The following is a 56,426-nucleotide window of genomic DNA, read 5'->3' as shown; positions in this document are numbered from 1 at the left end:
CCCGCCGCCGCGGCGATCTCGGGTGTGCCGATGGGTTCGCGGGCGTGCTCGTGCACGAAGTCGAGCGCCCGGCGGACGCGGCCGTGCTCCGGACCGCCGCCGGCCACGGTCGAGCGCCAGCGATCGCGCTGCGGGAACGCGCGGATCGCAGCGGTCGCGAAGGCCTCGGCGATGTCGCGCTGCGCGATCGGGTCGAGGTCGTGGTCGACGTTGAGCCACGTCGACGAGTGCGTCCGGACCACGTCCTGCCACGCGGCCGTGCCCGCAGCCGTCGGGCGCTGCATCGGCTCGAAGGCGAAGTCGTCCTCGCCGACGATCGCCCGGACGAAGTCGCGGTCCAGGTGCACGAGGTTCAGCGCGATGTCGCGGTGGTGCAGGGAGTACGGCTCGGCGAACGGCAGCACGACGGGCACGCCGGCTTCGAGCGCCCAGGTGTCGCCGCCGCAGGTGATCCGGCTGGAACCGCTCCGCATCCAGGCCACCAGGAACTCGTCGTCGACCTGGCTCTCGCTGCGCAGGTCGACCATGAACCGCGACGACCGCAGCGACATCCGGTCGTCGCCGACGCCGGCGAAGTCCCAGTGCGCGGTGGGGCGGGTGCGCCGGACCGCGGGTGCCCGGAAGTCGTAGTCGCGCCCGAAGAACGCGAGCGCCTGGTCGACGTCAGTGCCGACCACGCGACGGGAGTACCGGCCGCCCGGTCGGTCCATCGAGATCACCATGGCCGAGAACGTACCCGGCACCCCCGACAGAACCGGGTCACATCCTGACTCAGGGCTGCAGGATCGCCTGCCCGACGCTCTCGTCCAGGATCAGGTCCGTGACGAGCCCGGACGCCAGCGCACCCCGCAACGACGCGGCCTTCGACCGGCCCGCGACGACGCAGACCCGACGCGGAGCGCGCTTGATGGTGTCGAGGTCCGGGCCGCCCGCGCGCGCGTTCACGCCGATGTCCCGCCACGACCCGTCGGCCCGGTAGAACACGGTCGAGACGTCGCCGACGACCTGGGCCTTCGTCAGCTCGTCGCGGTCCGCGGGGTCGAGGTAGCCGCCGGAGTACACGTGCGACGGCACCGGGGCCTGCGGGGCGCCGACACCGAACACGACCAGGTCCATCCGCTCGTGCAGGTCGAGCACACGGCGGATCGAGCGCTCGCGGAACAGCGCCTCCTTCGTGGCGGGGTCGTCGAAGAACGCGGGCACCGGGAACTGCTGCACGAACGCGCCGTACGCCTCGCCGAACCGCCGCAGGATCTCCGAGGCGTAGACGATGCCCGTGGTCCGGGTGTTCGCGGCGCCGTTGATCTGCACGATCGTCGACCCGTGCGTGGTCTTCGGCACGAGGTACCGGCTGACCGCGCTCACCGTCGAGCCCCACGAGATCCCGATCACCATGTTCGACTCGACGTACTGCGTCAGGATCCGGGCGGCGGACAGGGCGACCCGTTCCAGGCGGTCGACGTCGCTCGTGTGGTCCGGCACCGGGACGACGTGCGCGTGCACCCCGAACCGCGAGCGGATGCTGCGGCTCAGCGCGGCGGCCTGGTCGAGGGGTGAGCGGATCTGGATGTCGACGAGACCGGTGTCCCTGGCGTACTTCAGCAGGCGCGACACCGAGGACCGCGAGGTCGCGAGTTCGTCCGCGATGGCGTCCATCGTCAGGTCCTGCAGGTAGTACAGGTGGGCGGCGCGCAGCGCCTGCTGCGTGCGCATGGGCTGAGCCGCATCGCTCATGGTGCTCCGATCTGTCGAACGCAACCATGCACGGACGTGCACGGCCTCTGCAACCCCTGTCGTGCCTCCCGGCCCCCGGATCGGAGCGCACGACACGTGTGCTGCACGTTCGTGCACGCAAGTTGCCCGACCTCCCAAACCGGCGCACGATCGATCCTGACCACGAGAACAGACGAAGGAAGCGACGAACCATGTCGAAGAAGACACAGCCCCGGAACACGGTGACCGCCCTCACCGAGCGCCCGAACGCGCAGGTCCTCGTCGTCGGCGGCGGCATCAACGGCATCGCCACGTTCCGCGACCTCGCGCTGCAGGGCGTCGACGTCGCCCTGGTCGAGCGCGGCGACTACGCCTCCGGTGCGTCCGCCGCGTCGAGCCACATGATCCACGGCGGCATCCGCTACCTCGAGAACGGCGAGTTCCGCCTGGTGCGCGAGAGCGTCCAGGAGCGCAACGGCCTCATCCGCATCGCCCCGCACTACGTCAAGCCGCTGCAGACGACGATGCCGATCTTCTCGACGTTCTCCGGCATCATGAACGCCCCGCTGCGCATGCTGACGCACAAGCAGCGCTCCACCAAGGAGCGCGGCGCGATGCTCATCAAGATCGGCATGACGATCTACGACTCCTTCTCGCGCGACGGCGGCTCCGTCCCGAAGCACGTCTTCCGCACCAAGAAGGCCGCGCTCGAGGACATGCCCGCCCTCAACAAGGACCTGAAGTACACGGGCACCTACTACGACGCGAGCGTGCACGAGCCCGAGCGCCTGGCCCTCGACGTCCTCAAGGACGGCATCGCCGCGGGCACCGGAACCGGCTCCGCCGCGACCGCCCGCGCGACGAACTACGTCGAGGCAGCTGGCACCCGCGACGGCGGCGTGCTGCTGCGCGACCGCGAGACCGGCGAGGAGTTCGTGTTCACCGCCGAGGTCGTCGTCAACGCGTCCGGCCCCTGGACCGACCTGACGAACGAGGCGTTCGGCGGCGAGACGAAGTTCATGGGCGGCACGAAGGGCTCCCACATCGTCGTCCAGAACGACGAGCTGCTCGAGGCCACCAAGGGCCGCGAGCTGTTCTTCGAGAACGACGACGGACGCATTGTCCTCATCTACCCGCTCAAGGGCCGGGTCCTCATCGGCACGACCGACATCGACGCCGACCCCTCGAAGCCGGTCACGACGACCGACGAGGAGATCGACTACTTCTTCGGGCTCGTGAAGCACGTGTTCCCGCAGATCGACGTCACCCGCGACCACATCGTCTACAGCTACTCCGGCATCCGCCCGCTCCCCCGCCACGAGGACACCGCCCCCGGCTTCGTGTCGCGTGACTACCGGATCGTGGACACCCAGATCGCCGGGCTGCCGAAGTCGACCGTGCTGTCGCTCGTCGGCGGCAAGTGGACGACGTTCCGCGCCCTCGCCGCGCACCTGTCGACCGAGGCCACCACGAAGCTCGGGATGACCCGCAAGGTCGACACCACCGGCATGGCGATCGGCGGTGGCAAGGAGTTCCCGACCACCGACGCGCAGCGCGCCCTGTGGATCACCTCGCACCGTGACGGTCTGGACGAGTCCCTGGTCGAAGGCCTGCTGGAGCGCTACGGCACCCGTGCCGCCGAGGTCGTGGACGTCCTGACCGACGGCCCCGTCGAGGCGCTCGAGTCCGACCCGTCGCTCACCCGCGCCGAGGTCGCGTACTTCGCCGAGCACGAGCAGGCCGTCCACCTGGTCGACGTGGTGCTGCGCCGCACGAACCTCGCGTTCGTCGGAGGTGTCACGATCGACCTGCTCGACGAGCTGGCCGACGTGCTCGCCGGGGCGCTCGACTGGACGCCCGAGGAGCGCGCGGACGAGGTCCAGCGCACGCTCGACGTGCTGCGAGAGGCGCACCGCGTGATCGTGCCGCTGACGTCCGCAACGGCACAGGCGTCCGCAACGGCACAGGCGTCGGCGTCGCAGCTCGCGTAGTCGACGCGACCACGAACGGACGGGAGGCCCGGTACCAGCTGGTACCGGGCCTCCCGTCGTTCGTCTGGTCTCGTTCCGTTCGCCCGGTCGCGATCGCGCTTCAGAACCGCTCGCCGGTCGGGTCCAGCGCGGTGCGGTCGATGAGCTGGTCACCACCGATCGGCTCGCCCTCCCAGTCGACCAGGTGCCAGCCGTCGGCGAAGGACCCCTCGAGCTCGACGATGCCGGTGTTCTCCAGGTGGCGCTTGGTGCCGAAGTGGTCAGGGGTGTTGTCGGCGGCCGCGCTCGCCCAGGTACGGATCGCCGCGCCGTGACTCACCGCCGCCGCCACGCCGACGCCGGTGGCCTCGATCTGCCGCACGGCGTCGTCGTACCGCTCGAAGAACTCGAGCCCGCTCTCCGCCCCGGGCATCCGGGTCGTGCGGTCCCCGCCGGACCAGCCGTGCACCGTCGAGATGTACAGCTGCACGGACACCGTGTCGCTCTTGCCCTGGGTGTGCCCGGCCTCGATCTCACGCAGACCGGGCAGCACGACGGGCTCGAGTCCGAGCGACGCCGCCAGGGGTGCCGCGGTGATCTGCGTCCGGACCATGGTGGAGGCGAAGAGCCGCTCGATCCCCCGGTCGGCCAGGGCTGCCGGCAGGGCGTCCGCCTGCTGCTGGCCGAGCTCGGTCAGTCCGGGTCCGGGCACCACGGCGTCGAGGACACCGTTCACGTTCGCGGGGGTCTGGCCGTGGCGGATGAGCAGCAGTCGCATGGATCCACCCTACGGACCACCGCCGACGTCAGCCCTGGCGGGTGTTCCAGCGGGGGTTCTGCTTGTTGATGACGTAGACCCGGCCGCGGCGACGGACGACCTGCGAGCCGGGGATCTTCTTCAGTGCCTTGAGCGAGTTGCGGACCTTCATGGTTCTCCTCCGTCGGCGCTCTCTTGTTGAGAACGATTTTCAGGTAGGGTACCCGACATGCGTGCTGCTGCCATCACCCTCGTCACCGCCCTCCACGAGGCCGACGCCGACCGCGTCGCCGCCCGGATCACCACCGGGCACCGGATGCACGTGGACGGGAGTGCGTTCGCCGCGGCCCGCGCGGTCGCCGAGCGGGCCGACCACCTCGACCGCGCCTGCGGCCCCGACGCCGACCACGGCCTCGTCGTCACGCTGCAGCCCGGCTCCGACGCGCGCGCCGTGGGCATGATGCTCGCGAACGCCGCCCGGAGCGAGACCGGTGACGACCGGGTGCTCCGACACGTGGTCGGGGTACTGCGCGCCGACGACGTCGCACACCTGCTGTGGTCCGACGTCGACGACGCGTTCGTGGCCGCCGACCGGGTGGCGTCCCTCGTCGAGTACGCGACCGTCATCGCGCTCGACCGTCTCGCGCCACTGTCCCTGCGCCGCCGTCGCGCACTGGTCGCACTGCTCCACCGGCTCGCGCCGCAGGCCGTGATCGTGGCGCTGCCCGCACTCCGGACCGCGCGCGACCTGCCCGCGTCGAACGGCGGAGCCGCTCGGGTCCTGGCCTCGGGCGCCGGGTGGATGCGCGCCCTGTCGAGCGGAGCCGACACCGGCCGGGACGCCCGCGACGACCTGGTCGCGATGCGCTACCGGGAGCCGCTGCCGTTCCACCCCGGGCGGCTGGCCACCGTGATCGAGCGGGACCTGGCCGCCGGGACCTCGGGCCGGGTGCTCCGCTCGAAGGGGTTCTTCCGGCTGGCGTCACGCCCGGACCACGTCGGCTCGTGGTCGAGCTTCGGGGCGATGCTCGCGCTCGACCCCACCGCGAACCCGTCGTGGGACGCCGACGCCCCGATCGGGCAGGCGCTGTGGTTCGTCGGCGAGCGGCTCGACGTGCGGGCGATCGAACGGGCCCTCGACGGGGCGCTGCTCACGCCGCCGGAGCTGCTGGCCGGGCCGGATCTGTGGCGCGGGTGGGCGGACCCGTTCCCCGTGTGGCCGGCGGTGGACCCAGCGTCGGAGCACCGGCACGAGTGAGGCGAGTGCGCGCGGGTGCGTGCGTGCGCATCTTCCGACAGGACACGAGTCGATCGACGCGTGGATCGTCGCAGCATGTGCACGCATCCGGTGCGTGCGCATCTTCCGACAGAACACGAGTCGATCGACGCGTGGAACGTCGCAGCATGCGCACGCACAGACGGGAGGCGCGGTGCAGGTCGGACCTGCACCGCGCCTCCCGCCCGTGGTCGCGTCGCGAGCGCCCCCAGCGTCAGCGCGCCGGCACGGCCTCGGCCTCGGCGGCGTCGCCCGCGGCCCGGGCGGCAGCGTCCTGCGCGGCGAACGGCAGGTCCCCCAGATCCAGGTTCGGGTTCGTGTCCTGCGTGAGCACGAGCTCCTTCGCCTCAGCCTCGGTCTCCACCGCCGGCATCGAACCCGGCAGCGGACGGCGCGAGGACTCCTTCATGCAGAAGACACCGATCGCACCGACGACGCTCATCGCCATCAGGAAGTAGGCCGGAGCGAGCTCGTCCCCGGTCACGGTCAGCAGCGCCTGCACGATCAGGGGCGTGGTCCCACCGAAGACCGCGATGGCGATGTTGTAGGCGAAGCCCATGCCGCCGTACCGCGTCGAGGTCGGGAACAGCGCCGGCAGCGACGCCGCCTGGTTCGACACCCACAGCGCGGTCATCAGTGCGAGCAGCCCGAGCCCGGCCAGCGTGGACCACTGCGCACCGTGCCCGATCAGCATGAACGCCGGCACGACGAGCACCACGGTCGTCGCGGCACCGATCCACATCACGACGCGTCGACCGAGCTTGTCGGACAGCTTGCCGGTGAGCGGGAGCATGACCGCCAGCAGCAGGAGCACCGGGATCGTCAGCAGTGTGCCGTCGAGCGGCGAGTACCCGAGCGAGTCGGTCAGGTAGGTCGGCATGTACGAGGTCAGGGCGTACCCGACGGTGTTCGACGCCGCTACGAGCATGATCGCGATGACGATCGGCCGCCAGTGGTCTCGGACCATCACGAGCACGTTCGCGGGACGCTCTCCGTCGAAGGACGCGCGGGTCTCGGACGCGGCCTCCTGCGCGGCCTGGGTCGCCTGGAACACCGGCGACTCCTCGATGCGCAGACGGAACCAGATCGCGACGACGCCGATCACACCGGCCGCCAGGAACGGGAAGCGCCAGCCGTAGGCGACCATCGCGTCCTCGCCGAGGGTGATCTGCAGCACCGAGACCACGGTCGCGCCGAGCGCGAAGCCCAGGTAGCTGCCGAAGTCCAGGATGCTCGCGAAGAACCCGCGGCGACGGTCCGGGGCGTACTCGGTCACGAAGGTCGTCGCACCGGCGTACTCACCGCCGGTGGAGAACCCCTGCGCCAGCTTCAGCACGACCAGCACGATCGGTGCGAACACCCCGATCGTCGCGTAGGCGGGCAGCGCTCCGATGAGGAACGTCGACGCCGCCATCATGATGAGCGTCGTCGCGAGCACCTTCTGGCGCCCGATGCGGTCGCCGAGACGGCCGAAGACGATGCCGCCGAGCGGACGGGCGATGTACGTCGCAGCGAAGACACCGAGGCTGAACAGGATCTGCACGGCGGGCTCGGCGGTCGGCAGGAAGACCTTCCCCATCGTGACCGCCAGGTAGCCGTAGACGCCGACGTCGTACCACTCCATCGTGTTGCCGACGACCATGCCGCTCACCGCGCGGCGCATCATGCTCTTGTCGACCACGGTGACGTCGCTCTCGCGCAGACGTCGGTGCGGCCGGGTCGGGGTATGGCAGGGATCGGAGCCCATGTCTCTCCTCGAGGATCGTGACGAGCCGGCAGGGACCGGCTCGGGCCGGTGGAGACCGGCTCAGGAACAGCGAGCGACGTTACCGAGCGACCGAAATGTCATTGGCCGGTGATTCCCAGGCAGCGGCGTGTCACCCGAACGGGGGGAGGGCCCGATCCGCATGCGCCTGCGGATCCGGAAGGCTGAGTAACGAGGACATAACATCGGCGCATGGCGATCGAACCCGAGACGAAGAGCTGGACCTGGGTCATCGAGGGCACCTGCCCCGAGTGCGGCTACGACGGCACCACGGTGTCGATCCGCGACGTGCCGGGGATCATCGACGCGAACACGACCGCGTGGCCGACCGAACTCGGCCGGGATGACGTGCGCGAGCGTCCCGACGACCACACCTGGTCGGCACTCGAGTACGGCGCCCACGTGCGCGACGTGCACCGGAAGATGACCGAGCGGCTCGCCCTGATGCTCGCCGAGGACGCCCCGACGTTCCCGAACTGGGACCAGGACGCCACCGCGGTCCAGGACCAGTACGGCGAGCAGGACCCGGCCGTCGTCGTCCGGGAGCTCGGCGAGGCCGCACACCGGGCAGCGCGGGCGTTCGACGAGGTCCGTGACGACCAGCTCGAGCGCACGGGGCTGCGGTCGGACGGCAGCGCCTTCACCGTCGCGAGCCTCGCGACGTACTACGCGCACGACCCCGTCCACCACCTGTGGGACGTGCGGCGCACGCACTAGGTTCGGGCGTACCTGCCCGAATCGGGCGTACCTGCCACGAAGAAACGACCAGGTATGCCCGAAAGCGCCTTCCATCGCGCCCGTTCTGGGAAGGAACGCGCACCTGCCAGGCGCCGAGCAGACCGCTCAGGCGAGCGCGTCGAGCAGGGCGCGGGCCGTCGCGGCGTCCGACACCAGCTCGTTGACGAGCCCCCCGCGCACCGCGCCGACGATGCTGCCGACCTTGGCACTGCCGACGGCGACGCCGACGGCGTGCGGCACACCGGACAGGACCTCGCGCGAGGTCCGGACCATCCGGTCGCTGCCGGGGAACTCGATGGGCGAACCGTCCGCGGCGTAGAAGTTGAGGCAGACGTCACCAGCAGCGTGGTCGAACGCGGCGTCCTCGACGGGGACGCCCCGCGCCAGGGCGTCGCGCGTCGGGGTCGGCGCCCCGATGCCGAGGATCGCGCCCTTCGCCCGGCCCCAGAGCCCGACGACGTGCTGGAAGGCCGGGTCCTCGTCGAGCGAGGACCGCATCGCGGGCGACGGCAGCGCCTGCGCGAACAGGAAGGCGGGGATCGCTCCGGAGTGCTCCGCAGCGGTCCGGGTGATCTCGTTCGTCTGGAACCACGGCATCGGGTCGGCCTGGCCGCCCACCGTCGGGACGAGCTGCACGCCGGGCAGGCTCGGCATGCCGGCGTGTGCAACGTCGTACACCGTGCGGCCCGACGACATCAGGACGGCGTCACCCGGGACGAGTCCCATGCCCTCGACCGCAGCGGCCAGGGGCGCGGCGAGGTCGGCGCCGAGCGTGGCGGTGTGCGTGACGGCGGCCAGGTGCACCGCTCGGATGCCGAGCACGACCTGCAGCCGTTCGGCGAGCGCGACGGTTTCGTCCTGGAACGGGTCGACGACCTCGATGCGGACGAGTCCGGCCTTGCGCGCCTCGGCCACGAGCCGCGACACCGTCGGACGCGAGACACCGAGGCGCGAGGCGATCTCGACCTGGGTGGCGTCCTCGAGGTAGTACATCCGCGCCGCCTGGTACACGGTGTCGAGCGGGAACCGGGTCCGGGCACCCTCGGCGGCAGGGTTCTCGGCGGACATGCGCCGATCGTATCCCCGGCACACCTCAGCGGATCGTGAACCCGCCGTCCACCCGGAGGTCGGCGCCGTTCACCATCGCGCTCGACTCCCCCGCCAGGAACAGCACCGCGGCGGCGATCTCGTCGGGGGTGGCGAAGCGGCCGGTGGGGATCTCGTCCTGGTGCCGGATGCCGTTCTCGTTCGCCCACGCGGCACGGCCGAGGTCGGTGAGGACGACGGTCGGCGACACGGTGTTGACGGTGACGCCGCGACCGCCCCACTCGAGCGCGAGCACACGGGTGAGTCCGATGACGCCCGCCTTCGAGGCGCAGTAGGCGGCGTGCCCATCGATGCCGACGTGCGCGGCCTGCGAGGCGATGTTCACCACGCGCCCGTACCCGGCAGCGAGCATGTGCCGACCGACGGCCTGGGCGACGCGGAAGGTGCCGGTCAGGTTGACGTCGATCGTCCTCGACCAGGTCTCGGCGGACAGTTCGTCCGCCGGAGCGAGTGCGGCGATCCCGGCGCAGTTGACGAGCACGTCGACGCGACCGAAGTGCGCGACGACGTCGGCGACGGTGCGCGCCACGGACGTCTCGTCCGTCACGTCGCAGCCGAACCCAGCATGGAGGCCCGCGGCCGCGGCCGGCGCATCGGTCGCAGCCGGCAGGTCGGCCGCGGCCGGTGCATCGGCGGCGGCCGGCAGGTCGGCCGCCGCCGTCGTTGCGCCGTCCGCACGGACGTCGACGATCGCGACCCGCGCACCCCGCGCGGCGAGTGCCCGGGCGATGGCGTGCCCGATGCCCGAGGCGCCTCCGGTCACCACTGCGGTGCGGCCGGTGAAGTCGTTCGTCAGGTCGACGGTGTCCGGGCCCGGGCGCAGGGCTGCGGCGAAGTCGGTGGTGGTGCTGGTCGTCATGTTCGCTCCTTTGCGTCGGATCGAACCTAGCAGAAATTGTGTTCTGGACAAACGTTCTGCGAGGTGTACAGTCGTCGCCGAAGCCATCCAACGAAGGAGCAGCGCATGTCGACGACGACCGAGAACGCGGCCACGACCGCCACCACGACCATCCCCACGACGATGCGAGCCGTCGTCGTCCACGGCCCGGGCGACTACCGGCTCGAGGAACGCCCCGTGCCGACGCCTGGCCCCGGCGAGCTCCTGCTCCGCACCGACGCCGTCGGCATCTGCGCGAGCGACCTGAAGTGCTACCACGGCGCCGCGAAGTTCTGGGGTGACGAGAACCGCGCCGCCTGGGCCGAGACGGACCGCATCCCCGGGCACGAGTTCGTCGGCACGATCGTCTCCGGCGACGACGACACCCTGGCGAAGCGGAAGGTCTCGCTCGGGGACCGCATCGCGTGCGAGCAGATCGTGCCGTGCTGGGAGTGCCGCTACTGCCTCGAAGGCGCGTACTGGATGTGCAACGTCCACGACATGTTCGGCTTCAAGGGCTACGACGGCGCGATGGCCGAGTACGTCCTCGTCCCCGCCAAGGCCCTGACCCACCCGGTGTCGAGCGCCCTGCCCGGTCAGGTCGCCGCCTTCGCCGAGCCGCTGTCCTGCGCGTTCCACGCCGTCGAGCGGGGCGACATCAAGTTCGGCGACACCGTCGTGATCGCCGGCGCCGGACCGATCGGCCTCTCCGCGATCGCTGGTGCTCGACAGAAGAACCCGCTCCGGATCATCGCCCTCGACGTGGTCGAGGCGAAGCTCGAGCTAGCCCGCAAGGTCGGCGCGGACCTGACGATCAACATCGCCGAGGACGACGCCGTCGCCCGGGTCAAGGAACTGACCGACGGCTACGGCGCCGACGTCTACATCGAGGCGACCGGCCACCCGTCGGCGGTGCCCCAGGGCCTCAACCTGCTGCGCAAGCTCGGCACCTTCGTCGAGTACTCGGTGTTCAAGGACGCCGTCTCCGTCGACTGGTCGATCATCTCGGACGACAAGGAGCTCGACGTCCGGGGTGCCCACCTCGGCCCGCACACCTGGCCGGCGGCGATCAAGCTGCTCGAGGCCGAGACCCTGCCGATGTCGGAGATCTGCACGCACCAGTTCCCGCTCGAGCGGTTCCAAGAGGCCCTCGACCTGGTCGGCGACTCCGCCGGCGCGAGCGTCAAGGTCTCGATCCTCCCGTCCCTGCGGGCCTGAGCCCGCCGACCCCTGGAGTCAGCAAGCATGTCAACGACGACACAGCGCGCCACCGGTGCGCCCACGACCCCTCGCGCCGAGGGCCGCCTCGACCGGATGGGGATCCCCCGCCCGCTCGCCCTCGGGTTCGTCGCCGTCCTGGTCTTCATGACCGGGAACGGCGTCGAGTCGAACTTCATCACCCCGCACATGGTCGCGGTCCTCGGCAGTCCCGAGGCCACCGTCGCGACGATCGTGACCTTCTACAGCCTCGCCGCCCTGATCGGCAGCTACGTCTCCGGCGCCCTTTCCGACCTGATCGGGCCGCGCCGGGTGATGATCCTCGGGTTCGCCGTCTGGGTCGTCTTCGAGGTGCTCTTCCTGCTCGCGCTGAACATCGGCAGCGTGCCGTTCGCGGCCGTCGCCTACGCCGTCCGGGGCTTCGGCTACCCGCTCTTCGCCTTCGCGTTCCTGGTCTGGGTGAACATCACCACCCCGGTGGAGCGGAACGGTTCGGCGGTCGGCTGGTTCTACGTCGCCTTCACGGGTGGCCTGCCGACGCTCGGTTCCCTCTTCGCGATCGGCGCCATCCCGGTGTTCGGCGGCGGCACGATCGGTGAGACCGGCGCGATGGTCGCCTCGATCGGCCTGGTCGTGATCGGCTTCCTCATCATGCTGTTCGGCGTGCGGCTGCCGAACGGGTTCTCCCGCATCGCCCCGGCCGGAGAGAGCGCCTGGCAGGTGCTGACGAGCGGCATCCGCCTGACCGTCACCCGGCCGAAGATCCTGATGGGCTTCCTGGTCCGCCTGATCAACACCGCGCCCGAGTTCGGCATGTTCGTCGTCCTGCCCGCCGTGATCGCGAACGAGCGCGGGTGGGGCCAGAGCCGTTGGCTGCTCATGACCGTGTGCGTCTACGCGACGAACATCCTGGTGAACGCGCTGTTCGGCTGGGTCGGCGACAAGATCGGCTGGCAGCGCACCGTCAAGTGGTTCGGCATCGTCGGGTCCGCCCTCGGCCTCATCGCCTGGTGGTACGTCCCGCAGCTCGTCCCCGCCGGCTCGGACTGGGGCTACGTGCTCTCCGTCGTCGCCGGTTGCGTGTTCGGGTGCCTGCTCGCCGGCTTCGTGCCGATGGGCGCGATCATGCCGGCGCTCGCCCCCGAGCACAAGGGCGCCGCGATGGCGATGTACACGACAGCGGCCGGTGGCGCGGCGTTCCTCGGCACCGGTGTGGTCGCCGCGGTCTTCGCGCTCGGCGGTGGCGGTCAGGCCGCGACCTGGACGTTCGTCGGCCTGTACGCCTGCGCGTTCGTGATGATCCACTTCCTCAAGGTGCCGCAGGGCACCCGCACCTCCCACTGAAGGACTCCAGCATGACCACGATCCACGACGCTCCCGACGAGTTCGCCGAGGACCAGCTCGCCGGCTGGCTCGCGCTCTACGCCGACCGCGTCCGCGGCGTCCACGGCGGCGTCGTCACCCTGCCCACCGACGGCGCCGACCCCCAGGTCGCGGTGGTCGTCGGCGGCGGCTCCGGCCACTACCCCGCGTTCTGCGGGATCGTCGGCCCGGGGTTCGCCACCGGCGCCGTCGTCGGCAACGTCTTCACCTCGCCGTCCACCGCGCAGGTGTACTCGGTCGCCAAGGCGGCCGACCAGGGGAAGGGCGTCGTGCTGTCGTTCGGCAACTACGCCGGTGACACGATGAACTTCGGGCTCGCCGCCGAGCGGCTGCGTGCCGAGGGCATCGACACCCGGATCGTCGTGGTCACGGACGACATCGCGAGCGCCGACGAGGAGTCGAAGCGCCGTGGCATCGCCGGGGACTTCTCGGTCTTCAAGGCGATGGGTGCCGCGGCCGCCGCGGGCGCGGACCTCGACGAGGTCGAGCGCCTCGGCAACGCATCGAACGCCGCCACCCGCACGATCGGTGTCGCGTTCTCCGGGTGCACCATGCCCGGCGCCACCGAGCCGCTCTTCACCGTGCCCGACGGCCACCTCGGACTCGGGCTCGGCATCCACGGTGAACCCGGCATCGAGGACGTCCCACTGCTCCGCGCGACCGACCTCGCGGCGCTGCTCGTCGAACGGCTGCTCGCCGACCGACCGGCGAACGCGGGTACCCGGGTCGCCCCGATCCTCAACGGCCTCGGCGACACGAAGTACGAGGAACTGTTCCTGCTCTGGGGACGCGTCCTCCCGCTGCTGCAGGACGCCGGCCTCGAGATCGTCGAACCCGAGGTCGGCGAGCTCGTCACGAGCCTCGACATGGGCGGCTGTTCGCTGACCCTGCAGTGGCTCGACGACGAACTCGACCCCCTGTGGCGCGCCGACACCTACACGCCCGCGTACCGCAAGGCGGCCGCGCCGATCGCAGCGTTGCTGCCGGCCGACGCCGTGGACGACGCCGAGGACGAGGCGACGGCCGTGCCGGACGCGAGTGATGCCTCCCGGCAGGCCGCGCAGACGGCACGCGACGCGATCGAGGCGATCGACGCGCTCCTGCGGGAGCACGAGGAGGAGCTCGGCCGCATCGACGCCGTCGCCGGCGACGGCGACCACGGACGCGGCATGGTCAAGGGGATCGGCGCGGCTCGGAAGGCGGTCGACCGGGTCGGCCAGGAGGCAGGGGTCGCCTTCGTCCTCGGACGCGCCGGTGACGCGTGGGCCGAGTTCGCGGGCGGCACCTCGGGAGTCCTGTGGGGTGCGGCACTCGAGGCCTTCGGACGGTCGCTGCGCGACGACCGCTCCGCGTACGAGGCGTCCGACGTCGTGGATGCCGCGCAGGCCTTCGCCGACTCGATCGTCCACCTGGGCGGGGCGTCCCGCGGGGACAAGACGCTGCTCGACGCACTGCTGCCGTTCGTGGATGCGCTGCGGACCTCGGTGTCGGCTGGCTCCTCGCTCACCGACGCGTGGCAGGCTGCAGCGGAAGTCGCTCGTGACGAGGCCGACAAGACCGCCGACCTCACGCCGAAGGTCGGGCGTGCCCGGCCGCTGGCGGAGAAGAGCCTGGGGACACCCGACGCGGGTGCCACCTCGATGGGGATGATCCTCACGCGGGTCGGCGAGGTCCTCGCTGCCCGTGCGAACGAACTGGAAGGAACACACGCATGACGTACCGTCTCGTGATCGGCTCGGACGATGCCGGGTTCGACTACAAGGAGATCATCAAGCAGGACCTGCAGGCCGACCCGCGGGTGGCGTCGGTCGTCGATGTCGGCGTGGACGCGGACGGGCACACCGCGTACCCGCACGTGGCGGTCGACGCAGCGCGACTCGTCGCGTCGGGTGAAGCGGACCGCGCGATCCTGATCTGCGGCACCGGACTCGGTGTGGCGATCGCGGCGAACAAGGTCCCGGGCATCCGTGCCGTCACCGCGCACGACTCGTTCAGCGTCGAGCGTTCGGTCCTGTCGAACGACGCCCAGGTCCTCTGCATGGGCCAGCGGGTCGTCGGCGTCGAGGTCGCACGCCGGATGGCGAAGGAGTGGTTGGGCTACACCTTCGACCAGTCGAGCGCGAGCGCCTCGAAGGTCCAGGCCATCTGCGAGTACGACGGCAGCGCGCCCGCCGGCGTCGACGCCCAGTCGTAGGCGCGGCGGCGTAGGCGCGGCGCGGCGCGCAACCGTTCTGCACAACCAAAGTGAGCCCGAACCACGTGATCGTGTGGTTCGGGCTCACTTTGGTTGTGCGCGCCGCGGTCGCCACCTCAGCTGCGCGCGGCCAAGCGGTGCACGACGGCCTTCGTCGCCGCGTAGAGCTCGCGGTAGTCGCGGTACCCGGGCTCGTAGGCCGCCGTCGCGACGGGGTCGGGCTCGATGACGGTGGCCGGCGGGTTCCACTGCCGGATGTCGACGTCGGCCACGAGCGCTGCCGCCAAGAACGCCGACCCGTACGACGCTCCCACGGTCACCGACGGCACCGTCTGCCGCAGCCCGGTGACGTCCGACACGATCGTCGGCCAGAGCCGTCCGAGCAACCCGCCGCCCGCCCCCACGAGCTCGCGGACCTCGACCCCGGCCGCACGCAGCACCTCGATGTTGTGCCGGACCGCGTAGGCCGTCGCCTCGAGCGTCGCCCGGTAGATGTCCCCACGCGTGTGCCGCACCGTCAGCCCGGCGATCACCCCGCGCGCGTCCGGATCGGCGATGGGCGTCCGCTCACCCGCGAAGTACGGCAGCATCAGCAGCCCGTTCGCGCCGATCCCGGCGCACCGTGCCTCTTCGAGCATCGTCGGCCACTCGCCGTCGACCAGCCGACGCAGCCAGTCGGTGATCGCCCCGGAGGTCGCCATCCCACCCGACACGCTCGGCTGTCCCGGGTGCGTCCCGACCGTCGTCCACATGCCCGGCACCGGCGTCGGCTCGGCGGTCGGCGCGATCATGAACATCGTGGTGCCGTACTGCAGGAACATCCGGCCCGGCACGGACTCCCCGACGCTCACGCCCTCCGCCCATGCGTCGATGGTGCCGGCCGTCACGGGGATACCGACCGGGAGGCCCGTGGCCGCGGCCGCCTCGCGCGTCACCACGCCCGCCTGGTCGCCGGACCACAGCAGCCGCGGCAGGGGCAGGCCGGGCGCGAGCTGCTCGCACCACTCGGTGATCCAGGTGTTCTCGTGGACGTCGTAGAGCGGGGTGGTCTGGCTGGCCGAGTGGTGGTCGAGGACGTACTCCCCCGTCAGCAGCTCCACCACGCGGGACGCCGGCATCGTGAACCGGACCGCCCGTTCCCAGACGTCGGGCTCGTGCCGGGCGACCCACGCGAGCTTCGCGCCGGCGGCCTGGGTGCTCAGCGCAGAGCCACACCGGGCGCGGATCGTGTCCTCGCCCCCGAGCTCGGCCGTGACCTCGTCGAGCAGGTCGGCCGTCCGGGTGTCGATGCCGTACAGGACCGCCGGGCGCAGCGGATCACCCGCGTCGTCGGTCAGCAGGACGCAGGGGCCGATGCCGCTCACGCCCACGGCCTGCACGTCGGCATCGGGGACGAGCGCGAGGAGCTCGTGCGTCAACGTCGTGAACTCGTCCCACCACACGGCCGCGTCCATCTCGACCAGTCCCTGGGCAGGACGGTCGACGTCGTGCCGACGGCTCACCTCGGCGATCACGGTGCCGTCGAACCGGGCCAGCAGCGCCTTCGTGCTCGACGTCCCGATGTCCAGACCGAGCACCGCCCGCATGCCGCCTCCTTCGCCGCCACGCGACCGCCGTCGGTCGCGTCCCGAGTCTACGAACGATCGCGATCCGTCGACGCCCAGCGTCCTGTCGGGGGCCGGACGTACCGTACTCACGACTCCGATGCTCCACGAGGGGAACCCGATGAAGAAGTCAGCCTGGCTGCCAGCAGTCATCGCGCCGGTGGTCGTCGCCGGCGCCGTCGCCGCCCCGATGATCGCGAACGCGGCGAACGACCCGATCGCGGGGACGAACCCGACCGCGGCCGACGTCATCGCCAGCATCGCGAAGTCCTCGGACGCGCAGTACTCCGGCAAGCTCTCGCAGTCGAGCGACCTCGGGCTCCCCGAACTGCCGACCGGTTCCGGCGGCTCCTCGCTCGAGGGCGACGCCTCGGACGTGCTCGGGCTGCTCACCTCGTCGCACACCGCCCGCGTGTACGTCGACGGCGCCGACAAGCAGCGCGTGCAGTTGACGCAGCAGCTCGCCGAGCAGGACGTGGTCCGCAACGGGTCCGAGGTCTGGACCTGGGACTCGAAGGAGCGCACGGCCACGCACGTGACCCTGCCCTCCGACACCGCGAAGGACCTGCAGGACGGCGCCACCACGCCGACCGACATCGCCGAGCAGGCCATCGACGCCATCACCCCCAGCACCACGGTCTCGAAGCCGACCGAGGTCAGCGTCGCGGGTCACGACGCCTGGCAGATCACGCTGACGCCGAAGTCCTCCGACACCCTGGTCGGCACCGTCCGACTGGCGGTCGACCAGCAGACCGGGCTCCCGCTGCGCGCGACGATCCAGGCCGCCGGGCAGGACGACCCCGCGGTGCAGGTCGGGTTCACGAGCCTCGACTACGGCGCCCCGGCCGCACGGCTCTTCGACTTCACTCCCCCGTCGAACGCGAAGGTCACCGAGAAGGACCTGTCCGACGCCGAGCACGGTGCGCACGCGAAGGGCGACCACGCCCGCGGTGCGCACGACGGTGACGAGCCGACCTTCACGGGCGAGGGCTGGGGCACGATCGCCGAGCTCCCCGCCGGCACGGTGGACCAGTCGTCCCTCGGCGACGAGGCATCGGGCCTGCTCGGCCAGCTCACGAAGGCCGTCGACGGCGGCCGTGCCGTCCAGACCTCGCTCGTGTCGGTCTACCTGACCGACGACGGCCGGGTCCTCGCCGGCGCCGTGCCGGTGTCGTCGCTGGTCGCCGCCGCGAAGTGAGCACACCGGAACCCGCGCACACGACGGAACCGGCCGCCGTGGACGCGACCCGTCCGACCACGGGCACCGACCTCGCGATCCGCACCACGGGCCTCCAGAAGGTCTTCCGCAAGCAGCGCGCCGTCGACGGCATCGACCTGTCGGTGCCGCGCGGCGCGGTGTTCGGGTTCCTCGGGCCGAACGGCTCCGGCAAGACGACGACGATCCGGATGCTGCTCGGGCTGTCGAGCGCGACCGGCGGCACGATCGAGGTGCTCGGCCAGTCGATGCCGAAGGCGCTCCACCAGGTGCTGCCGCGCGTCGGTGCCCTAGTCGAGGGTCCGGCCTTCTACCCGTACCTGTCCGGGCGCGCGAACCTGCAGCGCTTCGACGCGGCCGACCCCACGTCGGACCCGCGCACCCGCAAGGCCCGCGTGGCCAGCGCCCTCGACCGTGTCGGCCTGACGCACGCGGCGGACAAGAAGGCGCACGCGTACTCGCTCGGCATGAAGCAGCGATTGGGCCTGGCGAACGCACTGCTCTCCCCGCGCGACCTGCTGGTGCTCGACGAACCGACGAACGGCCTCGACCCGCAGGGCACGCGCGAGGTCCGCAACCTCATCCGGTCCCTGGCGGACGACGGCACGACGGTGTTCGTGTCGAGCCACCTGCTCGCCGAGATCGAGCAGGTCTGCACCCACGCCGCGGTGATGCGCACCGGCAAGCTCGTGGCACAGGGCGAACTCGACGAACTGCGGTCCGCCGGAGCCCGCACCGTGACCGTCCGCACGCCCGACATCGGGCAGGCCGGCAGCGTGCTGACCCGGCTCGGGCTCGTCCCCCGGCACGACGGCGGCGCGGACGTCCTGGTCGCCGACCTGCCGCACGAGCTGCTGCCCGAGACCATCACCGCCGAACTCGTCCGCGCCGACGTCCGCGTCCGTGGGCTGACGGTGGGCGGCGGCACGCTCGAGGACCTGTTCGTCGCGCTCACCGGAGAGGGCTTCGATGTCGCTGCCTGACACTGCCCGTGCACTGCCCGACGCCGAGGCCGATGCCGAGGCCCCGCGCCGCCAGCGTCCCTTCGCCCTGCTCGGCTCCGAACTCGCGCTGGTGTTCCGCCGCCGCCGCACGTGGGCGATGCTCGGGGCCCTCGCGCTCGTCCCCGTCCTGATCGCGGTCGCCGTGAAGCTGACGACCGACGGTGACGACGGCGGCCCGGCGTTCCTCGGCGACATCACCAACAACGGCCTGTTCGTGGCGTTCACCGCGTTGACGGTGTCGATCCCGCTGTTCCTGCCGCTCACGGTCGGCGTCGTCGCGGGCGACACCGTCGCGGGCGAGGCCAGCCACGGCACCATCCGCTACCTGCTCGTCGCACCGACCGGCCGGGTGCGGTTCATCCTGGTCAAGTTCGCCGGCGCGGTCGCGTTCTGCCTGGCGGCCACGTTGCTCGTGGTGCTCGTCGGTGCGGCGATCGGTGCCGTGCTGTTCCCGATCGGTCCGGTCACCCTGCTGTCCGGTACCCAGGTCGGCGGAGCGTCGTACGCCGGTCGGGCACTGCTCCTCGCCCTGTACGTGGCGATGTCGATGCTCGGACTCGTGGCGATCGGCATGTTCGCCTCGACACTGACGAACGTGCCGGTCGGGGCGATGGCCGCGACGGTGGTGTTGGCCGGGGCCTCCCAGGTCCTCGACCAGCTGCCCCAGCTCGACTGGCTGCACCCGTACCTGTTCTCGCACCGGTGGCTGGGGTTCGGCGACCTGCTCCGCGACCCGATCTCGTTCGACTCGTTCGGGTCGAACGCACTGCTGCAGCTCGGCTACGTGGTCGTGTTCGGCGCGCTGGCGTACAGCCGGTTCGCCTCGAAGGACATCCTGAGCTGAGGCCGACCGCCGGGTCCGGCCGCCGGGTCCGGCCGCCAGGTCCGGCCGCCGAGCCCGACCGCCGTCAGCTCGCCGGACTCGCTGAGCCGCCCGCCATCGTCTCCGCCTCCGAGCCGCGCGCATCCGCGTAACGGTCCCGCAGGTCGCGGGCCTTCTCGGAGCGGTACCAGTCGAGCCGTGCTCCGGTCTCGACCGTCTGCATCCCGATGACGACCTTGCCGCGTGACTTCATCTCGGCCAGGTCCTCGTACGCCTCGACGATGTACTCGAACGGGTAGAAGCCCGAGATGAGCACCTGGAAGCGACGTTCCTGCAGGGCCTTCGCCAGCAGGGTCAGGAGTTCCCGGGTCTCCTCGTCATCTGCCGGGGCGCGCAGGAACCGCAGCTCGATGTCGCGCCGTTCCTCCGAGGACACGAAGCGCTCGTCCCTGACCCCGAGGCGTTCGGCCAGGAGCTCGGCGTTGCTCTCCCCGTGGTTGTCGATGAAGGCGGTGATCGGTCGGCCGTCCGCGATCGCTCGGATGCGGTCCTCCTCGCCCTCGCCGTACACGACCGGCAGCGTGCCGATCTGCCGTAGGTAGTCGTGGTTGCGCGCACTGCCGAGGGTGATCACGGTCGCACCGGCGTCGTGCGCCAGCTGGCTCTCGATGTGGCCGACACCGCCCGCAGCAGCCGTGATGACGACGGTGTCGTCCGGCCCGAGGCGGAGCGATCGCACCACCGACACCGCCGTGCACCCGGCCAGGTACAGGCCACCGGCGACCTCCCACCCGACGTACTCGGGCTTCTTGATGACGGCACCACGCGGCACCGCGATCCAGTTCGCGTGCGAGCCGCCCTGGGGCGCGTGCCCCATGACCTCGTCTCCCACCCGCAGGTCCTTCACGCCGTCGCCCCGCGCCCGGACGATGCCGGCGAAGTCGACGCCCTGCCGTGCCGGGAACTCGAGCTCGATGTGGCCCCGGAGCTTCCCCTCGCGCAGGAAGCGCTCGATGTGGTTCAGCCCGGCGGCGACGATCTCGACGACGATCTCGCCGGGGCCGGCCGTCGGCTTCTCCTGGGGGACGAGCTCGACCACGCTGAAGTCGCCGTACCGGTCGTACTGGACTGCCTTGCCGTTCCGCATGGGTGCTCCTTCGCTGGCGTGTGCCTCCGGCCTACTCGGTTTCCCCGCGTGCAGCCCGAGCAGGCGGGGTACCGGCCGTGGGCGGTACCGACGAGCGGACGGGAGGCCCGTGGCGGCGTCGCCACGGGCCTCCCGTCCGTCCGTCGCGCACGTCCAGTGCGCCTCGCGCGCTCGGTGCGCGTCGCGCGCTCACTGCACGCCGGCCGCTCGGTGCTTTCCTGCTGCCGCTCAGTGCTTGCCGGCTGCCGCGACGACGGACGCGACGGTCTCGGCGTCGAGGTGGAACGCGAGCGGGTCGGTGTCGGGGCGTGGGACGCGCAGCGGCGTCGACCAGACGGAGCCGTCCTCGGCGACGTCCACGACGAGGGCGCCGCTGTCGGCGTACGCGGATTCCTCGTCGTAGGCGCCGGTGACGTCCGTGTCGTTCGCGACCCCGGGGGCGACGAGGACCGGGACGCCGGCCAGCGATCCGGCGAAGTGGTGGTGGTAGTGCCCGCCCAGGACCACGCGCACGTCGGACCCCCGGATCACGTCGGCGAGCGCCTCGGGGTTCTGCAGCCGGAGCGCCTCGTGCAGCTCGGTCGGGGCCGGCAGGGGCGGGTGGTGCAGGACGACGACCGTGCCATGCGGGGCGTGGTCCCCGGCGAGCGCGGTGCGGAGCCGTTCGAGGCTGGCGTCACTGAGCTCGCCGTAGCCGGCACCCGGCACGCTCGTGTCGACCGTGACGATCCTCCGGCCGGCGACGAGCGACTGCCCCCACACCGGCACGGTCGGCGGGTGGTACTCCATCGTGTGCATGACGGGGCGGCCGCCCTCGCCGAGGACGTGGCCGTTGGACAGCACCTGGCGGAAGCCCTCGCGCAGGTCGTGGTTGCCCGGGACCGCGACGAGGGCGGCTCCGTGGCGTTCGGCCCATCCGCCGACCCGCTCGAGGACGGCGGCGTACGACTCGGGGGTGCCGTCCTCGGACACGTCGCCCGAGATGACGACGAGGCCGATGCCGGGCACTCCGTCGACGTGGGCGAGCACGCCGTCCAGCGCTGCGGTGGTGTCGACGGACCCCTGGTGCAGGGCGCCGTCGCCGGTCAGGTGGGTGTCGGAGAGGTGGAGGACGCGGAGGGTTCCTGCTGCGGGCGGCTGCATGGGGTCCACGGTAGCCACGGGGGCGATGGGCGGGCTGGGCGGGTCGGGAGCGGTTCGTGAGCACCCGTGCTCAGTCCGGCAGCACCGCGTCCGGGATGTCCCGCAGGAAGATCTCGATCGTCTTCGGACCGATCCCCTTGAGCGCGGCGAGTCGCTCGCGCAGGTCCTTCCGCGACGCCGCGGTCTTCACCAGGTGCGACACGGAGCCCTCGTCGGCGTCGAGCGTGTGCATCGTCTCGTGCAGGGCATCGGTCATCTGGTAGTCGAACCGCGCGTAGCCGCCCTCGTCCAGAACCCTCCGCAGCTGCTCGCGTCCGGCGCCCGCGAACTTCCCCGGGCTGGTGAACCCGTGGTCGATGAGGACGCGGTAGGTCGCCGCCGCCTGCTCCTGCCGGATGGGCCGGCCGAAGAGCATGCTCGCGAGGAACCACCGGTAGAGCTGTTGGGGCTTGCCGTCGGACAGGTCGATCCCGAGGTCCGCGGCGTGGGTCACGTCGGCCATGGACCGGACGCTACCCGTGGTGTTCAGCCGTCGGTGCGCCGCGGCCCCCAGTGCAGCGCGCCGACGACGAGCCACCCGACGAACGACAGGATCGTGACGAGCTCGACGACCACGATGAACGGCAGGTCGATCGAGACACCGGCGCCCGCGATGTAGGCGTAGCTGTACGTGTGCGGCGCGACGAAGCTCGTGATCCACCGCACGACGAGGATCACCGCACCCAGGATCGCGAGGGCACCGAGGGCGAACTGGAACGGGTTTCGGCCACGCAGGAATCGCATCCCGCCACCGTAGGGCCGCGGACCGACGGCGCACGACTCCCCGTTCGAGGTGTCCAGCGCTCCTCACTCGGCGGCGGCCGCCAGCTGGTCCTCCAGGTTGAACACCTCGGGCAGCACCCGCGCGGTCTGGTCCGCCCGGCCCGTGGCGCCGTCGAACAGGTCCTGCATGTGCGCCTCCCATGCGGTCGCGACCTCGGAGGCCGCGAGCGACGCGTCGGCATCGGCCACCGAGTCGGTCTCGTAGTAGCCGATCAGCAGGCCGTCGTCGTCGAGGAACAGGGAGTAGTTCCGCCGCCCCGCCGTGGCGATCGCCCGGAGCATCGCCGGCCAGACGGCGGCGTGCCGCTCGCGGTAGGCGTCCAGGTGCTCGGCCTGGACCTGCAGTCGGAAGCAGACGCGGGTCACCGGTCGGCCTCGGCGCGGCGACGCTGTTCGGCGTCCTGCACGGCGCGCTCGTCGGCGGTGCGCACGGTACCGGTGACGGTGGTCACGGTGCCGTACCGCTCGGCCTCGATCGCCTCGAGCGTCTTGCCCTGTGTGCGTGGGGCCCAGATGGTGCCGACCAGGAACGACATCGCGAGGAGCCCCAGGATGAGTCCGCCGAGCGCACGGAGTCCGATGTCCGACAGCAGCAGCGGGAACCAGATGCTCAGCAGACCGACCATGACCCGCGCGGCGAGGAAGAGCACGCCCTGCGCACTGGCCCGGTACCGGGTGGCGAAGAGCTCGCTCGTCCAGAGGCCGTAGAACGCCTGGGCACCGATACCCGACGAGACCCCCCACGCCACGGCGAAGAACAGCAGCGTGCCGAGGTTCGCCGGTGCGTAGATCAGGACGGCCCAGGCGACGATCGCCAGCACCGCGCCGAGGGCGAACAGCAACCGTCGACTGACCCGGTCGCCGTAGCGCATGAAGCCGAAGTAGGTCGCGGCGACGGTGCAGCCCCACACCAGGATCTGCAGGCCGTACTGCTCGGTGACGCTCGTGACCCCGGTGGCCGAGTACACCCGCGGCTGGAAGATGCCGGCCTGCCCGGCGACGGTGTTCCAGAGCGCGTAGACGCCGAACAGGAACAGCATCGCAGTCAGGTTCCGGCGACGGCTGAACAGCTGGGTGATCCCGTGGAAGAAGTTCGCGGTGCCGGTCGCGGCGCGCTCGTCCTTCCAGATCGCCGACTCCGGCAGCCCCCGGCGGAGCCACCAGACGACTGCGGCGACGACGAACAGGTGCGCGAAGATGAGCCGGCTGCCGAGCAGCCCGAGGGGTGCGGCGGCGATGGCCAACCCGAAGCCGACCATCGGGCCGATCGACCAGGCGAGCTGCGCGGTGCCGACGTGGGCGGCGCGCTTGTCCGCTGGTGCCTGCTCGGCGATGTAGGTCCAGCTCGCCGGCACCCCGGCGCCGACCGCGATGCCGGTCAGGATGAAGCCGACCAGCAGCATGCCGTAGCTGCCGGCGAAGACCGCGAGCAGGATGCCGAGCATGTAGAGCAGCAGGTCGTAGGTGTAGATGAACTTCCGGCCGTAGCGGTCGCACAGGGGCCCGCCGATGATGGCGCCGGTGGCGGCGCCGAACGCGTTCGCCGACAGGCTCGCCAGGAGGCCGACCTCGAGGTCGCCGACGTGGAACTGCGCCTGCCACAGACTGAGGCTCGTGGCGATCGCGATGATCGACCCCGACTCGATGTAGTTCGACATGGCGACCGAGACGGTCGCCTTCCAGCCCGTGGTGCTCCGGGCTCCGATTCGGACCGCCATTGGTCCTCCGTTCGCGTGTTCGTCAGTGAATCGTTTCAACGGGACGGCGAGACGATAGTGCGACCCGGTGGGCGTTGGCAAGTCCGGGCTGTGCGCGTCCGCGTGCGGCGCGCCCGCGTCCGCACGGTGCGCGGTCGCTCACTCGGTGCGAGGTTGCCCGCTCCGTGCGGCGCTGCAAGCGCGCACCGAGCGGCCAACCTCGCACGTGGCGGCGCAGCACGCACGGTGCGACGCCGGAACGGAGCACGCACGGGGCCCGGCCGCACCCACAATCTCGCACCGTGCGGTGGACCTGCCCACCCACCGGACGGGAGGCCCGGGTCCGGCCCGCACCGCGCCTCCCGTCCGCCGTTTTCCACAGATCACGGCGCGCACCACCCGGAAGCGCAGGTGCGATGCCAGGATGGCCACATGGCGGTCAGTGTGCGAGAGGTGGCAGCACTCGCCGGCGTGTCCCTGGGGACGGTGTCGAACGTCCTGAACCGTCCCGACAAGGTGGCCCCGACCACCGTCGACCGGGTGCAGTCCGCCATCGCCGCGCTCGGGTTCGTCCGCAACGACTCCGCACGCCAGCTCCGGGCCGGCCGCAGCTCCACCGTCGGCCTGATCGTGCTCGACGGCGGCAACCCGTTCTTCACCGACGTCGCGCGCGGCGCCGAAGACGCCGCGATGGACAAGGGCCTGGCCGTCCTGATCGGCAACTCCGACGAGTCCACCGACCGCGAGCGCACCTACGTCGACCTGTTCGAGGAACGCCGCGTCGCCGGCCTGCTCATCTCCCCCGCCGGTGACGACCTGTCCCGCCTCGCCCGCCTGCGCGACCAGGGCACCGCCGTCGTGCTCGTCGACCGCCGCGCCGACGACGAGCACTTCGCCTCGGTGTCGGTGGACGACGTCGCGGGCGGTCGCATCGCGGTCGAGCACCTCGCGGCCATCGGGCGGACGCGCATCGCGTTCGTCGGCGGCCCGTCCAGCATCCGGCAGGTTGCCGACCGGCACGCCGGGGCACTGTCGGCGGCTCGGGCAGCTGGTATCGAGCTCGAGGTCCTGCCGACCGCGTCACTGTCGGTGCTCGAAGGGCGTCGCATCGGCGAAGAACTCCAGGCACGCCCCCGCGGTGAACGGCCGGACGCTGTGTTCGCGGCGAACGACCTGCTCGCGGTCGGTCTCGAACAGGCGTTCATCATGCGCGGCACGATCGCAGTGCCGGACGAGATCGCGATCGTGGGCTACGACGACATCGCCTTCGCCGAGGCAGCCGTCGTCCCGTTGACCTCGGTGCGCCAGCCTGCACAGGACCTCGGGCGCCAGGCGATCGAGCTGTTGACGAAGCAGGTCGAGCTCGGGCAGGGCATCGACCTCGAGCACGTCGAGTTCACGCCGGAGCTCGTGGTCCGGCAGTCCTCCGTCGCCGACGCGTAGCCGACCGCCTCGCGTCTGCCCACCAGCCTGACCGGCTCTGCGGCACGGATCGGCCGCCGCTGCGGCCTACGATCGGAGCATGGTGCATGTCCCCCGGCGCGACGGCCCGCCGAGCGTGCACCACGTCGCAGCTCGCGCCGGCGTCTCGCTGGCGACGGTCTCGAACGTCCTGAACCACCCCGAGCGGGTCGCCGAGTCCACGGCCGCACGCGTGCACGACGCGATCGCCGAACTCGGGTACACGCCGAACCGCAACGCCCGGGCACTGGTGTCCGGCAGCACCCGGGCGATCGGTCTCGTGGTCGCCTCGCTCCGCAACTCGCTGTTCACCGACGTGGTCAGCGGCGCGCACACGACCGCCCGCGAACGCCGGCGCACCCTGCTCGTCGCCAGCAGCGAGAACGACCTCGAGGCGCAGGGCGAACACCTCGCGTTCCTCGAGAGCACCCGGGTGTCCGGCATCCTGCTGGCCTCGATGACGGAGTCCCGCGCACAGGTCGAGGCGGCGAAGCAGCACGGCCTACCCGTCGTCTACGTCAACTACGAACCGACCGAGGTGGACGCCTGCTCGGTGGTCGTCGACAACGAGCGGGCCGGGTACGTCGCCGCGCAGCACCTCATCGAGCAGGGCTGCCGACGCATCGGCTTCGTGAGTGCCCGGCCCGACCTGCAGCCGGTGGCCCGTCGCCGCGCGGGGCTCCTCCGCGCGATCGCGGAACACCCGGGAGTCGAACTCGTCGACGTCGACGCCGGTGACATCGACCCGCCCGGCGGCACCGACGCCGGCGCGCGGATCGCCGCGATGCCGGTCGCCGAACGGCCCGACGGCGTCCTGGGCGTCACCGACCTGCTCGCCATGGCGGTCGTCTCCGAGCTCCGAGCCGCCGGCATCCGCGTGCCGGAGGACATCCCGGTGTCGGGGTGCGACCACAACTCGGTGGCGTGGGGCGGCGCGGTGCCGTTGACCTCGGTCACCATGCACGGCGAGGAGATGGGCGCCACCGCCGTGGCCCTGCTGCTCGAGGAGCTCTCCGACCCGATGCACGTCCACCGCACCGTGGTGCTCGGCAGCGAGCTCGTGCCCCGCGAGAGCACGCTCGGCCGCGCCGGTGCAGCGGCCGCGCGGGCCACGGCGCCGAGCGACCCGCGCCGCACCGAGGCCTGAGCGCCCGAAAGCGACAGTCCTGCGGCACGGGACGCCGTCTGGTCCGGCAAAGCGACAGATCCACGCGAACAGTTCGCGGCACAGGGTCGCTTTCGCGGGTGCGGCGGAGGCAGGGCGGGCGAAGCAAGGCGGGGCGGGCAGGCCCGGCAACGCGGACCGCGCGCACCAGGCATGCGCGTTCCCGTAACGAAATCGACACAGCGATTGACACGCTTCAATCCACGTGGTTCCATCCTGATTGAAACGTTCTAAACAGCAGCAACCGGAGCCCACGACGACGCGGGATCCGGGTCCGTTTCACCCGGGGTACCCCGCCCCGGGCCTTACGAGGAGGTAAGGAATGTCAGCTCGTTCCCTGACCACGAGGACGCTCACCAAGCGCGCCGTCGTCAAACGGCTCGTCGCCATCGGCGGCGCCACGGTCCTGATCGGCGGGCTCGCGGCGTGTTCGTCCGGCGGTTCCGCCGACGAAGGCGGCGGCAAGGTGCAGATCACCTACCAGGCCGACAACTCACCCGCGACCGCAGCCACCGCGAAGCCGCTCATCGAGGCGTTCGAGAAGGCCAACCCCGACATCACGGTCAAGTTCGACACCCGCCCGCAGGGCACCGACGGCGACAACCTGGTGAAGACCCAGCTGTCGACCGGCGAGATGGCCGACGTCTTCAACTACAACTCCGGTTCGCTCATGCAGGCCCTCAACCCGGACAACACCCTGGTGGACCTGTCCGACGAGAGCTGGACGAAGGACGTCGACGAGCAGTTCACCAAGGTCGTCAGCACCGACAAGGGCGTCTACGGCGCTCCCTTCGGCACGAGCTTCGGCGGCGGCGTCATGTACAACAAGAAGGTCTACGCCGACCTCGGACTCAGCGTCCCCACCACGTGGGACGAGTTCATCAGCAACAGCGAGAAGATCAAGGACGCCGGCAAGGTCGCCCCGATCATCCAGACGTACGGCGACACCTGGACCAGCCAGCTGTTCGTGCTCGGCGACTTCGCCAACATCACGGCGCAGGACAAGGACTGGGCGGACAACTACACCGCGAACATGGAGTCCTACGCCAAGGACCCCGCACTCGCCGGCTTCGACCACCTCGCCGAGGGCAAGGACAAGGACCTCTACAACGAGGACTACGCCTCGGCCACGCAGGCGAACGGCCTGAAGATGCTCGCCGACGGCACCGGGGCGCAGTACCCGATGCTGACGAACGCGATCTCGACCCTGCAGCAGGACAGCCCCGACGCGGTCGCGGACATCGGAGCGTTCGCGCTGCCGGCCGAGGACGCCGACGACACGAACCTGACCATCTGGGAGCCGAACGGCCTGTACATCCCGAAGACCACCGAAGGTGACGAGCTCGCCGCCGCGAAGAAGTTCATCGCCTTCGCGAACTCGGCCGACGGCTGCAAGGTGCAGAACGACACCGGAACCCCCGGTGGCCCGTACGTCATCTCGACCTGCTCGCTGCCGGACGACGTGCCCCCGATGATCGACGACCTGCAGAAGTACCTGGACGACGGCAAGGCGAGCCCGGCGCTCGAGTTCCTGTCCCCGATCAAGGGCCCGAACCTCGAGAAGATCTGCGTGCAGGTCGGCTCCGGCATCACCAACGCGGCCAAGGGTGCTGACCAGTACGACGACGACGTCGTCCAGCAGGCCCAGCAGCTCGGCATCAAGGGCTGGTGACACGGTGACCGCGACACTCACGACGGCACTCGAGCCGGCGAAGACCCGAGCGGGTTCCGGCGGGACCGGTCCCGCGCGCAAGCGGATGCGCTCGTTCTACCCCGCGTGGTTCTTCATCCCCGCGATCGCGCTGTACGTCGTGTTCTTCGCGGTCCCCACATTCGCCGGGTTCTACTTCTCCCTCACCCGCTGGACGCTGTTCGACCAGACCTTCATCGGTTTCGACAACTTCGTCCGGTTCTTCCAGGACCCGCAGCTCGTCTCCGGGTTCGTGCACACGTTCCAGTACGGCTTCGTGACGAGCGCGGCGAAGGTGGTCATCGGACTCGCCCTCGCCCTGCTCCTCACGTCGCCCGTGCTGGGGCGCGGCTACCTGCGGGCGGTCGTGTTCTTCCCGGTGCTCGTGTCGACGATCGGCATCGGCATCACGTTCAAGGCGCTGATGGACCCGTTCCACGGGATCATCAACGGCGTCCTCGGCTCGGTCGGCCTCCCCACTCCGGGGTGGCTGACCGACCCGGCACTCGCCCTGTGGAGCGTCGCCGCGGTGGACGTCTGGAAGGGCGTCGGCATCGCGACGCTCATCTTCATCGCCGGCATCGTGGCGATCCCGCAGGAGTACTTCGAGGCCGCACGGGTCGACGGCGCAAGCGCGTGGTCGATCTTCCGGAACATCACCCTCCCGCTGTCGCGTCCCGCGATGGGCACCGTCATCATCCTGTCGCTGATCGGCGGGCTGCGGTCCTTCGACCTCATCTGGGCGATGACCGGCGGTGGGCCAGGGTTCACCAGTGACGTCATCGCGAGCGTCATCTACAAGCAGTACCAGGCCGGGTTCTACGGCCTGTCCACCGCCGGCAACGTGGTCCTGTTCGTGGTCGTCACGGCGATCATGGTCCCGATCTCGTGGCTCCTCAACCGCAAGGAGGCGGACCTGTGACCGCCGTCACCAGCCCCCGCCGGACCGCCGGCCGTGCGCCGACGCCGGCGAGCCGGAACCGCCACCCGGGCCGGACCCGCCGGTGGGTCATCGGCTCGATCGCCATCGTCGTCAGCTTCGTAGTGTTCCTGGTGCCGTTCGTCTTCGTCCTGCTGCAGGCCATGAAGAACCCGGCCGAGGCGAACCAGCTCGGCTTCAGCCTGCCGACCGAGTGGCAGCTCTGGCAGAACCTGCAGGCCGTGTTCGGGTCCGGTGACGGCGTGATCGTCCGCGCGTTCCTGAACAGTGCGGTCCTGACCGTGGGCAGCGTGATTGTGATGGTCGTGTTCTCCGCGATGGTCGGGTACGTGCTGCAGCGTCGTCCGAGCAAGTGGAACGGCGTGATCAACTTCTTCGTCCTGGCGGGCCTCATCGTCCCGCCCGCGATCGTCCCGACGATCTGGGTGCTCCAGGGGCTCAACCTGTTCAAGACCATGGGCGGGATGATCCTCATCGAGGCGACCTTCGGCCTGTCGTTCTGCATCCTGCTCTTCCGGGCGTTCGTGGCGACGATCCCGAAGGAGCTCGACGAGGCCGCCGTCCTCGACGGAGCCGGACCGATCCGTCTGTTCTTCGGCGTCGTGCTGCCGCTGCTCAAGCCGGTCATCATCACGGTCGTGCTCGTGCAGTCCGTCACGGTGTTCAACGACTTCACGAACCCGCTGTACTTCCTGCCGGGGTCCGAGAACGCCACGGTGCAGCAGACGCTCTACTCCTTCCAGAGCCAGTCGGTCAGCCAGCTCAACCTGCTGTTCACCGACGTCCTGCTCATCACGATCCCGCCGCTGATCCTGTACATCTTCTTCAACCGCCAGATCGTCGCCGGCATGACCAGCGGCGCCGTCAAGGGCTGACGCCCGACCCCGGCCTGGAGGCGCGACCCGCCTCCGCCGCACCGCCCACCCGGGCGGGCGGCCGGGCCCCGGACCCCCGCACCGGTCGACGACGACCGGTCGCGTGAAAGGACACACCACATGACCGCCTGGACAGCACCGTTCATCACGAGCGACGCCGACCTCGGGAGCGCACCGATCCTGCGCCGTGAGTTCACCCTCGACGACGGCCACGGCGCGGTCACGAGCGCGACCCTCGACGTCAGCGCCCTCGGCGTCGTCGAGGCGTGGCTCGGTGGCGAACGCGTCTCCGACCACCTGCTCGAACCGGGGTGGACGAGCTACGAGTGGCGCATCCGCGTCGTCTCGCACGACGTCACGGCGCACCTGACCGAGACGGCCGCGGGCAGTGCCGCCGTGCTGGCACTCGTGCTCGGCAAGGGCTGGGCCGCCGGTCGGCTCGCCTGGGGTGGTGGCGGCGGCTGGTACGCCGACGAGCCCGCCGGGTTCGCCGAGCTCCGCATCACCTTCGCCGACGGCCACGAGCAGCTCGTCGCCACCGACACGGACTGGCAAGCCCTGTCCAGCGCGATCACCGCCGATCAGCTGTACGACGGTGAGGACATCGACGCCCGGCTCCGCGACGGCTCCTTCCTGACGCCCGGCGAGGTCACCACACCGAGCGTCGACGGCCACGAGGGACGCACCAGCGCCGTGCGCACCGTCGACATCGGCGATCGCGAACTCGTCGCCGACACCGTGCCGCCGGTCCGACCCCTCGCCGAGATCGCCCCCGTCGAGGTCTGGACGAGCCCGTCCGGCGCGACGCTGATCGACTTCGGGGTCAACCTGGTGGGCTGGCTCCGCGTGGTCGCCTCTGGGCCCGCGGGCACGGTGCTGACCCTGAAGCACGCCGAGGTGCTCGAACACGACGAGCTCGGCACCCGCCCGCTGCGCACCGCGAAGGCGACGGACCACTTCACCCTGAGCGGCAGCGAGGACCACTTCGAGCCCCGCTTCACCTTCCACGGCTTCCGGTACGCCCAGGTCGACGGGTGGACCGGCACGCTCGACGAACTCCGCGCGGCCGTCACCGCGGTGCAGGTCGGCTCCGACCTGACCCGGACGGGCACGTTCGAGTCCAGCCACGAGCTGCTCAACACGTTCCACGACAACGTCATCCGGGGCATGCAGGGCAACTTCCTGAGCGTCCCGACCGACTGCCCGCAGCGTGACGAGCGCCTCGGGTGGACGGGCGACATCGCGGCGTTCGCCCCGACGGCGTCGTACCTGTTCGACACTCGCGCGTTCCTGGGCGACTGGCTCCGCGACGTGTGGCTCGAGCAGCAGCACGCCGACGGTGTCATCCCGTTCGTGGTGCCGGACGTGCTCAAGTACTCCCCCGCCGAGGACTTCGGCACCCCCGACGCCACCGCCATCTGGTCGGACGCCGGTGTCTGGGTGCCGTGGACCCTGTACCAGGCGTACGGCGACACCGCGGTGCTCGAGGAGCAGCTCGACTCGATGACGGCGCACCTCCGCCGCATCAAGGGCCACCTGTCACCCGAGGGCCTGTGGGACACCGTCTTCCAGTTCGGCGACTGGCTCGACCCGGACGCCCCGCCGGAGGACGCCGCCAAGGCGAAGGCCGACCCGGGCGTCGTCGCGACGGCGTGCGCGTACCGCAGCGCGACCCTGGTGGCGCAGGCGGCGCGGTTGACGGGCCACGAGGCGGAGGCGACGGAAGCCGAGGAGCTCGCCACGGGCCTCCAGGCCGCGTTCCGTCAGCACTACGTGACCGACGGCCGCATCCGGAGCGACTGCACCACCGTCTACGCGCTCGCGATCGTGTTCGGCATCCTCGACGAGGACGACGAGCGCCGTGCGGGCGACCGCCTGGCGGAGCTCGCCGAGCAGTCCGGGTACCGGATCTCGACGGGCTTCGCGGGGACGCCGTTCATCACCGACGCACTGACGCAGACCGGCCACCTCGACGACGCGTACCGGCTGCTGCTGCAGACGGAGTGCCCGTCGTGGTTGTACCCGGTGACGATGGGTGCGACGACGGTCTGGGAGCGTTGGGACTCGATGCTGCCGGACGGCACGATCAACCCGGGTGAGATGACCTCGTTCAACCACTACGCACTCGGTGCCGTGGCGGACTGGATGCACCGGGTGGTCGGCGGTCTGTCAGCGCTCGAGCCGGGGTACTCCTCCGTGCTCATCGCACCCCAGCCGGGCGGCGGACTGACGTGGGCGTCGACGTCGCTCGACTCCGTGCACGGGCACATCGCGGTGCGGTGGGAGCACGTCGACGGCGAGCTGCTCGTCCGTGCGACGGTCCCCGAGGGGGTCTCGGCCGTGGTGCGCTTGCCGGGTGCTGCGGAGCAGCGGCTCGGCGCTGGCTCGCACGAGCTGCGCGCGCCGGCTGCGGTGCCCGCGGCGTAGGGCCTTGTCGTCCGCCGCACAACCAAAGTGACTTCGAGCCGCACGATCACGCGGCTCGAATGCACTTTGGTGGTGCGGCGGGGAACGGCACCACACGGTTGCGGCAGCCCGCCGCGACCCGTACTGTATGAAACGATTCAATCGCACACGAGGAAGTGACACGATGACATCGACCCCGACCTTCACCGGCATCGCCGACCAGCTCGCACGACAGCAGATCGAGCTGCCCAGCTGGGCCTTCGGCAACTCCGGCACCCGCTTCAAGGTGTTCAGCACGCCCGGCACCCCGCGCGACCCGTACGAGAAGATCGCCGACGCCGCCCAGGTGCACAAGTACACGGGCCTCGCACCGACCGTGGCACTGCACATCCCGTGGGACCTCGTCGACGACTTCAGCGACCTCAAGCGGCACGCCGAAGAGCACGGGGTGTCGCTCGGCACCGTGAACTCGAACACGTTCCAGGACGACGACTACAAGTTCGGCGCCCTGACCCACGTCGACGAGACGATCCGGCAGAAGGCGATCGACCACCACCTGCGCTGCATCGACGTGATGGACGCCACCGGCAGCCGCGACCTGAAGATCTGGCTCGCCGAGGGATCGAACTACCCCGGGCAGGAGGACATGCGCTCACGCCAGGACCGCCTGCACGAGTCGCTCAGCACGATCTACGACCGCCTCGGTGCCGACCAGCGCCTGGTGCTCGAGTACAAGTTCTTCGAGCCGTCGTTCTACCACACCGACGTGCCGGACTGGGGCACGAGCTACGTGCAGACGGCCGCGCTCGGCGACAAGGCGATGGTCTGCCTGGACACCGGCCACCACGCCCCCGGCACGAACATCGAGTTCATCGTGATGCAGCTCCTGCGCCTCGGCAAGCTCGGCAGCTTCGACTTCAACTCGCGGTTCTACGCCGACGACGACCTGATCGTGGGCGCAGCGGACCCGTTCCAGCTGTTCCGCATCCTGGTCGAGGTCATCCGCGGCGGCGGCTACGACAACCACGACGTCGCGTTCATGCTCGACCAGTGCCACAACATCGAGGACAAGATCCCCGGTCAGATCCGCTCCGTGCTCAACGTGCAGGAGATGACGGCCCGGGCACTGCTCCTCGACCGCGTGGCCCTGACCGCAGCGCAGGAGGCCCACGACGTCCTCGGCGCGAACGAGGTCTTCATGGACGCGTACCAGACCGACGTCCGGGCGGACCTCGCCGCGTGGCGCGAATCCCGCGGTCTGCCGGCGAACCCGATGCGCGCGTACCTGGACTCCGGGTACCAGCAGTCGATCGCCGAGGACCGCGTCGGCGGCGTCCAGGCCGGTTGGGGCGCGTAGACACATGGCACACACACTGGAGGCTCGGGTGGACCCCGCAACGCAGCTCACGGATGCAGACACCACGATCAGTGCGCTCATCGCGCGCTCGAACGCGCTCGGCTCGGATCCGCGGATCACGAACTACGCCGGCGGGAACACCTCGGCGAAGGGCACCGACACCGACCCGGTCACGGGCGAGCCGGTGGAGCTGCTCTGGGTGAAGGGCTCCGGGGGCGACCTCGGCACCCTCACCCCGGCGGGCCTCGCAGTCCTGCGCGTCGACCGCGTCCGTGCCCTCCAGGACATGTACGCATCAGACACAGGCCCGGGGGTGGAGCGCGAGGACGAGATGGTCGCCGCGTTCGACTACACGCTGCACGGCAAGGGCGGTGCCGCCCCGTCCATCGACACGGCGATGCACGCCCTGGTCGACGCCGCGCACGTCGACCACCTGCACCCGGACGCCGGCATCGCCATCGCGACGGCGGCGGACGGACCGGCCCTGACGTCGACGATCTTCGGCGACACGGTGGTGTGGGTGCCGTGGCGCCGACCGGGGTTCCAGCTCGGGCTCGACATCGCCGCGATCAAGCGGGACAACCCCCAGGCGATCGGCACGATCCTCGGCGGCCACGGGATCACGGCTTGGGGCGAGACGAGCGAGGAGGCCGAGGCGAACTCGCGCTGGATCATCGACACCGCCGAGCAGTACATCGCGGAGCACGGGAAGGCCGACCCGTTCGGCGGGACCCGAGCAGGCTTCGAGGCGCTGCCGACCGACGAACGCCACGCACGCGCCGCCGCCCTCGCACCGACGATCCGCGGCATCGCCGGGCACGACAAGCCGGTGGTGGGGCACTTCACCGACAGCGACGTCGTGCTCGACTTCCTGGCGTCGTCGCGCGCCGAGGAGCTCGCCGCGCTCGGCACGAGCTGCCCGGACCACTTCCTGCGCACCAAGGTCAAGCCCCTCATCCTCGACCTGCCCGCCACCGCGAGCGTCGACGAGCAGACCGCCCGCCTGCACGAACTCCACGAGCAGTACCGCGCGGACTACCAGGCCTACTACGACCGTCACGCGAACCCGGACTCCCCCGCGATCCGCGGAGCCGACCCGCTCATCGTGCTGGTGCCCGGCGTCGGGATGTTCTCGTACGGCAAGGACGCCCAGACCGCCCGCGTCGCCGGCGAGTTCTACGTCAACGCGATCAACGTCATGCGCGGTGCCGAGTCGCTCAGCACCTACGCCCCCATCGACGAGGCCGAGAAGTTCCGCATCGAGTACTGGGCCCTCGAAGAGGCGAAGCTGCAGCGGATGCCGGCCCCCAAGAAGCTCGCCACCCGCATCGCCCTGGTCACCGGAGCCGCGAGCGGCATCGGCAAGGCGATCGCGAAGCGCCTGGCCGCCGAGGGTGCCGCGGTCGTCATCGCCGACCTCGACCTGGCGAAGGCGCAAGACGCTGCCGCGGAGATCGGGAACACGGACAGGGCCATCGGCGTCGCGGCGAACGTGACGTCCGCAGCGGAGATCGAGCAGGCCATCCAAGAGACGCTGCTGCACTTCGGCGGCCTCGACCTCGTCGTCAACAACGCCGGACTCTCCCTCAGCAAGAGCCTGCTCGAGACCACCGAACAGGACTGGGACCTGCAGCACGACGTCATGGCGAAGGGGTCGTTCCTGGTGTCCAAGGCGGCGGCGAAGGTCCTCATCGAGCAGGGCCTCGGCGGCGACATCGTCTACATCTCGTCGAAGAACTCGGTGTTCGCCGGTCCGAACAACATCGCGTACTCGGCGACGAAGGCCGACCAGGCGCACCAGGTCCGGTTGTTGGCGGCGGAGCTCGGTGAGCACGGCGTCCGCGTCAACGGGATCAACCCCGACGGCGTCGTCCGTGGCTCGGGGATCTTCGCGAGCGGCTGGGGAGCGAACCGCGCGAAGACCTACGGCATCGAGGAGCAGGACCTCGGCGCGTTCTACGCCCAGCGCACCATCCTCAAGCGCGAGGTCGTGCCGGAGAACGTCGCGAACGCCGTCTACGCCATCTGCACCGACGACTTCTCGCACACGACCGGGTTGCACGTGCCCGTCGACGCGGGTGTCGCCGCCGCGTTCCTGCGCTGATGAACGACAAGCTGATGCAGGACAAGCTGATGTCCGACAAGAGGTAAGAGCATGTCCACCAGCGGCACCGTCGCCGCCGTCGACCTCGGGGCCACCAGCGGCCGCGTGATCCTCGGGCACGTCGACGCCGACGGCGTCCGGATGGAGCACGTCGCCCGGTTCCCGAACGGCCCCGTGACCCTGCACGAGCACGACCGCGAGGCCCTGCATTGGGACGTCGTCGAGCTCCACCGACAGGTGACCGACGGCCTCCGTCAGGCGTTCGCCTCGCACCCGGCGATCGTCAGCATCGGCATCGACTCGTGGGCGGTGGACTACGGCCTGCTGCGCGACGGTCGGCTGCTCGGGCTGCCGTACCACTACCGCGACGAGCGGCACGAGGGCGGCGTCGACCGCGTGCACCGACGGATGGACGCGGCCGAGCTGTACGCCCGGAACGGTCTGCAGCACCTGCCCTTCAACACGGTGTTCCAGTTCGCTGCCGACCCGTCGCTGCAGCTCGCGCAGCGGGCGCTGCTCGTCCCCGACCTGCTCGGCTACTGGCTCACCGGTGTCGAGGCGGCCGAGCGCACGAACGCGTCGACGACCGGGGTCCTGAACGCGACGACCCGCGGGTGGGACCCGGCGTTGCGGGCTGCTGCGGGCCTCCCGGCCGGCCTCCTGCCCACCCTGCGTGACCCGGGCGACCGACTCGGGCCCCTGCTGCCGTCCGTCGCCGACGCCGTCGGCGGGCAGGCACCCGTCACGCTCGTCGGCTCGCACGACACGGCCTCCGCCGTCGTCGCGGTCCCCGCGACCGAGCCGGACTTCGCGTACATCTCCTCCGGCACCTGGTCGCTCGTCGGCGTCGAGCTCGACGCACCCGTCCTGTCGGACGCGGCGCGCGACGCGAACTGCACCAACGAGGGCGGGGTCGACGGCCGTGTCCGGTTCCTGAAGAACGTGTCCGGACTGTGGTTGCTGTCCGAGAGCGTCCGCACCTGGGAGCGTGGTGGCGCGAGCATCGACCTGGAGGCCCTGCTCGCCTCCGCCGCGGCCGTCACGGCCCCGGTCCCCGTCTTCGACCCCGCCGACGAGTCGTTCACGGCGCCCGGCGACATGCCCGCGCGCATCGCCGCCTGGTGCGGCGACCACGGGCTGAGCGCGCCCGCGTCGCGGGCCGAGTTCGTGCGCTCGATCCTCGAGTCGCTGGCCGCCGCGTACGCGGAGACACTTGCGACGATCAGCACCATCACGGGCAAAGACGTCCGACAGGTGCACATCGTCGGCGGCGGATCGCAGAACCGGCTGCTCTGCCAGCTGACGGCCGACCGCACCGGGCTGCCCGTCCTGGCCGGGCCCGTCGAGGCGACGGCACTCGGCAACATCCTGGTGCAGGCGCGGGCAGCCGGACTCGGCGGCCTGCGCGGCGCCTCGCTCGATGCCCTGCGCGCGACGATCGCCCGCACCGTCGAGCCCGTCCGGTACACCCCGCGTTCCTCCGACGCTTCCCTCCGCCAATCCACCTCGAGACGTAGGATGTCTGTATGACCTCGACCGACGACCAGCACCGCGTCGACCCCGCCACGGGCGCACCGGCAGCCACCCCGGGCACACCGTCGGCCCGGCGGACCCCGATCAAGCGGCAGCTGCCGACCGTGCGTGACCTCGCGCCGCTCATGCAGTTCAAGAAGCCTTCGCTGCCCGGTCGGCGTCAGCGCCTCGAACAGGCCCTGACGATCTGGGACCTGCGCGACATCGCCGCCCGCCGCACGCCGAAGGCCGCGTTCGACTACACGGAGGGCGCCGCCGAGGCCGAGATCTCGCTCGCGCGCGCCCGCCAGGCGTTCGAGGACATCGAGTTCACGCCCGCGATCCTGCGCGACGTGTCGACGGTGTCGACGTCGCGGGACGTGCTGGGTGCGCCGGTCGCGTACCCGTTCGGCATCGCCCCCACCGGGTTCACGCGCATGATGCAGACCGAGGGTGAGCGTGCCGGTGCCCGGGCAGCCGGACGCGCGGGCATCCCGTTCTCGCTCTCCACCATGGGCACCACCGCCATCGAGGACGTCCGCGACGCCAACCCGAACGGCCGCAACTGGTTCCAGCTGTACATGTGGAAGGACCGCGAGAAGTCGATGGCGCTGGTCTCCCGCGCCGAGAAGGCCGGGTTCGACACACTGCTCGTCACCGTGGACGTGCCCGTCGCTGGCGCGCGACTGCGGGACAAGCGCAACGGCTTCTCGATCCCGCCGCAGCTCAGCGCGCGGACCGTGCTGAACGCCATCCCGCGGCCGTGGTGGTGGTTCGACTTCCTGACCACCGAGCCGCTGGCGTTCGCGTCGCTCGACCGGTGGTCCGGCACCGTCGGGGAGCTCCTCGACCACATGTTCGACCCGACCGTCACCTACGAGGACCTCGCCTGGATCCGCGACCAGTGGAAGGGCAAGGTCGTCGTCAAGGGCGTGCAGTCCCTGGCCGACGCGCGTCGTCTGGCGGACATGGGCGTCGACGGGATCACGCTGTCGAACCACGGCGGACGCCAGCTCGACCGGGCACCCGTGCCGTTCCACCTGCTGCCCTCCGTGGTGAAGGAGGTCGGCATGGACACCGAGGTGCACCTCGACACCGGCATCATGTCCGGCGCGGACATCGTCGCCGCCGTGGCGCTCGGTGCGAAGTTCACCATGGTCGGCCGGGCGTACCTGTACGGGCTGATGGCGGGCGGCGAGGCCGGTGTCGACCGGATGATCCAGATCCTGTCGGAGCAGATCGAGCGCACGATGCGGCTGCTCGGGGTCACGTCGCTCGACGAGCTCGAGCCCGGGCACGTGACGCAGCTGCAGCGCTTGCAGCCGGTGCCGCGCGGCTGAGGCGGCGGGCAGCGGGCTGCCCGCCGTTCACCGCGCGTTCGAGTGCCGATTCGGGCGATTACCCCCGAACGGGGCACAAATGATGCAAGATGTCCGTGGACGCGTCACCGAACCCCTCGGCATCCTGCCCCCTGGCGCGCCGTCCCCTCCCCGCATCCTGCGCCCGAGCACCACGAGGAGCCCGACATCTCGACCCGAAGCACGTGCACGCCCATGCGCGGCACGACCCCCGCGACCACCACGCCCACCACCACCGAACGGCACACCCGATGAGCCGCCGTCGCGCGATCCTGGCGGCAGCGACCGCCGGTTGCCTGGCACTCGGAGTCCCCACCGCCTCCGCCGCCTCCGCTGACAGCTGGTGGGGCTGGGGCGGACACCGCCACGGGCAGCACGCCCCGGTGACCCCCACACCCACCCCCTCGGATACTGCGACCCCGACCCCGTCGGACGACGAGGAGTCGGACACGACGCCGACGGAGACGCCCGCGCCGACCGCCGAGGCCGCGCCGATCGAGGACACCACCCCGACCGCGGAACCCGAGGCGGCTGCGCCCACCGACGACGCCGAAGCCGCGGAGTCGGACGCCGACGACGCGGCCGAACCGCAGGACGAGGTCGCCGACACCTCCGCTGCGCCGGCCGCCTCGTTCGTCGAGGACTTCACCACCGACGCCGTCACCGGCCTCGTCTCGCGGCTCTACCCGCAGTCGTGGCAGCCCTACCCCGACGGCACCTCCGGCATCTACGCGCCGAGCAAGACCGTCTCGGTGCACGACGGCGTGATGGACGTCGCCCTCGGCACCGGAGCGGGGGCGGCCGGCACGTTCGGCTCCTCCGCCGGAGCCTGGGACCACGTCGGCGGCTCGTTCTCCGTCCGCGCCAAGGCGACCGGTGGCGACGGCAACGGCGCGGCGTTCATGCTGTGGCCGACGTCGGGCACCTGGTCCGACGGCGAGATCGACTTCCCCGAGGGCAACTTCGAGGACAGCCCCTCGGCCTTCCACCACTCGATGACCCCGGGCAAGGAAGCCGACCGCGTGCAGATCGGTACCGGCGTCTCGTGGCGCGACTGGCACACCTACACGGTGGACTGGGTGCCCGGAGAGTCGGTCACCTACAGCGTCGACGGCAAGGTCCTCGACACGATCACGCACGACGTGCCGACGACCCCGCACCGCTTCATGTTCCAGGTCGGCAACTGGGGCGACCAGGGCAACCTGCTCATCGACTGGGTCTCCACCACGGAGTGAGCGTTCGGCCCACAGAGTGAGCAGAAGACGTCGGGTTCCCACCAGGGACCCGACGTCTTCTGCTCACTCGGTGACTGTGCCGAGGTACGTTCGGGCGATGGACGTCGTCAGCGCGAAGGTACTCGGAACGCTCGCACTGCTGGGCGGCGCGGTCTTCGTCGTGACCTCGGTCGTGCGGATTGTGCGAGCGGACTCCGACGTCGCGCTCATCCTGCTGAATGCGCTGTACGGGATCCTGCTGCTCATCGTGGGCGTGATGTTGTGGCGGTTCGCGCGTCGATCGGCGAAGCGCGACCGATAGTCGTGCGTCAGCGCGGCCGGCGCCACGTGATCACGTACCGCCACAGCGGGTGTCGGCGGTACTCGGAGCCCATCAGGACTGCTCGCGCGATGTGCTGGACCTGGGCGTACGAGTGCGGTGGTGGCCAGCACGTCGGCGCGGAGTGTTCCCAGTAGCCGCGCCGCCATGAGAACCAACGATGCTGCGCGACACCAGCCAACCCGAGCACGTGATCACGCAGCCGGGTGGGCTTCGCGAGTCCGACGACCACCAGGGTGCCGCCTGGCGCCGTGAGGTCTGCGAGGCGAGCGAGCCCGGCTGACAGGTCCGGCAGGTGGTGCACCGTCGCGACCGAGGCCACCACGTCGAACTGCCGACCGAAGTCGTGTCCCATCACGTCACCGTGCAGCCAGTGGATCCCGGTGTCGGCGTTCGCGGTGCGGGTGGCGCGCAGGACGTCCGCATCCAGGTCGATCGCCGTGACGTCGAGCCCCGCGTCGTACAGGTCACGGGCGAGCAGACCGTTGCCGGTCCCGACGTCCAGGGCGGTGTGCGCCCCGTCCGGCACGGCATCGAGCACCCGGGCGTGGAAGTGCGTGTTGTGGTTCCATGGCCGCTCCGGACTCGGGACGTCCTGGGTCACGTGCTGCTGGACTGCGGGACAGTCCAGGTTCCGCGCAGGGTGGTCAGCACGTGGTCGATGTTCCGCAGTGCCCGTCGGGTCTCCCAGACGGAGTACGCGCACATCCCCACGAACAGCACCAGGATCGCCCACCAGAACGGACTGACCGTCAGAGCTGCCCAGACCGAGAAGGCCGCGAAGACGACGACCATGATCGGGACGATGACCCGGTTGTTCCGGTACCGCTTGCGGGTCGACTCGAGCTCGCGGGTCCACACGACGTGGTCGACGTCGTCCGGCAGGTCTCCGGAGCGCACCGCTCGCTGGATCGCGGCAGCACCCTCGGTGCCACCCGCTCGGCGGCGACGGTAGGCGATGAGGAAGCCGAAGAACACCGTCATCAAGACGGCGTAGAAGAGCGATCCGATCGCGCGGGCGGCCAGACCGGCACCGTCGGGGTTCGAAACCAAACCGATGGCGAAGTACAGTCCGCCGACCAGCACGAACAGGATGGGCAGCAGCGCCGGCAGCGGCAGCCTTCGGAAGCGGTCCACGGTGTCTCCTCATCGAATGTTCGAGTGCTCCTCGGTTCCTCCACCATGCCGACGACTCCCGGGAGTCGACTGAACCATCCCACCGGAGACTTGGTTAGGTTAGCCTTACCTACATGGTACGGACGAACATGCAGGCGACCCGCACGAAGCCGGAACGCGTCGAGCTCCTCACCCTGCACGTCGTGCGGACCGAACGGATCTCGCCGTCCTTCATCCGCGTGGTGTTCGGCGGCGACGACCTGAGCCGATTCACCCGCATGGGTTACGACCAGTGGTTCCGTCTGTTCCTGCCGGTGGACGGCGGTGACCTCACGCGGGCCCCGCAGAAGCTCGACACGGTGAGCTACCTGAGGTTCCTGACGGTGGCGAAGGCGAGCCGACCGATCCTCCGCAGCTACACCGTGCGGAGCCTCCGCCGACTGCACCACGGCGACGAGCTCGACGTCGACTTCGTGGTGCACGGCAGTGGCGACGACCACGCACCGACCGGGCCGACCGCGGCTGGGTGGGCACTCGGCGCACAGCCCGGCGACGTGGCCGGGCTCATCGACGAGGGCATCGGCTTCGACCGGGACGCCCTCGGTCGTCCGATCGTGATCGTCGCGGACGAGAGCGCCCTGCCCGCTGCAGCCGGGATCCTCGAGTCGCTCCCCCGTTCGACCAAGGGCACCGCGATCCTCGAGGTCCCGACGGACGCCGACGTGCGGACCATCGATGCCCCGACCGGCATCGACGTGACGTGGATCACCCGCGAACCCGGTCGACGTCCCGGAGCCGCGGCGCTCGACGCGGTCACCCGATCGTCGGTGAGCCCCGAGCACGCTGCCTGGGTCGCCGGCGAGCAGTCCCTCGCCGGCGGAGCGCGACGCCACTGGGTCGGCGCGGGCATCCCGAAGGAGCGGATCGCCTTCACCGGGTACTGGCGCGCGGGCCGGTCCGGCTGACTGCGTTCGGGCACCTCCGGCGACTTCGTGAGCAGGAATGGTCGAGTGTCGATTCCCGACCCGACCATTTCTGCTCACGAAGCACGGCGCACGGCGCACGGCCACCAGCGCCGCACGCCTAGGGTGGGCGGGTGATGGGCGACGAGGGGCGAGCACGGGCGGCACTCGCGACCGTCGCAGCGAACGGGTGGGGCGACGCCGAGCCTCCCGTCGAACCCGGCGGCACGACCACCCCGCGGCACGCCGCCGTCCTGATGCTCTTCGGCACGCTCGACCGCACTCCCAGCGACCGCCCGGCCGTCGCCACCGACGTCCCACGCGACCTCGACGTCCTGCTGCTCGCGCGTGCCACGACCCTGCGCGCGCACCCGGGCGAGGTCGCGTTCCCCGGCGGACGGATCGACCCGGGCGATGTCGACGCCGTCGCCGCAGCCCTCCGCGAAGCGCGTGAGGAGACCGGGCTCGACCCGACGGGCGTCGAGGTCCTCGGCACGCTGCCCGCGGTGCCGCTGGCGTTCTCGAACCACCTGGTGCGCCCGGTGCTGGGGTGGTGGCGCGAGCCGTCCCCGATCCGGGTCGTCGACGAGCGCGAGTCGGCCGCGGTGTTCCGGGTCCCCGTGGCGGACCTGCTCGACCCGGCGAACCGCGGGGTCACGGTGATCCGACGCGGTGGTCAGGAGTGGCGCGGGCCGGGCTTCACCGTCGATGCGGAGCACGGCGACCACCACGACGACGACCACCACGACGACCACCTGGTGTGGGGGTTCACCGCGATGCTGCTGGATGCGCTGTTCGACCGGCTCGGGTGGACCGAGGACTGGGATCGGGAGCGGGAACTGCCGCTCGACCGTCGGTACTGATCCGGTCGACACCGCCCAGCGGGAACGACAGCGGGTCGGCACGGACCGCGTCCACCGCGTGGGCGATGGCCCCGATGACGACGACGTCGCCCCCGAGCGTCGACGCCACCAGGTCGGGCACTGGGTCGAAGTGCCAGCCGTCGAGCAGCGCGCGGGCACGGTCGATGACGGCGACCGCAGGCTGGGCGATCGCACCGGCGACCACCACGCGGTCGATGTCGAGCAGGCTGGCGAGCAGGACGCAGACGCGGGCCAGTCGGTCGCCGAGGCGGTCGACGATCGCCAGCGCCACGGTGTCGCCGTCCTGCGCCGCGCGGAACACGGCGGAGGCACCGGCGTCCACCGCGAGCGGACTGCCCGGCCGGACCTCGCCCGCAGCGACGGCCTCGGCGACCAGCGTCCGCGCCGTCGCGCCGATGCCGTCCGACGACCCGACGCCCTGGACGATGTCGAGCACGCGCATCTCCCCCGCGCCGCCGTGCGCACCGCGGAGCAGCACACCGTCGACCACGAGACCGCTGCCGAACCGCTCGCCGGAGAGCAGTGCGGCGAACGAGGCGTCCCCCGATGACGGCCGCTCGGCGAGCGCGGCGAGGTTCGCGTCGTTCTCGACGACGACGCGGCCGTGCGGGACGGCGTCGGCGAAGCCCGGGTTCATCCGATCCCAGAAGCCGCCGTCGCCCGGCGATGCCCCGCCGGCGTCGACCGGCGCGGGGATGCCAACGACGGTGACCAGGACGCGGGAGCGGTCGGCTCCGGCGGCGGCGAGCGCGTCGTCCACGGTGTCGGCGAGGACTGCGAGCCGGACGGGGACCTCGAGTCCCGACTCACCGAGGGCCCCCTCGGCGCGACCGAGCACGGTGCCGCGCAGGTCGGCGACGATGGCGGTGACCCGGTGCTGTCCGGCGTCCACGCCGACGACGACCCCGGCGGCGGTGTCGAGTTCGTAGCGCCGGGCGGGCCGACCGATCCGGTACTCCCCGGCGGCACGGGCGTCGTCGAGCTCGTGGAGCCAGCCGAGCCGGACGAGTTCCTCGCACGCGGCCAGCACGGTCGAGCGGGTCAGGCCGGTGGCGTCGATGGCCTCGGTCGCGGTGAAGGCGCCAGCGTCGAAGGCGTGCGCGAGCAGTGTCTCGGCGCTCGTTCGACGGGGTGGCGGCATGCCGTGACCTTATCGCGCAACGAGTTCCTTGCGTAATTAGATTTTGTCGCTAGATTTAGTCTCGCGGTCGGCATCGGAGCCGATCGCAGGACGGAACGGCAGGGCTGCCGGGTCCGGACGGACGGAGACGACGTGCAACCACACGCCACGACCAGGACGGCGGCATCGGTGAGCCGACGCTCGTTCCTGCTCGGAGCCGGCGGCATCGGAGCGGGCCTCGCGCTCGCCGGGTGCGCCCCGATCGGGTCCTCGAGCGCCAAGCCGGAGACCATCACGTTCTACGTCTCGAAGCCCGAGGTCATCGGGTACTTCGACGGCGTCATCGCGCAGTTCCACGACAGCCAGTCGAAGGTGCGGGTCGTCCGCGACTCGACCTCGAGCATGTCCGCGAACTTCGTCCGGAACCGGCCGCCGGACCTCGGCTGCTGGAACTACAACTTCTCGGTCGTGCCGTTCGTCGAGCACGGAGCCCTGACGGACCTCTCCGACCTGTCGCAGGCCGACACGATCAACCCGGACCTGTGGCCGCTCATGCAGCAGACCGCCGACTACCCGGGTCGCAAGAGCGCGCTGCCGTACTCGGTGACCGCCGCCTCGGTGATCTACAACAAGGCACTGTTCGCCGAGCAGGGACTCGAGGTACCCACCACCTGGAGCGAGTTCGCCGATCTCTGCGGGCGCCTGCAGCAGGCCGGCATCGCCCCGATCTACGGGACGTTCAAGGACAACTGGACGATCGCGCAGGGCATGTTCGACTACACGGTCGGCGGTGCGATCGACACCCCGAAGACGTTCGACGCACTGCGACGCGAGGGCACGAGCGTCGGCAAGGACTCGTCGGTGTCGTTCGAGAAGGACCTGCGGACGCCGATGGAGCGCATGACCCAGCTGCGCGCATGGCACCAGGACGGTGCCGCCAGCCGCGGCTACGGCGACGGCAACCTCGCGTTCGCACAGGGCAAGGCCGCGATGTACCTGCAGGGGCCGTGGGCGCTCGGCGAGATCGCCAAGACGAACAAGGACATGGACCTCGGCACGTTCCCGCTGCCCGTCACCGACGACGCCGCGGACAACAAGGTGCGGGTGAACGTCGACCTGGCGCTCTGGATCCCGGAGGCGTCCCGCAAGCAGGAGGCCGCCCGCGAGTTCCTGACGTTCCTGATGCAGTCGAAGGTCAACGACAAGTACAACGCCGACAACAACGGCTTCGGTGTCCGAAAGGACGCTCCCCCGGCGTCGAACCCGGCGCTGACCGGCATGCAGTCGTACTACGACGACGCCGCCTTCTACCTCGGTGCGTCGCAGCTCATCCCCGCCGAGATCCCGGTCGCGAACTACGCGCAGTCGATCGCCTTCGGCGGCGACCCGCAGCGCCAGCTCCGCACCCTCGACGCCGACTGGGCGCGTCTCGCGCTCCGCACGGCCGCGTAAGGAGACGTCCCATGGCAACCACGACCACCGAAGCCATCACGACGGCGGACCGCCGCCGACGTGGCGGAGCCGCCCCGGGCCTCCCGTCCGTCACCCACAAGCGGAAGCGGATCGAACCGCTCTTCCTCGCCTTCCTGCTCCCCACCCTGCTGCTCTTCACGCTCGCCATCACGCTGCCGGCCGTGATGGGCATCGTGCTCAGCTTCACGAACTCCGTCGGGTTCGGTGAGTTCCGCTTCATCGGGCTCACGAACTACGTCGCGGTGTTCTCCGACCCCGCGATCCTGCAGGCGTACCTGTTCACCCTCGGGTTCTCGCTCGTCACCGTGATCGTCGTCAACGCGATCGCGTTCCTGCTCGCCATCGCGCTGACGTCGAAGATCCGCGGCAAGATCGCCCTCCGCGCGGTGTTCGTGCTGCCGATGGTCATCTCGGGCATCGTCATCGCGTACGTGTTCTCGTTCCTGTTCGCGAACAGCCTGCCGGCCCTGGCCAGTGCGATCGGCTTCGGTCCGCTCGAGCAGAGCATCCTGGCGAACCCCGACCTGGCGTGGGTCGCCATCGTGATCGTCACCGCGTGGCAGGCGATCCCGTCGACGCTCCTCATCTACATCGCCGGGGTGCTGTCCATCCCCGGCGAGGTCTACGAGGCAGCTGCCCTCGACGGCGCGAGCGCGTGGCGGCAGCTGATCTCGATCACCGCACCGCTGACGGCCGGCTACATCCTGATCAACCTGGTGATCGGGTTCAAGAACTTCCTGAACTCGTACGACATCATCGTCGGCCTGACCGACGGTGGCCCCGGCACCTCGACCACGAGCGTCGCGATGTCGATCTTCAAGGGCTTCAACGGCGGCGACTACGCCTACCAGATGGCCAACGCCACGATCTTCTTCATCATCGCGGTCGTCATCGCCGTGATCCAGCTGCGGGCGACCCGCGGGAAGGCAGCGCTCTGATGACCATCCAGACACCCCTCCGTCCGGGGACGACGAAGACGGGCAGCATCAGATCGGTCGACGCCGACCGGACCGCCGGCCGCCGCGGCGGCAACGCCAACTGGCCCGTCACCGTCGTCCTCGTGCTCTGCGCGCTCTCGATCCTGGTGCCGCTCTACGTCACCCTGACGATGGCGTTCAAGACGACCGGCCAGGCCGTCGACGGCAACGCGTTCTCGCTGCCGGCACCGTTCAGCGTCGACGGCTTCGTGCAGGCGTGGGAGCTCACCGACTTCCCGCGGGCGTTCGGCGTCTCGGTGCTCGTCGCCGCGATCACCGTCGTCGGCACGATCCTGCTCGCGTCGTTCACGGCGTTCGCGATCGCCCGGAACTGGGACCGTCGGCTGTTCCGCTGGTCGTTCTTCTACCTGCTCGCCGCCATGTTCCTGCCGTTCCCGGTGCTCGCGCTGTCGCAGGTGAAGCTCACCGGCCTCGCACACCTGGACAACCCGTTCGGCGTCGCGCTGCTGCACGTCATGTTCCAGCTGTCGTTCAGCGTGCTGCTGTTCACCGCGTTCCTGCGGTCGATCCCGGCCGAGCTCGAGGAGAGCGCCCGCATCGACGGCGCGAGCACCGGCCAGGTGTTCTGGCGGCTCGTGTTCCCGCTGCTGGCACCGATGAGCGCGACCGTCGGCATCTTCGCGTTCCTGGCGTCGTGGAACGACTTCGTGATGCCGTCGCTGATCACCTCGGACCCGGCGTTGCAGACCCTGCCGGTGCTGCAGCAGATGTTCCAGACCCAGTTCAGCAACAACTACAACGTGTCGTTCGCCTCGTACCTGATGGCGATGGCCCCGGCGATCATCGTCTACCTCGTCACGCAGCGATGGGTGATGGCCGGTGTGACCCAGGGCGCCATCAAGTGAGCAAGACGACCGACCCGGCCGGCACGACCGAACCGACCGACACCACCACGAACCACGAAAGGCCCGTCGTGACCGACACCCTCGCCCAGCCCGCCACCACCAGCGCCGACGAGACCTGGTGGCGCCAGGCGAGCGTCTACCAGATCTACCCCCGCTCCTTCGCGGACGCGAACGGCGACGGCATCGGCGACCTGCCCGGCATCACCGAGCGCGTGCCGTACCTGGCGTCGCTCGGTGTCGAGGCCGTCTGGCTCAGCCCGTTCTACCCGTCCGCCCTCGCCGACGGCGGCTACGACGTCGACGACTACCGCGACGTCGACCCGAAGCTCGGCACGCTCGACGACTTCGACCGGATGGTCGAGGCGCTGCACGCCGCCGGCATCCGGGTGATCGTCGACGTGGTGCCGAACCACACGAGCGACCGGCACGAGTGGTTCCGCGAGGCGCTCGCCGCACCGAAGGGCTCCCCCGCCCGCGACCGGTACGTCTTCCGCGACGGCACCGGACCGTCCGGCGAACAGGCTCCGGCCGACTGGATCTCGATCTTCGGCGGCCCGGCGTGGACCGCGGTCGGCGACGGCCAGTGGTACTTGCACTCCTTCGCCAAGGAGCAGCCCGACCTGAACTGGGCGAACCGCGAGGTCCGCGACGACTTCCTGCACACCCTGCGCTTCTGGTCGGACCGTGGCGTCGACGGCTTCCGCATCGACGTCGCCCACGGGCTCGCGAAGGACCTGCCCTCCGGCGCCCTGCCGACCTGGGCGGAGCTCGCCGAGATCCCGAAGGACGGCTCGCACCCGCTGTGGGACCGCGATGACGTGCACGAGATCTACGCCGAGTGGCGGACCGTGTTCAACGAGTACACCCCCGCCCGCACCGCGGTCGCCGAGGCCTGGGTCGCCGCCGACCGCCGCGCCCGGTACGCCAGCGCCGACGGTCTGGGGCAGGCGTTCAACTTCGACCTGCTCGAGGCCGACTTCGACGCCGGTTCGTTCAAGGAGATCATCGAGTTCAACCTCGGCCTGGCCGAGCAGTCCGGCTCGTCGACCACGTGGGTGTTCTCGAACCACGACGTCGTCCGGCACGCCACCCGCTACGCGCTGCCTGCGCGGAACGGCTCCCCCGACAAGCAGGGCGGCAAGTGGCTGCTCGCCGGTGGGTCGCAGGACGCGCTGGACCGCTCGCTCGGGCTGCGCCGCGCGCAGGCGGCGACCCTGCTCGAGCTCGCACTGCCCGGCTCCGCCTACCTGTACCAGGGCGAGGAGCTCGGTCTGCACGAGGTCGGCGACATCCCCGACGCCGACCGCCAGGACCCCGCGTTCTTCCGGAACCCGGGCGTCGACGTCGGCCGCGACGGCTGCCGTGTCCCGATCCCGTGGACCCGGTCCGGCCCGTCGTTCGGCTTCGGCGACGGCTCCGCGCACCTGCCGCAGCCGGCGTGGTTCGCGAACGCCAGCGTCGAGGCCGAGGACACCGACCCCGACTCGACCCTGAACCTGTACCGGAAGGCCCTCGGGCTGCGCGGCCAGCTGCAGTCCGAGGAGCACCTGGAGTGGCTCGAGACCGGCCGCGACGACGTGCTCGCGTTCCGACGCCCGAACGGCTGGACGAGCGTGACGGTGTTCGGTGACGAGCCCTACGAACTCCCCGCCGGCGAGCTGCTGCTCGCCTCGGCACCGGTGGCAGACGGTGCCCTCACGGGCGTGGGGACGGCCTGGTTGCGTTCCTGACGCAGGGTGCGCGTCGTGGACGCGACCAGGTGACGGACGGGCGCGCCCCGCTCGGCGGCAATGCGAAGCATTGCGCGGGGCGCGCCGACCGAGCTTGCGAGGGAGGACGGTGCAGGCAGGCACCGGGCCTCCCGTCCGCCGTGGGGTCACCATCTCGGGCCGCGACCGGCATCCGAGACGTCAGCCGCTGCCGGTAGGGTCGCCGCATGAGCGGGGCGACGATCAGCGTGCAGGAGTTCGTCATGCGGTTCGGGGACCGGAACGTGGTCGACGGACTGTCGTTCGACGTCGCCGCCGGCGAGACGTTCGGCCTGCTCGGCAGCAACGGCTCCGGCAAGACCACGACGATCCGTGCCCTGCTCGGGATCACCACCCCGACCGCCGGTACCCTGACCATCGACGGCCAGCCCTACCGGCCCGCCACCGGTGGCATCGGGTACCTGCCCGAAGAGCGCGGGCTCTACCGCAAGGAATCCGTCATCGACGTGATGTCCTACTTCGGACGGCTCCGCGGGCTCCGGGGTCCAGAGGCGACGGCCTGGAGCATGGACTACCTGGCACGCGTGGGCCTGGCCGACCGCGCCAAGCTCCGCGTCGACAAGCTCTCCGGCGGGCAGCAGCAGAAGGTGCAGCTCGGCATCACGATCATGGACCGGCCGCGGCTGCTCATCCTCGACGAACCCACGAAGGGCCTCGACCCCGTGAACCGACGGCTGCTGCTCGACCTGGTCGACGAACGGAAGGCCGACGGTGCGACCGTCATCCTCGTGACCCACCACATGGACGAGGTCGAGCGGCTCTGCGACCGGATCCTGCTGCTCAAGGACGGTACCGCCGCCGCCTACGGGTCGATCCCCGACGTGCAGGACGCCTTCGGCGGTGCCGTCGCCCGGGTCGGCCTCGACGGGCCGGTCCCACGCTCGCCGCTGTACAAGCTCGCGCGGCACGAGGGCCACGTCGCCTACCTCGTGCCGACGTCGGCCGCAGCACCGGACGGTGCCGACATCCTCGCGGCGCTGGTGGCGGACGGTGTCCGCGTCACCGCGTTCGAGATGCGTCGGATCCCCCTCGACGAGATCTTCGTGCAGGTCTACGGCCACGACGCGCTCGCCGCCGCGGGGGCAGCAGCGTGAGCCGCCTCGGCACCGTCGTCCGGTTCGAGTTCGTCCGCGCGGTCAAGAAGCCCGCGTTCTGGATCGGCACGCTCGCGCTGCCGGTCGTCATCGTCATCGTGTCCCTGCTCGTCGGCATCGGACAGGCAGCCGGCACCGACTCGGTCGTCTCGGGCTCGTCGGCCACGAAGACCCCGTTCCGCTACGTCGACCACTCCGGGCTGGTGTCCGAGTCCGTCGCGGCGAAGTGGGGCGGGTCGCCGTCCACCGACGCCGACGCCGACCGCGCCGCCGTGCGCTCCGGGGACCTCGACGCCTTCATCTCGTTCCCGTCCTCCCCCTCGACCTCGCCGATCACCGTCGACGCCGCCGACCGCGGCCTGTTCGCGAACGGTGGCTACTCGTCGCTCGCCGAACGGGTGCTCGAGCAGAGCGTCGCCGCGACCGTCGACGACCCCGAGACCGTCGAGCTCCTGCGTTCCCCACCGGCCACCGACGTCACGACCTACGCCGACGGGCAGGTCGCGCCGGGTTGGCTGTCGATCGTTCCGCCGTTCCTGTACGTCGCCGCCTTCTTCGGACTCGTCATCCTGCTCGCGGCACGCATGGTGACCGTCGTGGTCGAGGAGAAGGAGAACCGCATCTCCGAGATGATCCTGACCGCCGTCACCGCCGGCGACCTGATCCGCGGCAAGGTGATCGCGATGCTGCTCGTCGGGTTCGTGCAGGTCGGGGTGTTCGTCATCCCGGGGCTGGTCGGGATGCTCGCCGTCCTGCCACTCGTCGCCTCGCAGCTCGGCGGGCTGACGATCGACCCGTGGCGGATGCTCGTCGGTGCCCTGCTGCTCGTCGGCGGCGTGCTGCTGGCGTCCGGGCTGTTCGTCGCTGTCGGTGCCGCGGTGCCGTCGATCAAGGACGCCTCGGCGCTGCAGTCCGCGGCGATCTTCGCCCTGATCATCCCGCTCTACGCGGCGTTCTTCGTGATGACCACCCCGACGTCGCCCGTCGCCGCGTTCTTCACGTACTTCCCGACGTTCACGCCCGTCACCGCCATGGTGCGGAACGCCGTCGGCTCGCTGAGCGTCACCGAGTCGGTGGTCTGCATCGTCGAGGTGTTCGTCGCCGCCGGCCTGCTGCTCTGGTTCGCCGAGTACCTGTTCCGGCACTCGGTCGCGCAGTACGGATCGAAGGTGACGCTGCGGCAGATCGTGTCGTGGCGGCGGCGGTCGGTCTCCCGTTAGGGACGGCTCTGGGGTTCCCGCTCGGCTTCGCGTGCAGTCTGCTGGTGTTCCGCCGGTCGCTGGCGCTGCGGCGTCTCGCGCTCGGGGACGTCGGCGTCGAGGTCCCACGACGGCAACTCGTGCTGCTTCCAGCCCTGGCGGAGCGTCCGGACCGACCGGTCGAACTCCACCATGACGTCGATGTGGGGCCGGACGAGCATCTGGATCTGCAGTCCCTCGTACACCGCGAGCAGCTGGGTGGCCGCCTGGTACGACGGGATCGCCGATTCCTCGGCACCGTTGTCGAAGTCGCGCTGCAGACCGTTGCTGAGCTGCTCGACGTACTCGTCGAAGCGCTTGCGGAACAGCTCGGCGAAGCCGGACTCGGAACTCGCGACCGTGATCACGCCCGCGAGGACGCGGACGAGCCCCGGGTCGGCGACGTCCTCGGCCAGGGTCAGCCGGACGTGGTCGATCGTGCACGCCGGCGGGGTCTTCCGACGGGTGCCACGCAGCTGCGTCCACCGGTCGTACGTCACCAGCAACAGGGCTTCCCACGCGGGGAACAACCGCTCCACGGTCTCGAGCGGGATGCCCGCGACCTCGGCCACCACCGAGGCGTCGACCGCGTCGAAGGAGTGCAGCCGGTAGGCGCGGATCGCTCCGCGGACGGTGCGCTCGGCGAGGGACTCATCGTCCTCGACGCGTTCGCCGTGCAGGGGTTCCATCCGACCATCCCATCGTGTGCGGTACCCCATTGTCTCGTCCCAGACCGGGGGCCGTCACATCCACGCCGGGTCGGCGTGGACCGGCTCGGCGTGGGCGGGCCGTTCAGCCGGGTCGTCAGCCGACGGTGACGGGGGCTGCCGGGGGCTTCACCCGCTGCTTCGCCCAGACGAAGAAGCCGGTCAGCGTGAAGACGCCGTAGAAGACGTACATGAGACCCGACGCGTAGTACCCGGCCGAGAACAAAAGCGGGACACCGACCAGGTCGACCGCGACCCAGATGAGCCAGAACTCGACCCAGCCCTTCGCCATGCCGTAGGTGGCGAGCAGCGAGCCGACGAAGATCCACGCGTCACTCCACACCGGCTCGTACGACCCGAGGGCGCGGAACACCGGGGTGAGCAGGGCGGTCCCGCCGACCATGCCGACGACCAGCAGGACGCGCGTCCGCCACGACGCCCAGTGCGGTTCGATCACGGTGGACGTGTCGTCGGGCCGGTGGGTCCAGCGGTACCAGCCGTAGATGCTCACGATGATGAACATCACCTGGCGGCCGGCCTGGCCGAGCAGGTTGACGGGGTTCGGGGTGTCGAACAGTGCGCCCATGAAGACGGTGAACAGGAGCGCGTTGCCGACCAGCCCGACGGGCCAGGCCCAGACCTTGCGGCGCATCCCGCCGAGCGCGCTGAGCAGCCCGAAGACGTTGCCGATCACCTCGCGCCAGAGCACCGTCTGGTCGCCGATGACGATCTGCGCGTCGAACAGCCAGCGCACGATGCCCATGGGCCCTCCTCGTTTCCGGTCGGTGCAACGGTCGGGGGACGTCCGGCATTCCGGTGGTGATCGGGGTACAAACATGTCCTCCACAGGGTGGACAAAAATCACCCCCGTTTTGGGTCCATGCGAAAGCATGTTCCTACTTGTCCGCACTTTGGGGGACGAGTACCGTCGTCATCAGAGCGAGTCCAGCCCGCCCGAGCAGCAGATCTGCGCTCCGGAGCCCGGCGACCGCTCTCGGCAAAGGTCAGCCGCGACCCCTCACCCGCGAGGTCGATGACACCGTCCCACCGGCACGACGACCCGAATCACGAGCCGGTGGAATCCAGTGCGCCCCGAACGCACAGAACGGACCCGCCACCATGCACAAGATCGTCACTGGCGCCATCGCCGGCGCAGCCGGCATCGCCCTCCTCCTCGGTGGAGCAGGCACCTTCGCCCTCTGGAACGCCAGTGCCTCCAGCGCCGCGTCCTCGGTGAGCTCCGGCACGCTGACCCTCAGCGCGAACAACGACGGCGCCTGGACGGACATCACGAACGGCCGCTCGACCGCGATCAACCCCACCACCGCCCTGATGGTGCCGGGCAACACGTTCCAGTTCACGCAGACGCTGAACATCGGTGCGACCGGCCAGGACCTCAAGGCGAACCTGACCTACGCCAGCCAGTCGATCACCGGTGACTCCGCACTCCTCGCCGCGACGCAGAAGACCCTCGCCGTGACGTCCTCGAGCGCCACCGTCGTGCAGTCCACGTCGAACGCGAACACCTTCGTCGTCTCGCCGTCGGCGTCGACCTCGACCGTCAAGGTCGTCTTCACGATCACGCTGCCGTCCTCGGCGACGACCGGGCAGAACGGGTCGATCAACGTCGGCGCCCTGGCCTTCACGCTCACCCAGACCGCGATCGGTTCCTGATCCACCGATCGCACTGACGCGGGCCACGACCGGCCCCTGATCCGCCGGTCGTGGCCCGTGCTGGGCCCTTGTGGCCCGTCTGGGCCCTTGTGGCCCGCCTGGGCCCTTGTGGCCCGCACCAGCAGAGGCTCACGAGCACCAGGGGACGCACATGACCGGGACACCGAGGACGACGGGCCGCCACCGCGCGGCACGACGCCACCGGTGGATCCTGCCCGTCGCGCTCGCCCTGGTCGTCGCCGTCGCTACGGCGCTCCTCGGCGTCGGCGGGACCTACGCCCTCTGGAACGGCACCGCCAGCACCGCGGCCACCACCGTGAAGTCCGCGACCGCGACGATCACCGTCGGCACCCTGTCGACGATGAACACCACCGTCCTCGGACCGGGTACCGGAGTCACCGGCACCTTCGCCGTGAAGAACACCGGTTCGATCCCACTGTCGATGCGCGTCGCCACGACGTCCACGAACGTCGCCTACGCGACGAACGCGTCGTCGGCGGCCGTCCTCGGCGAGCTGACGCTCCGTCTGACCAACGTGTCATCGGCTGCGGCCTGCACCGCCGGGCTGTCCGGCGCGAGCGGCCGTCTCGCCGCCTTCGACACCGGTAGCGGTTCGTTCACGCTCCAGCCCGGTGCGAGCACCGTCGGCTGTGTCGAGCTGGTCCTCGACGCCGACGCGCCGCAGAGCGTGTCCGGCGCCGTCACCGACTTCACCCTCACCGTCACCGGAACGCAGGTCTCCGCATGAACCGCCGTCTCCGGCTCGTCGTCGCCGTGCTGCTCACCGCCGTGTTCGTCGGCGGTGGGTCGAGCGCCGCCTGGGCACTGTGGAGTGCGTCCGGCACCACGGCCTCGAGCGTCACGATCGGCAAGGTCTCCGCGTCGATCGCCGGCACGAGCGCGCTGACCACCACCTTCTCGTCCACGGTGACGTCGGTCACGAAGCCGATCACGCTCACCAACTCGGGCTCCATCGCCGGCACCGCGATGACCACCGTGTCCGTCGTCTCCGGCAGCTCGACGGCGCTCGCGCAGGCGGTCACCGTCGTCGCGTGGCCCGTCGCCACGACCGCGGCGTGCACGACGAACACCGCGGTCGGCAGCGGCTCGGTCACCGGCACCTGGGCGTCACTGCCGAGCATGACGTCCAAGCTCGCCGCCGGCGCCTCGGCCATCTGGTGCACCCGCAGCACGCCCAAGTCCTCGGCGCCGGCATCCGCCACGGCCAACGTGAACGTGAACCTCACCGTGGCGAGCGGCAGTTGGACGTCGGGCGTCGTGCAGGGAGGCTTCTACTTGAACACCTCCGCAGCGGAAGCAGCGCTGACCTGCAACGACCACAGCGGCAACTACGTCGACGTCACCTGGGACGCCGCAGGCCGCCCCAAGGAGACCTGGTACGCCGCCTACGTCGGGACCACGCCGGTCGGACAGAAGGCCCAGGACTACTCGGCGTTCATCACCATCGCCCCGAGCGACATCCCGGCGAGCGCGGGTACCTCCGGCACGCTCACCGTCACCGTCAAGGTCCTCGACAGCGCCGGCAACCCGACCTCGACCGTCGCCGGGAGCGGCCCGGTCACGCTCTTCACGCAGAACAACGGCGCGGCGATCCGGTGCGGCGCGTGACCCGCGCGGCGGCTCGTCCCGAACGTGCGGAGCGCTCCGGT

General features: G+C 70.7%; 53 protein-coding genes (2 of these 53 cut by a window edge). 34 read left to right on the top strand and 19 right to left on the bottom strand.

Going from position 1 to position 56,426, the window contains the following annotated elements; genetic code table 11:
- Nucleotides 1-722 carry the 5' portion of an AraC family transcriptional regulator gene (locus tag EDF53_RS01945; protein WP_123291992.1) on the bottom strand. It extends 238 nt beyond the left edge of the window, so the window shows 722 of its 960 coding nt (coding positions 1-722); it begins with the start codon at nt 720-722; the stop codon falls past the left edge of the window.
- Nucleotides 723-771: 49 nt separating this feature from the next.
- Entirely contained in the window at nt 772-1,713 is a 942-nt protein-coding gene (locus EDF53_RS01940) for a sugar-binding transcriptional regulator (protein ID WP_123291991.1), read from the bottom strand.
- Between the two features lie 212 nt (nt 1,714-1,925).
- Between EDF53_RS01940 and EDF53_RS01935 the strand changes: the two genes are divergently transcribed.
- Nucleotides 1,926-3,704, top strand: coding sequence for a glycerol-3-phosphate dehydrogenase/oxidase (locus EDF53_RS01935; protein ID WP_123291990.1), 1,779 nt, complete (start codon nt 1,926-1,928; stop codon nt 3,702-3,704).
- Between the two features lie 100 nt (nt 3,705-3,804).
- On the opposite strand, the gene EDF53_RS01930 is transcribed toward EDF53_RS01935, so the two are convergent.
- Nucleotides 3,805-4,461 (bottom strand): histidine phosphatase family protein, encoded by a 657-nt coding sequence (locus tag EDF53_RS01930; protein WP_123291989.1) that lies wholly within the window; start codon nt 4,459-4,461, stop codon nt 3,805-3,807.
- A 28-nt stretch (nt 4,462-4,489) separates the two neighbouring features.
- A complete protein-coding gene (gene ykgO / locus EDF53_RS01925) occupies nt 4,490-4,612 on the bottom strand; it encodes a type B 50S ribosomal protein L36 (RefSeq protein WP_022905672.1) in 123 nt (40 codons plus the stop codon).
- 57 nt (nt 4,613-4,669) lie between these two features.
- Here ykgO and EDF53_RS01920 point away from each other — a divergent pair, with 57 nt between their 5' ends.
- Nucleotides 4,670-5,698 carry a GTP-binding protein gene (locus EDF53_RS01920; protein WP_123291988.1) on the top strand — a complete coding sequence of 343 codons (1,029 nt, stop codon included), beginning with the start codon at nt 4,670-4,672 and terminating at the stop codon, nt 5,696-5,698.
- Nucleotides 5,699-5,930: 232 nt separating this feature from the next.
- Here EDF53_RS01920 and EDF53_RS01915 read toward each other — a convergent pair whose 3' ends face one another.
- Nucleotides 5,931-7,463 carry an MFS transporter gene (locus EDF53_RS01915; protein WP_123291987.1) on the bottom strand — a complete coding sequence of 511 codons (1,533 nt, stop codon included), beginning with the start codon at nt 7,461-7,463 and terminating at the stop codon, nt 5,931-5,933.
- A 210-nt stretch (nt 7,464-7,673) separates the two neighbouring features.
- Between EDF53_RS01915 and EDF53_RS01910 the strand changes: the two genes are divergently transcribed.
- Nucleotides 7,674-8,198 (top strand): DinB family protein, encoded by a 525-nt coding sequence (locus EDF53_RS01910; protein WP_123291986.1) that lies wholly within the window; start codon nt 7,674-7,676, stop codon nt 8,196-8,198.
- Between the two features lie 126 nt (nt 8,199-8,324).
- Here EDF53_RS01910 and EDF53_RS01905 read toward each other — a convergent pair whose 3' ends face one another.
- On the bottom strand, nt 8,325-9,287 hold the full coding sequence (locus EDF53_RS01905) for a sugar-binding transcriptional regulator (RefSeq protein WP_111084401.1): 963 nt from the start codon (nt 9,285-9,287) through the stop codon (nt 8,325-8,327).
- A 25-nt stretch (nt 9,288-9,312) separates the two neighbouring features.
- The gene (locus tag EDF53_RS01900; RefSeq protein ID WP_123291985.1) at nt 9,313-10,185 is read right to left on the bottom strand and encodes a GolD/DthD family dehydrogenase; all 873 of its coding nucleotides are present in this window, start codon (nt 10,183-10,185) and stop codon (nt 9,313-9,315) included.
- Nucleotides 10,186-10,290: 105 nt separating this feature from the next.
- Here EDF53_RS01900 and EDF53_RS01895 point away from each other — a divergent pair, with 105 nt between their 5' ends.
- From EDF53_RS01895 to EDF53_RS01880, 4 genes are read left to right on the top strand one after another with little or no spacing between them, the layout of a single operon-like run.
- Entirely contained in the window at nt 10,291-11,421 is a 1,131-nt protein-coding gene (locus EDF53_RS01895) for a zinc-binding dehydrogenase (RefSeq protein ID WP_123291984.1), read from the top strand.
- Between the two features lie 27 nt (nt 11,422-11,448).
- Nucleotides 11,449-12,765 (top strand): MFS transporter, encoded by a 1,317-nt coding sequence (locus tag EDF53_RS01890; RefSeq protein ID WP_207895492.1) that lies wholly within the window; start codon nt 11,449-11,451, stop codon nt 12,763-12,765.
- Between the two features lie 11 nt (nt 12,766-12,776).
- Nucleotides 12,777-14,519: a dihydroxyacetone kinase family protein gene (locus tag EDF53_RS01885; RefSeq protein WP_123291983.1), complete on the top strand. Its 1,743-nt coding sequence runs from the start codon at nt 12,777-12,779 to the stop codon at nt 14,517-14,519.
- The gene (locus EDF53_RS01880; protein ID WP_123291982.1) at nt 14,516-14,998 is read left to right on the top strand and encodes a ribose-5-phosphate isomerase; all 483 of its coding nucleotides are present in this window, start codon (nt 14,516-14,518) and stop codon (nt 14,996-14,998) included. The genes EDF53_RS01885 and EDF53_RS01880 overlap by 4 nt, the downstream gene beginning before the upstream one ends.
- Before the next feature lie 116 nt (nt 14,999-15,114).
- On the opposite strand, the gene EDF53_RS01875 is transcribed toward EDF53_RS01880, so the two are convergent.
- The gene (locus tag EDF53_RS01875) at nt 15,115-16,584 is read right to left on the bottom strand and encodes an FGGY-family carbohydrate kinase (RefSeq protein WP_123292319.1); all 1,470 of its coding nucleotides are present in this window, start codon (nt 16,582-16,584) and stop codon (nt 15,115-15,117) included.
- A 139-nt stretch (nt 16,585-16,723) separates the two neighbouring features.
- On the opposite strand from EDF53_RS01875, the gene EDF53_RS01870 reads away from it, so the two are divergent.
- Genes EDF53_RS01870 through EDF53_RS01860 form a run of 3 tightly spaced genes read left to right on the top strand, consistent with a single transcriptional unit; the run spans nt 16,724 to nt 19,666 of the window.
- Complete coding sequence (locus EDF53_RS01870) at nt 16,724-17,800, top strand: sigma-E factor regulatory protein RseB domain-containing protein (protein ID WP_165918788.1); 1,077 nt, start codon at nt 16,724-16,726, stop codon at nt 17,798-17,800.
- Nucleotides 17,801-17,838: 38 nt separating this feature from the next.
- Nucleotides 17,839-18,801, top strand: coding sequence for an ABC transporter ATP-binding protein (locus tag EDF53_RS01865; RefSeq protein WP_123292318.1), 963 nt, complete (start codon nt 17,839-17,841; stop codon nt 18,799-18,801).
- On the top strand, nt 18,788-19,666 hold the full coding sequence (locus EDF53_RS01860; protein ID WP_185020904.1) for an ABC transporter permease: 879 nt from the start codon (nt 18,788-18,790) through the stop codon (nt 19,664-19,666). Before EDF53_RS01865 ends, EDF53_RS01860 begins: the two co-directional genes overlap by 14 nt.
- A 64-nt stretch (nt 19,667-19,730) precedes the next feature.
- Here the strand turns inward: EDF53_RS01860 and EDF53_RS01855 are convergent, their stop codons facing one another.
- The 6 genes from EDF53_RS01855 to EDF53_RS01830 all read right to left on the bottom strand — a co-directional run bounded on the left by EDF53_RS01855 (nt 19,731) and on the right by EDF53_RS01830 (nt 24,475).
- Nucleotides 19,731-20,792 carry an NADP-dependent oxidoreductase gene (locus tag EDF53_RS01855; RefSeq protein WP_123291980.1) on the bottom strand — a complete coding sequence of 354 codons (1,062 nt, stop codon included), beginning with the start codon at nt 20,790-20,792 and terminating at the stop codon, nt 19,731-19,733.
- A 228-nt stretch (nt 20,793-21,020) separates the two neighbouring features.
- Nucleotides 21,021-21,935, bottom strand: coding sequence for a metallophosphoesterase (locus EDF53_RS01850; protein ID WP_123291979.1), 915 nt, complete (start codon nt 21,933-21,935; stop codon nt 21,021-21,023).
- Between the two features lie 70 nt (nt 21,936-22,005).
- Nucleotides 22,006-22,437, bottom strand: coding sequence for a DNA methylase (locus EDF53_RS01845; RefSeq protein ID WP_123291978.1), 432 nt, complete (start codon nt 22,435-22,437; stop codon nt 22,006-22,008).
- A gap of 23 nt (nt 22,438-22,460) precedes the next feature.
- On the bottom strand, nt 22,461-22,718 hold the full coding sequence (locus tag EDF53_RS01840) for a hypothetical protein (RefSeq protein ID WP_123291977.1): 258 nt from the start codon (nt 22,716-22,718) through the stop codon (nt 22,461-22,463).
- A gap of 63 nt (nt 22,719-22,781) precedes the next feature.
- Entirely contained in the window at nt 22,782-23,123 is a 342-nt protein-coding gene (locus EDF53_RS01835) for an L-rhamnose mutarotase (RefSeq protein ID WP_123291976.1), read from the bottom strand.
- A complete protein-coding gene (locus EDF53_RS01830; RefSeq protein ID WP_221181179.1) occupies nt 23,120-24,475 on the bottom strand; it encodes an MFS transporter in 1,356 nt (451 codons plus the stop codon). Before EDF53_RS01830 ends, EDF53_RS01835 begins: the two co-directional genes overlap by 4 nt.
- 411 nt (nt 24,476-24,886) lie before the next feature.
- Here EDF53_RS01830 and EDF53_RS01825 point away from each other — a divergent pair, with 411 nt between their 5' ends.
- From EDF53_RS01825 to EDF53_RS01770, 12 genes are all read left to right on the top strand, one after another.
- Nucleotides 24,887-25,897 carry a LacI family DNA-binding transcriptional regulator gene (locus EDF53_RS01825; RefSeq protein ID WP_123291975.1) on the top strand — a complete coding sequence of 337 codons (1,011 nt, stop codon included), beginning with the start codon at nt 24,887-24,889 and terminating at the stop codon, nt 25,895-25,897.
- Between the two features lie 79 nt (nt 25,898-25,976).
- Nucleotides 25,977-27,062, top strand: coding sequence for a LacI family DNA-binding transcriptional regulator (locus tag EDF53_RS01820; protein ID WP_123291974.1), 1,086 nt, complete (start codon nt 25,977-25,979; stop codon nt 27,060-27,062).
- Nucleotides 27,063-27,402: 340 nt separating this feature from the next.
- Nucleotides 27,403-28,752 carry an ABC transporter substrate-binding protein gene (locus EDF53_RS01815; protein ID WP_123291973.1) on the top strand — a complete coding sequence of 450 codons (1,350 nt, stop codon included), beginning with the start codon at nt 27,403-27,405 and terminating at the stop codon, nt 28,750-28,752.
- A 4-nt stretch (nt 28,753-28,756) separates the two neighbouring features.
- On the top strand, nt 28,757-29,692 hold the full coding sequence (locus EDF53_RS01810) for a carbohydrate ABC transporter permease (protein ID WP_243649937.1): 936 nt from the start codon (nt 28,757-28,759) through the stop codon (nt 29,690-29,692).
- A gap of 89 nt (nt 29,693-29,781) precedes the next feature.
- Entirely contained in the window at nt 29,782-30,585 is an 804-nt protein-coding gene (locus EDF53_RS01805) for a carbohydrate ABC transporter permease (RefSeq protein WP_243648916.1), read from the top strand.
- A 120-nt stretch (nt 30,586-30,705) separates the two neighbouring features.
- Entirely contained in the window at nt 30,706-33,012 is a 2,307-nt protein-coding gene (locus tag EDF53_RS01800; RefSeq protein ID WP_123291972.1) for an alpha-L-rhamnosidase, read from the top strand.
- 163 nt (nt 33,013-33,175) lie between these two features.
- Entirely contained in the window at nt 33,176-34,348 is a 1,173-nt protein-coding gene (gene rhaI / locus EDF53_RS01795) for an L-rhamnose isomerase (RefSeq protein WP_123291971.1), read from the top strand.
- A gap of 4 nt (nt 34,349-34,352) precedes the next feature.
- The gene (locus EDF53_RS01790; RefSeq protein ID WP_123291970.1) at nt 34,353-36,452 is read left to right on the top strand and encodes a bifunctional aldolase/short-chain dehydrogenase; all 2,100 of its coding nucleotides are present in this window, start codon (nt 34,353-34,355) and stop codon (nt 36,450-36,452) included.
- 51 nt (nt 36,453-36,503) lie between these two features.
- Complete coding sequence (locus EDF53_RS01785; protein WP_123291969.1) at nt 36,504-37,982, top strand: rhamnulokinase family protein; 1,479 nt, start codon at nt 36,504-36,506, stop codon at nt 37,980-37,982.
- Between the two features lie 128 nt (nt 37,983-38,110).
- Nucleotides 38,111-39,304 carry an alpha-hydroxy acid oxidase gene (locus tag EDF53_RS01780; RefSeq protein ID WP_123292314.1) on the top strand — a complete coding sequence of 398 codons (1,194 nt, stop codon included), beginning with the start codon at nt 38,111-38,113 and terminating at the stop codon, nt 39,302-39,304.
- A gap of 269 nt (nt 39,305-39,573) precedes the next feature.
- Entirely contained in the window at nt 39,574-40,557 is a 984-nt protein-coding gene (locus EDF53_RS01775) for a glycoside hydrolase family 16 protein (RefSeq protein WP_221181178.1), read from the top strand.
- A 97-nt stretch (nt 40,558-40,654) separates the two neighbouring features.
- Nucleotides 40,655-40,858 carry a hypothetical protein gene (locus tag EDF53_RS01770; protein ID WP_123291968.1) on the top strand — a complete coding sequence of 68 codons (204 nt, stop codon included), beginning with the start codon at nt 40,655-40,657 and terminating at the stop codon, nt 40,856-40,858.
- 7 nt (nt 40,859-40,865) lie between these two features.
- Here the strand turns inward: EDF53_RS01770 and EDF53_RS19590 are convergent, their stop codons facing one another.
- Nucleotides 40,866-41,480, bottom strand: coding sequence for a bifunctional 2-polyprenyl-6-hydroxyphenol methylase/3-demethylubiquinol 3-O-methyltransferase UbiG (locus EDF53_RS19590; protein WP_123291967.1), 615 nt, complete (start codon nt 41,478-41,480; stop codon nt 40,866-40,868).
- Nucleotides 41,477-42,013, bottom strand: a complete 537-nt coding sequence (locus tag EDF53_RS19585; RefSeq protein WP_123291966.1) for a hypothetical protein — start codon at nt 42,011-42,013, stop codon at nt 41,477-41,479. The genes EDF53_RS19590 and EDF53_RS19585 overlap by 4 nt, the downstream gene beginning before the upstream one ends.
- Nucleotides 42,014-42,126: 113 nt before the next feature.
- On the opposite strand from EDF53_RS19585, the gene EDF53_RS01755 reads away from it, so the two are divergent.
- Nucleotides 42,127-42,957, top strand: coding sequence for a siderophore-interacting protein (locus EDF53_RS01755; RefSeq protein ID WP_185020901.1), 831 nt, complete (start codon nt 42,127-42,129; stop codon nt 42,955-42,957).
- Nucleotides 42,958-43,091: 134 nt separating this feature from the next.
- Nucleotides 43,092-43,817, top strand: coding sequence for a CoA pyrophosphatase (locus EDF53_RS01750; RefSeq protein WP_123291965.1), 726 nt, complete (start codon nt 43,092-43,094; stop codon nt 43,815-43,817).
- Here EDF53_RS01750 and EDF53_RS01745 read toward each other — a convergent pair.
- Nucleotides 43,723-44,979 carry an ROK family protein gene (locus EDF53_RS01745; protein ID WP_123291964.1) on the bottom strand — a complete coding sequence of 419 codons (1,257 nt, stop codon included), beginning with the start codon at nt 44,977-44,979 and terminating at the stop codon, nt 43,723-43,725. The genes EDF53_RS01750 and EDF53_RS01745 overlap by 95 nt on opposite strands.
- A gap of 168 nt (nt 44,980-45,147) precedes the next feature.
- On the opposite strand from EDF53_RS01745, the gene EDF53_RS01740 reads away from it, so the two are divergent.
- From EDF53_RS01740 to EDF53_RS01715, 6 genes are all read left to right on the top strand, one after another.
- The gene (locus EDF53_RS01740) at nt 45,148-46,410 is read left to right on the top strand and encodes an ABC transporter substrate-binding protein (RefSeq protein ID WP_243698072.1); all 1,263 of its coding nucleotides are present in this window, start codon (nt 45,148-45,150) and stop codon (nt 46,408-46,410) included.
- Between the two features lie 11 nt (nt 46,411-46,421).
- Nucleotides 46,422-47,369 carry a carbohydrate ABC transporter permease gene (locus EDF53_RS01735; protein WP_123291962.1) on the top strand — a complete coding sequence of 316 codons (948 nt, stop codon included), beginning with the start codon at nt 46,422-46,424 and terminating at the stop codon, nt 47,367-47,369.
- Complete coding sequence (locus EDF53_RS01730; RefSeq protein WP_123291961.1) at nt 47,369-48,274, top strand: carbohydrate ABC transporter permease; 906 nt, start codon at nt 47,369-47,371, stop codon at nt 48,272-48,274. Before EDF53_RS01735 ends, EDF53_RS01730 begins: the two co-directional genes overlap by 1 nt.
- Before the next feature lie 68 nt (nt 48,275-48,342).
- Nucleotides 48,343-50,004 (top strand): glycoside hydrolase family 13 protein, encoded by a 1,662-nt coding sequence (locus EDF53_RS01725; RefSeq protein WP_123292311.1) that lies wholly within the window; start codon nt 48,343-48,345, stop codon nt 50,002-50,004.
- A 206-nt stretch (nt 50,005-50,210) separates the two neighbouring features.
- Entirely contained in the window at nt 50,211-51,137 is a 927-nt protein-coding gene (locus tag EDF53_RS01720) for an ABC transporter ATP-binding protein (protein WP_123291960.1), read from the top strand.
- The gene (locus tag EDF53_RS01715) at nt 51,134-52,357 is read left to right on the top strand and encodes an ABC transporter permease (protein WP_123291959.1); all 1,224 of its coding nucleotides are present in this window, start codon (nt 51,134-51,136) and stop codon (nt 52,355-52,357) included. The genes EDF53_RS01720 and EDF53_RS01715 overlap by 4 nt, the downstream gene beginning before the upstream one ends.
- Here EDF53_RS01715 and EDF53_RS01710 read toward each other — a convergent pair.
- Together EDF53_RS01710 and pnuC are read right to left on the bottom strand one after the other, a co-directional pair.
- On the bottom strand, nt 52,354-53,064 hold the full coding sequence (locus EDF53_RS01710; RefSeq protein WP_123291958.1) for a hypothetical protein: 711 nt from the start codon (nt 53,062-53,064) through the stop codon (nt 52,354-52,356). The genes EDF53_RS01715 and EDF53_RS01710 overlap by 4 nt on opposite strands.
- Before the next feature lie 115 nt (nt 53,065-53,179).
- Nucleotides 53,180-53,845: a nicotinamide riboside transporter PnuC gene (gene pnuC / locus EDF53_RS01705; protein ID WP_123291957.1), complete on the bottom strand. Its 666-nt coding sequence runs from the start codon at nt 53,843-53,845 to the stop codon at nt 53,180-53,182.
- A gap of 356 nt (nt 53,846-54,201) precedes the next feature.
- Between pnuC and EDF53_RS01700 the strand changes: the two genes are divergently transcribed.
- The 4 genes from EDF53_RS01700 to EDF53_RS01685 all read left to right on the top strand — a co-directional run.
- Nucleotides 54,202-54,756: an alternate-type signal peptide domain-containing protein gene (locus EDF53_RS01700; RefSeq protein ID WP_123291956.1), complete on the top strand. Its 555-nt coding sequence runs from the start codon at nt 54,202-54,204 to the stop codon at nt 54,754-54,756.
- A 151-nt stretch (nt 54,757-54,907) separates the two neighbouring features.
- On the top strand, nt 54,908-55,504 hold the full coding sequence (locus EDF53_RS01695; RefSeq protein ID WP_123291955.1) for a TasA family protein: 597 nt from the start codon (nt 54,908-54,910) through the stop codon (nt 55,502-55,504).
- On the top strand, nt 55,501-56,385 hold the full coding sequence (locus EDF53_RS01690; protein WP_123291954.1) for a hypothetical protein: 885 nt from the start codon (nt 55,501-55,503) through the stop codon (nt 56,383-56,385). The genes EDF53_RS01695 and EDF53_RS01690 overlap by 4 nt, the downstream gene beginning before the upstream one ends.
- Nucleotides 56,382-56,426, top strand: partial view of a signal peptidase I gene (locus EDF53_RS01685; RefSeq protein ID WP_260215166.1) — the 5' end (the start) only. Its footprint extends 609 nt past the window's final position; 45 of the gene's 654 nt are visible here — the first part of the coding sequence; the start codon lies at nt 56,382-56,384; its stop codon lies beyond the right edge, outside the window. Before EDF53_RS01690 ends, EDF53_RS01685 begins: the two co-directional genes overlap by 4 nt.

This window comes from Curtobacterium sp. PhB78 (assembly GCF_003751685.1).
In the GTDB taxonomy this organism is placed as follows: domain Bacteria; phylum Actinomycetota; class Actinomycetes; order Actinomycetales; family Microbacteriaceae; genus Curtobacterium.
This window is presented reverse-complemented; position numbering and strand designations above follow the sequence as displayed.

Excerpts from the sequence above, each read along its gene's own strand:
- EDF53_RS01785 (WP_123291969.1), top strand. The coding sequence starts at position 36,504 with ATGTCCACCAGCGGCACCGTCGCCGCCGTCGACCTCGGGGCCACCAGC.
- EDF53_RS01910 (WP_123291986.1), top strand. The coding sequence starts at position 7,674 with ATGGCGATCGAACCCGAGACGAAGAGCTGGACCTGGGTCATCGAGGGC.
- EDF53_RS01695 (WP_123291955.1), top strand. The coding sequence starts at position 54,908 with ATGACCGGGACACCGAGGACGACGGGCCGCCACCGCGCGGCACGACGC.
- EDF53_RS01750 (WP_123291965.1), top strand. The coding sequence starts at position 43,092 with ATGGGCGACGAGGGGCGAGCACGGGCGGCACTCGCGACCGTCGCAGCG.
- EDF53_RS01895 (WP_123291984.1), top strand. The coding sequence starts at position 10,291 with ATGTCGACGACGACCGAGAACGCGGCCACGACCGCCACCACGACCATC.
- EDF53_RS01920 (WP_123291988.1), top strand. The coding sequence starts at position 4,670 with ATGCGTGCTGCTGCCATCACCCTCGTCACCGCCCTCCACGAGGCCGAC.
- EDF53_RS01745 (WP_123291964.1), bottom strand. The coding sequence starts at position 44,979 with ATGCCGCCACCCCGTCGAACGAGCGCCGAGACACTGCTCGCGCACGCC.
- EDF53_RS01860 (WP_185020904.1), top strand. The coding sequence starts at position 18,788 with ATGTCGCTGCCTGACACTGCCCGTGCACTGCCCGACGCCGAGGCCGAT.
- EDF53_RS01710 (WP_123291958.1), bottom strand. The coding sequence starts at position 53,064 with ATGGAACCCCTGCACGGCGAACGCGTCGAGGACGATGAGTCCCTCGCC.
- EDF53_RS01840 (WP_123291977.1), bottom strand. The coding sequence starts at position 22,718 with ATGCGATTCCTGCGTGGCCGAAACCCGTTCCAGTTCGCCCTCGGTGCC.
- EDF53_RS01735 (WP_123291962.1), top strand. The coding sequence starts at position 46,422 with ATGGCAACCACGACCACCGAAGCCATCACGACGGCGGACCGCCGCCGA.
- EDF53_RS01800 (WP_123291972.1), top strand. The coding sequence starts at position 30,706 with ATGACCGCCTGGACAGCACCGTTCATCACGAGCGACGCCGACCTCGGG.
- EDF53_RS01770 (WP_123291968.1), top strand. The coding sequence starts at position 40,655 with ATGGACGTCGTCAGCGCGAAGGTACTCGGAACGCTCGCACTGCTGGGC.
- EDF53_RS01790 (WP_123291970.1), top strand. The coding sequence starts at position 34,353 with ATGGCACACACACTGGAGGCTCGGGTGGACCCCGCAACGCAGCTCACG.
- EDF53_RS01815 (WP_123291973.1), top strand. The coding sequence starts at position 27,403 with ATGTCAGCTCGTTCCCTGACCACGAGGACGCTCACCAAGCGCGCCGTC.
- EDF53_RS01830 (WP_221181179.1), bottom strand. The coding sequence starts at position 24,475 with ATGGCGGTCCGAATCGGAGCCCGGAGCACCACGGGCTGGAAGGCGACC.
- EDF53_RS01930 (WP_123291989.1), bottom strand. The coding sequence starts at position 4,461 with ATGCGACTGCTGCTCATCCGCCACGGCCAGACCCCCGCGAACGTGAAC.
- EDF53_RS01900 (WP_123291985.1), bottom strand. The coding sequence starts at position 10,185 with ATGACGACCAGCACCACCACCGACTTCGCCGCAGCCCTGCGCCCGGGC.
- EDF53_RS01905 (WP_111084401.1), bottom strand. The coding sequence starts at position 9,287 with ATGTCCGCCGAGAACCCTGCCGCCGAGGGTGCCCGGACCCGGTTCCCG.
- EDF53_RS01940 (WP_123291991.1), bottom strand. The coding sequence starts at position 1,713 with ATGCGCACGCAGCAGGCGCTGCGCGCCGCCCACCTGTACTACCTGCAG.
- EDF53_RS01700 (WP_123291956.1), top strand. The coding sequence starts at position 54,202 with ATGCACAAGATCGTCACTGGCGCCATCGCCGGCGCAGCCGGCATCGCC.
- pnuC (WP_123291957.1), bottom strand. The coding sequence starts at position 53,845 with ATGGGCATCGTGCGCTGGCTGTTCGACGCGCAGATCGTCATCGGCGAC.
- EDF53_RS01775 (WP_221181178.1), top strand. The coding sequence starts at position 39,574 with ATGAGCCGCCGTCGCGCGATCCTGGCGGCAGCGACCGCCGGTTGCCTG.
- EDF53_RS01850 (WP_123291979.1), bottom strand. The coding sequence starts at position 21,935 with ATGCAGCCGCCCGCAGCAGGAACCCTCCGCGTCCTCCACCTCTCCGAC.
- EDF53_RS01780 (WP_123292314.1), top strand. The coding sequence starts at position 38,111 with ATGCAGTTCAAGAAGCCTTCGCTGCCCGGTCGGCGTCAGCGCCTCGAA.
- EDF53_RS01935 (WP_123291990.1), top strand. The coding sequence starts at position 1,926 with ATGTCGAAGAAGACACAGCCCCGGAACACGGTGACCGCCCTCACCGAG.
- EDF53_RS01820 (WP_123291974.1), top strand. The coding sequence starts at position 25,977 with ATGGTGCATGTCCCCCGGCGCGACGGCCCGCCGAGCGTGCACCACGTC.
- EDF53_RS01915 (WP_123291987.1), bottom strand. The coding sequence starts at position 7,463 with ATGGGCTCCGATCCCTGCCATACCCCGACCCGGCCGCACCGACGTCTG.
- EDF53_RS01885 (WP_123291983.1), top strand. The coding sequence starts at position 12,777 with ATGACCACGATCCACGACGCTCCCGACGAGTTCGCCGAGGACCAGCTC.
- EDF53_RS01690 (WP_123291954.1), top strand. The coding sequence starts at position 55,501 with ATGAACCGCCGTCTCCGGCTCGTCGTCGCCGTGCTGCTCACCGCCGTG.
- EDF53_RS01755 (WP_185020901.1), top strand. The coding sequence starts at position 42,127 with ATGGTACGGACGAACATGCAGGCGACCCGCACGAAGCCGGAACGCGTC.
- ykgO (WP_022905672.1), bottom strand. The coding sequence starts at position 4,612 with ATGAAGGTCCGCAACTCGCTCAAGGCACTGAAGAAGATCCCCGGCTCG.
- EDF53_RS01890 (WP_207895492.1), top strand. The coding sequence starts at position 11,449 with ATGTCAACGACGACACAGCGCGCCACCGGTGCGCCCACGACCCCTCGC.
- EDF53_RS01720 (WP_123291960.1), top strand. The coding sequence starts at position 50,211 with ATGAGCGGGGCGACGATCAGCGTGCAGGAGTTCGTCATGCGGTTCGGG.
- EDF53_RS01870 (WP_165918788.1), top strand. The coding sequence starts at position 16,724 with ATGAAGAAGTCAGCCTGGCTGCCAGCAGTCATCGCGCCGGTGGTCGTC.
- EDF53_RS01845 (WP_123291978.1), bottom strand. The coding sequence starts at position 22,437 with ATGGCCGACGTGACCCACGCCGCGGACCTCGGGATCGACCTGTCCGAC.
- EDF53_RS01730 (WP_123291961.1), top strand. The coding sequence starts at position 47,369 with ATGACCATCCAGACACCCCTCCGTCCGGGGACGACGAAGACGGGCAGC.
- rhaI (WP_123291971.1), top strand. The coding sequence starts at position 33,176 with ATGACATCGACCCCGACCTTCACCGGCATCGCCGACCAGCTCGCACGA.
- EDF53_RS01875 (WP_123292319.1), bottom strand. The coding sequence starts at position 16,584 with ATGCGGGCGGTGCTCGGTCTGGACATCGGGACGTCGAGCACGAAGGCG.
- EDF53_RS01855 (WP_123291980.1), bottom strand. The coding sequence starts at position 20,792 with ATGCGGAACGGCAAGGCAGTCCAGTACGACCGGTACGGCGACTTCAGC.
- EDF53_RS01880 (WP_123291982.1), top strand. The coding sequence starts at position 14,516 with ATGACGTACCGTCTCGTGATCGGCTCGGACGATGCCGGGTTCGACTAC.
- EDF53_RS01825 (WP_123291975.1), top strand. The coding sequence starts at position 24,887 with ATGGCGGTCAGTGTGCGAGAGGTGGCAGCACTCGCCGGCGTGTCCCTG.